The 51,962-nt window shown below is 35.4% G+C and carries 44 protein-coding genes; 9 read left to right on the top strand and 35 right to left on the bottom strand.

From position 1 onward, the window contains the following. Positions 1–164 precede the first annotated feature (164 nt). From BM088_RS18025 to BM088_RS27925, 18 genes are all read right to left on the bottom strand, one after another. Entirely contained in the window at positions 165–1,151 is a 987-nt protein-coding gene (locus tag BM088_RS18025; protein ID WP_091987768.1) for a phage tail protein, read from the bottom strand. A gap of 863 nt (positions 1,152–2,014) precedes the next feature. Next, positions 2,015–2,677, bottom strand: a complete 663-nt coding sequence (locus BM088_RS18020) for a hypothetical protein (protein ID WP_091987765.1) — start codon at positions 2,675–2,677, stop codon at positions 2,015–2,017. A gap of 4 nt (positions 2,678–2,681) precedes the next feature. Then, entirely contained in the window at positions 2,682–5,645 is a 2,964-nt protein-coding gene (locus BM088_RS18015) for a phage tail-collar fiber domain-containing protein (protein WP_091987762.1), read from the bottom strand. Between the two features lie 585 nt (positions 5,646–6,230). Then, positions 6,231–8,621 (bottom strand): phage tail-collar fiber domain-containing protein, encoded by a 2,391-nt coding sequence (locus BM088_RS18010; RefSeq protein WP_177208094.1) that lies wholly within the window; start codon positions 8,619–8,621, stop codon positions 6,231–6,233. 973 nt (positions 8,622–9,594) lie between these two features. Then, positions 9,595–10,920 carry a phage tail protein gene (locus BM088_RS18005; protein ID WP_091987755.1) on the bottom strand — a complete coding sequence of 442 codons (1,326 nt, stop codon included), beginning with the start codon at positions 10,918–10,920 and terminating at the stop codon, positions 9,595–9,597. Positions 10,921–10,929: 9 nt separating this feature from the next. After that, positions 10,930–11,760, bottom strand: a complete 831-nt coding sequence (locus tag BM088_RS18000) for a baseplate assembly protein (protein ID WP_091987751.1) — start codon at positions 11,758–11,760, stop codon at positions 10,930–10,932. A 260-nt stretch (positions 11,761–12,020) separates the two neighbouring features. Continuing rightward, the gene (locus BM088_RS17995) at positions 12,021–12,398 is read right to left on the bottom strand and encodes a hypothetical protein (RefSeq protein WP_245763858.1); all 378 of its coding nucleotides are present in this window, start codon (positions 12,396–12,398) and stop codon (positions 12,021–12,023) included. A gap of 2 nt (positions 12,399–12,400) precedes the next feature. Beyond that, on the bottom strand, positions 12,401–13,078 hold the full coding sequence (locus tag BM088_RS17990; protein ID WP_091987748.1) for a hypothetical protein: 678 nt from the start codon (positions 13,076–13,078) through the stop codon (positions 12,401–12,403). Positions 13,079–13,142: 64 nt separating this feature from the next. Continuing rightward, positions 13,143–13,667, bottom strand: a complete 525-nt coding sequence (locus tag BM088_RS17985) for a phage tail-collar fiber domain-containing protein (protein WP_091987744.1) — start codon at positions 13,665–13,667, stop codon at positions 13,143–13,145. A 99-nt stretch (positions 13,668–13,766) separates the two neighbouring features. Next, positions 13,767–14,546: a phage tail protein I gene (locus BM088_RS17980; RefSeq protein WP_091987741.1), complete on the bottom strand. Its 780-nt coding sequence runs from the start codon at positions 14,544–14,546 to the stop codon at positions 13,767–13,769. Positions 14,547–14,561: 15 nt separating this feature from the next. Further along, positions 14,562–15,428: a baseplate assembly protein gene (locus BM088_RS17975; protein WP_091987738.1), complete on the bottom strand. Its 867-nt coding sequence runs from the start codon at positions 15,426–15,428 to the stop codon at positions 14,562–14,564. 53 nt (positions 15,429–15,481) lie between these two features. After that, a complete protein-coding gene (locus tag BM088_RS17970) occupies positions 15,482–15,757 on the bottom strand; it encodes a hypothetical protein (protein WP_091987735.1) in 276 nt (91 codons plus the stop codon). Continuing rightward, entirely contained in the window at positions 15,754–16,152 is a 399-nt protein-coding gene (locus tag BM088_RS17965; protein ID WP_091987731.1) for a 3TM-type holin, read from the bottom strand. Before BM088_RS17965 ends, BM088_RS17970 begins: the two co-directional genes overlap by 4 nt. Beyond that, the gene (locus BM088_RS17960) at positions 16,152–16,571 is read right to left on the bottom strand and encodes a glycoside hydrolase family protein (protein WP_091987728.1); all 420 of its coding nucleotides are present in this window, start codon (positions 16,569–16,571) and stop codon (positions 16,152–16,154) included. Before BM088_RS17960 ends, BM088_RS17965 begins: the two co-directional genes overlap by 1 nt. Positions 16,572–17,016: 445 nt before the next feature. Continuing rightward, the gene (locus BM088_RS17955) at positions 17,017–17,367 is read right to left on the bottom strand and encodes a hypothetical protein (protein ID WP_245763857.1); all 351 of its coding nucleotides are present in this window, start codon (positions 17,365–17,367) and stop codon (positions 17,017–17,019) included. Then, positions 17,345–17,617, bottom strand: coding sequence for a helix-turn-helix domain-containing protein (locus tag BM088_RS17950; protein WP_091987724.1), 273 nt, complete (start codon positions 17,615–17,617; stop codon positions 17,345–17,347). Before BM088_RS17950 ends, BM088_RS17955 begins: the two co-directional genes overlap by 23 nt. 450 nt (positions 17,618–18,067) lie before the next feature. Beyond that, on the bottom strand, positions 18,068–18,340 hold the full coding sequence (locus BM088_RS17945; protein ID WP_091987721.1) for a helix-turn-helix domain-containing protein: 273 nt from the start codon (positions 18,338–18,340) through the stop codon (positions 18,068–18,070). 15 nt (positions 18,341–18,355) lie between these two features. Beyond that, a complete protein-coding gene (locus BM088_RS27925; RefSeq protein ID WP_281247172.1) occupies positions 18,356–18,478 on the bottom strand; it encodes a hypothetical protein in 123 nt (40 codons plus the stop codon). A 157-nt stretch (positions 18,479–18,635) separates the two neighbouring features. Between BM088_RS27925 and BM088_RS17940 the strand changes: the two genes are divergently transcribed. Continuing rightward, complete coding sequence (locus tag BM088_RS17940) at positions 18,636–19,406, top strand: XRE family transcriptional regulator (protein ID WP_245763856.1); 771 nt, start codon at positions 18,636–18,638, stop codon at positions 19,404–19,406. A gap of 80 nt (positions 19,407–19,486) precedes the next feature. On the opposite strand, the gene BM088_RS17935 is transcribed toward BM088_RS17940, so the two are convergent. Together BM088_RS17935 and yejK are read right to left on the bottom strand one after the other, a co-directional pair. Continuing rightward, entirely contained in the window at positions 19,487–19,897 is a 411-nt protein-coding gene (locus BM088_RS17935; protein ID WP_091987717.1) for a glycoside hydrolase family protein, read from the bottom strand. Positions 19,898–20,054: 157 nt separating this feature from the next. Further along, complete coding sequence (yejK, locus tag BM088_RS17930; RefSeq protein ID WP_091987713.1) at positions 20,055–21,068, bottom strand: nucleoid-associated protein YejK; 1,014 nt, start codon at positions 21,066–21,068, stop codon at positions 20,055–20,057. Between the two features lie 62 nt (positions 21,069–21,130). On the opposite strand from yejK, the gene BM088_RS17925 reads away from it, so the two are divergent. The 6 genes from BM088_RS17925 to BM088_RS17900 all read left to right on the top strand — a co-directional run bounded on the left by BM088_RS17925 (position 21,131) and on the right by BM088_RS17900 (position 27,418). After that, positions 21,131–21,343, top strand: a complete 213-nt coding sequence (locus BM088_RS17925) for a YejL family protein (RefSeq protein WP_091987709.1) — start codon at positions 21,131–21,133, stop codon at positions 21,341–21,343. Between the two features lie 58 nt (positions 21,344–21,401). Beyond that, positions 21,402–22,898 carry a DUF3413 domain-containing protein gene (locus BM088_RS17920; RefSeq protein ID WP_091987705.1) on the top strand — a complete coding sequence of 499 codons (1,497 nt, stop codon included), beginning with the start codon at positions 21,402–21,404 and terminating at the stop codon, positions 22,896–22,898. 30 nt (positions 22,899–22,928) lie between these two features. Continuing rightward, positions 22,929–23,438 (top strand): hypothetical protein, encoded by a 510-nt coding sequence (locus BM088_RS17915; protein ID WP_091987701.1) that lies wholly within the window; start codon positions 22,929–22,931, stop codon positions 23,436–23,438. Positions 23,439–23,594: 156 nt separating this feature from the next. Continuing rightward, the gene (locus BM088_RS17910; RefSeq protein ID WP_218156538.1) at positions 23,595–24,647 is read left to right on the top strand and encodes a hypothetical protein; all 1,053 of its coding nucleotides are present in this window, start codon (positions 23,595–23,597) and stop codon (positions 24,645–24,647) included. A 43-nt stretch (positions 24,648–24,690) separates the two neighbouring features. Next, entirely contained in the window at positions 24,691–26,409 is a 1,719-nt protein-coding gene (gene aceK / locus BM088_RS17905; protein WP_091987694.1) for a bifunctional isocitrate dehydrogenase kinase/phosphatase, read from the top strand. Between the two features lie 70 nt (positions 26,410–26,479). Continuing rightward, a complete protein-coding gene (locus tag BM088_RS17900) occupies positions 26,480–27,418 on the top strand; it encodes a LysR family transcriptional regulator (protein WP_091987690.1) in 939 nt (312 codons plus the stop codon). A gap of 74 nt (positions 27,419–27,492) precedes the next feature. On the opposite strand, the gene gap is transcribed toward BM088_RS17900, so the two are convergent. Genes gap through edd form a run of 3 tightly spaced genes read right to left on the bottom strand, consistent with a single transcriptional unit; the run spans position 27,493 to position 31,010 of the window. Then, positions 27,493–28,500, bottom strand: a complete 1,008-nt coding sequence (gap, locus tag BM088_RS17895) for a type I glyceraldehyde-3-phosphate dehydrogenase (protein ID WP_091987686.1) — start codon at positions 28,498–28,500, stop codon at positions 27,493–27,495. An 18-nt stretch (positions 28,501–28,518) separates the two neighbouring features. Further along, positions 28,519–29,136, bottom strand: coding sequence for a bifunctional 4-hydroxy-2-oxoglutarate aldolase/2-dehydro-3-deoxy-phosphogluconate aldolase (eda, locus tag BM088_RS17890; RefSeq protein ID WP_091987683.1), 618 nt, complete (start codon positions 29,134–29,136; stop codon positions 28,519–28,521). Between the two features lie 5 nt (positions 29,137–29,141). Further along, on the bottom strand, positions 29,142–31,010 hold the full coding sequence (gene edd, locus BM088_RS17885; RefSeq protein ID WP_091987679.1) for a phosphogluconate dehydratase: 1,869 nt from the start codon (positions 31,008–31,010) through the stop codon (positions 29,142–29,144). Positions 31,011–31,376: 366 nt separating this feature from the next. On the opposite strand from edd, the gene BM088_RS17880 reads away from it, so the two are divergent. After that, entirely contained in the window at positions 31,377–32,165 is a 789-nt protein-coding gene (locus BM088_RS17880) for an ABC transporter permease (RefSeq protein WP_091987676.1), read from the top strand. Positions 32,166–32,259: 94 nt separating this feature from the next. On the opposite strand, the gene BM088_RS17875 is transcribed toward BM088_RS17880, so the two are convergent. From BM088_RS17875 to BM088_RS17850, 6 genes are all read right to left on the bottom strand, one after another. Next, the gene (locus BM088_RS17875) at positions 32,260–34,254 is read right to left on the bottom strand and encodes a methyl-accepting chemotaxis protein (RefSeq protein WP_091987672.1); all 1,995 of its coding nucleotides are present in this window, start codon (positions 34,252–34,254) and stop codon (positions 32,260–32,262) included. A 129-nt stretch (positions 34,255–34,383) separates the two neighbouring features. Continuing rightward, on the bottom strand, positions 34,384–34,797 hold the full coding sequence (locus BM088_RS17870) for a thioesterase family protein (RefSeq protein ID WP_091987669.1): 414 nt from the start codon (positions 34,795–34,797) through the stop codon (positions 34,384–34,386). A 21-nt stretch (positions 34,798–34,818) separates the two neighbouring features. Beyond that, positions 34,819–35,874 carry a 2-alkyl-3-oxoalkanoate reductase gene (gene oleD, locus BM088_RS17865; protein WP_091987666.1) on the bottom strand — a complete coding sequence of 352 codons (1,056 nt, stop codon included), beginning with the start codon at positions 35,872–35,874 and terminating at the stop codon, positions 34,819–34,821. A 20-nt stretch (positions 35,875–35,894) separates the two neighbouring features. Further along, positions 35,895–37,577, bottom strand: coding sequence for an olefin beta-lactone synthetase (gene oleC, locus BM088_RS17860; protein ID WP_091987663.1), 1,683 nt, complete (start codon positions 37,575–37,577; stop codon positions 35,895–35,897). A gap of 19 nt (positions 37,578–37,596) precedes the next feature. After that, positions 37,597–38,469 carry an alpha/beta fold hydrolase gene (locus tag BM088_RS17855; protein WP_425439323.1) on the bottom strand — a complete coding sequence of 291 codons (873 nt, stop codon included), beginning with the start codon at positions 38,467–38,469 and terminating at the stop codon, positions 37,597–37,599. Continuing rightward, entirely contained in the window at positions 38,469–39,518 is a 1,050-nt protein-coding gene (locus tag BM088_RS17850; protein ID WP_091987655.1) for a 3-oxoacyl-ACP synthase III, read from the bottom strand. The genes BM088_RS17855 and BM088_RS17850 overlap by 1 nt, the downstream gene beginning before the upstream one ends. Before the next feature lie 204 nt (positions 39,519–39,722). On the opposite strand from BM088_RS17850, the gene BM088_RS17845 reads away from it, so the two are divergent. Then, positions 39,723–40,463, top strand: a complete 741-nt coding sequence (locus BM088_RS17845) for a substrate-binding periplasmic protein (protein ID WP_177208093.1) — start codon at positions 39,723–39,725, stop codon at positions 40,461–40,463. 21 nt (positions 40,464–40,484) lie between these two features. Here BM088_RS17845 and recD read toward each other — a convergent pair whose 3' ends face one another. The 6 genes from recD to BM088_RS17815 form a co-directional block, all read right to left on the bottom strand. Beyond that, positions 40,485–42,371: an exodeoxyribonuclease V subunit alpha gene (gene recD, locus BM088_RS17840; RefSeq protein ID WP_091987648.1), complete on the bottom strand. Its 1,887-nt coding sequence runs from the start codon at positions 42,369–42,371 to the stop codon at positions 40,485–40,487. Further along, positions 42,365–46,102, bottom strand: coding sequence for an exodeoxyribonuclease V subunit beta (gene recB / locus BM088_RS17835; RefSeq protein ID WP_091987779.1), 3,738 nt, complete (start codon positions 46,100–46,102; stop codon positions 42,365–42,367). The genes recD and recB overlap by 7 nt, the downstream gene beginning before the upstream one ends. 5 nt (positions 46,103–46,107) lie before the next feature. Next, positions 46,108–49,527: an exodeoxyribonuclease V subunit gamma gene (gene recC / locus BM088_RS17830; RefSeq protein WP_091987644.1), complete on the bottom strand. Its 3,420-nt coding sequence runs from the start codon at positions 49,525–49,527 to the stop codon at positions 46,108–46,110. Positions 49,528–49,776: 249 nt separating this feature from the next. Beyond that, positions 49,777–50,274: a nuclear transport factor 2-like protein gene (locus BM088_RS17825; RefSeq protein ID WP_091987640.1), complete on the bottom strand. Its 498-nt coding sequence runs from the start codon at positions 50,272–50,274 to the stop codon at positions 49,777–49,779. A 242-nt stretch (positions 50,275–50,516) separates the two neighbouring features. Beyond that, positions 50,517–50,966: an SMI1/KNR4 family protein gene (locus BM088_RS17820; protein ID WP_091987637.1), complete on the bottom strand. Its 450-nt coding sequence runs from the start codon at positions 50,964–50,966 to the stop codon at positions 50,517–50,519. Between the two features lie 149 nt (positions 50,967–51,115). Beyond that, positions 51,116–51,448, bottom strand: a complete 333-nt coding sequence (locus tag BM088_RS17815; RefSeq protein WP_091987633.1) for a PBPRA1643 family SWIM/SEC-C metal-binding motif protein — start codon at positions 51,446–51,448, stop codon at positions 51,116–51,118. Between the last annotated feature and the right edge of the window lie 514 nt (positions 51,449–51,962).

Raw genomic sequence — 51,962 nt, 5'->3', positions numbered from 1 at the left:
TCGGTGAGCTCGGTGCCCTCTGTGGTAGAAAATACTCAAACTAAAAAATTCAACCACCGAGAGCACAAAGACGCTTCGCAACACAGAGGAAAGCTGTGTTCCGTAACTTACTATCTTCACCTTATTGCTTGTCACCTATTACCGCCTAATTATTCACTTGAAGGCTATTTATTTTCAGGCAATTCAGTTAAAGGTAAGACACTTTCAAGCTCAGTATTATTAATCATTAATGTGCCCGTATTCGCAGCACTGACTTTTAATCCACCTATGCTTCGGCTATAACTTGCATTAATACCTACAACCCCATAACGGGCATTTAACCAAGACACATCGCTCCAGCTACCAAGCCAAGTTCTGGCACCTAATAATAGGGATGCTGTATGGCTGCGATTATTAATCGTATTACTGGCAAAACCCGTATTTAAGCAGTCACCAAAAATAAATTGGCTGAGTATGTGTTTTTTAAGATATGAATGCGATAGGCTTCTTTGTCGATTATGAGAGACTTCAATATTTGTATTGGAATTTTCATTGCCGTTGTCATTGTCGTTGCCATTACCAGAACGGGTATCTTTATAAGTTAAATGAACACTGTGATCCCGTGCAAAGCTGACTTTGCTTGCGGTAAATTCACCATCATAAAAATAAGTACCCGAATAATCAGATAAAAACTGACCAAATTTGCCATATGATAAATCAAGCTTTCGCACATCATAATTATGATATAAACGCGCTAGTTTTGAGCGTGTTGGTGCCGACAACTTTGCTAAATTTAAAACACGAGATACATCTTTATCCCCTGGAATTTTGCCTGTTTCCAGCTGGTATTCATAAAAGTGCCTGCCTGGGGGCTCAGCTTCTATGGTGACATTATTTAAATCTATCCACCCTAAGGCTAAATTTAAACTGTTCGGTGTGCCACGAATTCTTTGCCAGCTTAGGCCATCTTTAAGTACTTTTTTTAAATCATGGCTATAAGGTAAAATCGCTTCAAGACCATATTCCCAAACTAACCAATGTAATAGATTTTCTGAAGGGTCTGATTTTAACGTTTGCAACTTCCCTATTGCAGTATCTATGCTCAGCGGCATTTGGTTGATATTTTCAAGCGTATGAACAAGTGGTTTTGCGCTAGGCGGTAATATTGTCATAGGGATCCTATTTTAGAGTCAGTTTACCTGCTATGGCACACTGAGTTGAGGCAATAGACAGCAATTGAGCGGTATTTGTATTTTTGATTGAAAGGTTTATTGTAAAAATGCGACGGTTGAAAGAAATTAACGCACTGCACTGAGAAATAGAGAATGAACTAGGTCTTATAATCTTTTTTCGGTGTTTGAACCTCAGTGTACACGATGCCCTCTGTGGTGAAAAATATCTTGAACTAAAATCAATTCAACCACCAAGTTCACAAAGGTGCTTCGCACTGCACTGAGAAATAAAAAAGAAATGAGGTTTATAATCTTTTATATTTTCTCGGTGTTTGAACCTCAGTGTACTCGGTGCCCTCTGTGGTAAAAATCTCTTGGACTAAAATCAATTCAACCACGGAGTTCACAAAGGTGCTTCGCACTACACTGAGAAATAGAGAATAAACTAGGTCTTATAATCTTTTTTCGGTGTTTTAATCTGGTGTACACTGTGCGCGCTGTGGTGAAAAATCACTTAGACTAAAACAATTCAACCACAGAGTTGACAAAGGTGCTTCGCACTGCACTGAGAAATAAAAAAGAAATGAGGTTTATAATCTTTTATCTTTTCTCGGTGTTTGAACCTCAGTGTACTCGGTGCCCTCTGTGGTGAAAAATCTCTTGAACTAAAATCAATTCAACCACAGAGTTCACAAAGGTGCTTCGCACTGCACTGAGAAATAGAGAATGAACTAGGTCTTATAATCTTTTCTCGGTGTTTGAAGCTCAGTGTACTCAGTGCGCTTTGTGGTAAAAAAATCTCTTGGACTAAATCAATTCAACCACTGAGTTGACAAAGGTGCTTCGCACTGCACTGAGGTGTTTTAATTAAAAAAGCTTTGGCGCTCTTTCATAAATTGCAAAGCAAATAACTCAAACTCATCTTGATTTTTAAAACTAATCGTTTGATTGCCTTTAGGTGTTTGCGCATTAAAGTTGATTGGGAATATATTTTGGCTATGTTTTTTAGCCAGCTCTATGCCTTTTAAAACAGCAGCAATGCCATTTTGGTTTGTTTCATCAACCGATAATGACAAGTCATTAATTTTGACACCTTGTGCTTTTAACCAAGTTTTATAACCCAGTGTATTCGCTAAAACTTGTTCTGGAGTTTTTAAAGCTGGGCAAGGTGAAATTTCATCTGGTATCGCTTTGCTCTTTACCTGAAGCTCACTTTTCACCTTAATCTCACCTTTCACCTTAGCCTCACTTAAGTCATCTACATTACCCTCAATATTGGCTATTTTTGTTGCATTATCAATATTATCATTTTGGACCAGCGCAATATCATGACAGTTTATAATGTAGTCATCCCACCAGCGCCAAACTTGTTCTAAAGCCACTAAATTAGCAAACGCCTTCACAACAGGCTCAGGTTTATTAAGGCTAAGCACACGCTGTAAGTCTTCAATCGACTTAGTATTAGGTCTGGTTTTAAAAGTTAATTCGCTATTTTGGTTTTCTGTTTGAAATAAACTTAAGTCCATTTTTTTACTCCTCCCAAGCAAAGTATTGTGAATCAAAGCCCGCAGTGCCAAATAATACGGTTTCGCCATTGTCGTCTGTCATGCTTGATTGCTTATCTACTATTTGAAATTTATTATCATCCCCCCACGAAGTGCCATTATGTTTCATTTCTTTATAAACATGATTCAAGCTAAATAAACCATTATTTTCTGTGAGATAATTAAATGTTTTTACACCTGTAATATTGCTTGGTAACTCAATTGAAGAGTGTTTATTATTAGAAGTCCAAAAAGAATATAGTTGACCATCTTTTGGCTTTATACCTACGTTATTTAATTTTGATTCAATCGCATAATTATAGCTGTTTGAGGTAGGCACTTTACCTGTCAATGAACTCACTAATAAAGCCCCCCACTCAATATGCTCGGCATTCGATGCAAAAATATTTCCTAGCTCTAAGATTTCAGCATTATTAACATTATCAGTAAAATGCGCTGGCGTTTGATAGTGGTGTAAAATTATCGTATCTGAAGTGGGTGCCCAGTCATATGTATTCTTAATTGTATTTAAAAAACTTTCTTGGCCTGAAGCCCTCCAGCTTAAACCTTTATCATCTGAAATTTCTTTTTTATGATAAATGGTACATTTTCGACTTAATTTGTAGGCTTTATTTGTACCATCTGGTAGCTCAGGGATCCATCGACCTTCTATACCATCAGGAAATGCTAAAGCTAAATTATCAGGAGTACCTATAATATCAGTCCAAGTTGGTTGTGCCTGTTTGTGACTTTTTTTAGTTTCTAATACAAAACGAAGTGGTCTCGCAGCTGCGATTTCAGCTCTTAAATATGTTACTAAGTCAGGTTCCTCTTCCTTAGTTACTTCAAACTCTATTGTATGATAATTTTCAATTGAATATACACATTTATGATAACGCTTTCCTCCAAAGACATAATCTCCAACTAGGGGTCGAGTACTTTTATGCATTGAATGTCTATGAATTGAAACTGTATTTCCAACAGTATTATGATTTGAAAATATCGCATTTGTCCAACCACTTTGAGAAAAGTTAGCCACTGTTAAAGCTGGAAATCTTGTAAAAGGTACAGCTTCAAATCCTCTTACCATGCCAGCGACTGCTTTTCGCTTATATCTCTCATTAATATCTGCTTTAGATACTTTGTTTGAAGACATACGTAAATCTTTTACATCACTGGCATAAATTGCATCAAAGGCTTTATTATCTGGACGACCATTATCCCAACCTTGCTTATGAATAATTGCACCACTATTAATATATACTTTACTACTAGCTGGGCTGCCACCCACATCAAAACATTCTGAAGCTGATGTTAATTTATATGTTTTCTCTAACCACCATTTACTTGCACCACTAGCATCATGCCACCAAATAACTCGGCATCCACTTGGGTTATATACCGGATGTTGTGCTCCCTGATTTCGCCGCTGAACGAGTGCAATAGGCAATGCATAACACATGCTGTTATGTGCATATTCAAAATGATTAGAAGTAACAGCTAGGCCTTTTTGTTTACTGACATTTTTGTGCCAAGCATCATTGCCCGTTAATAATAAAAAATTTGAGTGCGTCTGAGTAAAGTCGTTAGCAATTAAATGGCTTCCTTGTGCATTTATATATGCATTTTGATTATAATTGAGCGCACTATTTTCATTGTGTTTTGTATCTGGTAAATACCAGTTATCACCTAGGCCTTGTAATACACGAATACGATAACGTACTTGTACCAGTTCGTTATTATCTAGATATATATTATTTGCAGGGTTTTGTTTAAAATTTATTTGTTCATTGACTGTTAAATCAGACCATTTAGCACCATAACCTAGTGTCTTTTTATCCCATGAACCAAAAGCACTATAGCCTTGTGCGACTAAATCTTTTTTAAGTGTTATTGCTTGATTAGATCCCTGACTTTCACTTTGATTAGAATATAAAAGCTGATTATCAGCATATTGCACATTGCCCAACGGGTATACGATATTTTTATCGCTAATTTTTTCATGCCACACTTCTAAAAACACATAATCTTGGCGTGATAAAACTGATTTATTTAATGCATTCCCACCCGAAGCGATTGCTTCAGCTAAATCATTAAATCGACCTGAGCCATCAGTTTTATCTAACCCATCGGGCGCTGGTGGGAATTCAACAATACTAGGTGAATAATCAGTTCTTCCAGCAATTAACCTTTCCATTGCTTTTAACATAAGCTCAATGCCATTGACAATAACAACGGGATATTCACTTGTAGATATGCCTTTACTGTCTAATAAACGTCTTCCAAGGTGTAAAACCTCAGATTTACCAGTTCCAATATCCTGATGATGCGTCCATAAACCTTCATTTATAGCGACTGCTGTTGTGCTCACATCAAAATGCTTTCCCCATTCACTAAAACCACTACCAGCACTGTTGCTTTTTCTTTGTTCGGCTAAAGCAAAAAATTCAGCTTTTGTCATGGCCGATATATTTTGGGTTTTAGTTTCTAATGCTTTATCTGTGACATAAGTAATTTCTGGCACTAAAGAAACATTAAAGTCGGTATATTGACTGGTACGTATGGTGTACTTTAATTTAGCCTGACTGCCACCATTTTCTATGGTGCGCGCCGCAAAAGGTGAGGCTAGCCTAAAGTAAGTATGGGGAAATTCGGTATTGCCATATTTGGCATATAACAAGATTTCAATGGCGTTAAAATTAGCTTTAGGCGATATAACCATATTGATAATACGTTGGTTTTTATCATTTGGGTCTAATTGATGAGACAGCAATTCACCGTCTTGCACTTTATTGATAAGTTGTGTTGATGCTAAATTTAATGCGGGCGTTGTGCCGTTGGCATCACCCACTTCTATACGGGTAAATTCAACCGCTAAATTGAGCGCTCTTGCTTTATTTTCGCCTTCTTGGCCACTGGTGAGCCAAAGTGATTCATTTTTAGTGATCACGTTATTTCCTTATCGGTCTTTGTTTGATTGAGGTATTTGTTTTATTGATGAACTTGTTTGATTGAGGTTTTTATTAATGTGAAATTAAAACGTTATGCAGAGAATAATCACCACTGAGAGCACAGAGGTGCTTCGCACTGCACAGAGAAAAGCAAATCACTACACTGAGGAAAAGCAATAAACTGACTACTTTATACTTGCTTCTATCTTTTCTCGGTGTTTTATCTTCTCTGTGAGCTCGCTGTCCTCTGTGGTGAGTCCTGCTTTTGTAAATTTTCACCACTGAGAGCACAGAGGTGCTTCGCACTGCACAGAGAAAAGCAAATCGCTACACTGAGGAAAAGCAATAAACTGACTACTTTATACTTGCTTCTATCTTTTCTTGGTGTTTTATCTTCTCTGTGAGCTCGCTGTCCTCTGTGGTAAAAATGACTCAACTAAAAAATCAACCACCGAGAATACAGAGAATACAGAGAATACAGAGAAAAAATTAGAGCTTGCTTTATGCCTTGTTCACTTTCATCTGCCCCTAACTTTTCCTTGACTTAAGCTCTTTTAGACTCACTTGGGCTTATTTAGATTCATTTAGACCAAAACTTTCCAGATACCAGTGTGGTTTTTATAAACAGTGTAAATAACACCAACATCTTTAATATTAAATTTATCCGCTAAAACCTTGCCTAAATAAATTTGTTTCCCTGTGGGGGCTAATAATTGACATTCTCCAGCAGTTAAATCAACAGTATCATCTACTATAAATTCAAACTTATTGCCGGAATCTTCTGGTATTTTAAGCGCGGCATGTTTGGTAAAAATATGTAAAGTACCTTTGGTTTTAGCCGTTTCATTTTGTGCAACTTCAAAAGTGCCAGTTTGGGTGTCTACATCAGCTTGTGTAGCAACTGTTTGGTCTTTTAATTTTAGCCCTTCTGGAAAGTTAACTATTCCATCAAGATGACTTCTAAATAGCGTTTTATTTGAATAAGATAATGTCAAGTCATTTAAATTTCCAGCACCTGTCCCATGGTAAGTGAATCGATAACCAGACCCTGAATTTCCCATATATAAACTAATATCATTTTCAGAATCAGGAGACGCTTCTAATCTTAAAATATCACCATTGCTGTTCTTTCTAATAATGCCAGTACCGTCGGTAGGCAAAGCGCCAATGGCGGTGGGGGTTGGTTTGTTTTCATCACTGTATAAATGAATCTTTTCGGCTAATACGGCTCCCGAAGGTAAATCGTCTAAAAATGGCTGCTCACTTAGGAATGTTATTAATTCATTTCCTCCCTGATTTACAACCCAACCTTGACAACAAGAATATCCCTCCGTCAACCTAATAAAAAGATCTACTGTTGTTGTTGGTGTGTTTTTAACGATTTGATAACAAAATTGATAGTTTGTATCGCCGGTTCTTGATTGCTTTAAAAAAACTTTTGGATCATTACCAAATGGATTTTGTTGTTTAATACCAATTTCTAATGTTTCATGATAAATTTCACCTGATCCCTCATAAGTTGAGATGGTTTGCAGAACTGCGGTTGCGCCGTTATATCGGAACGGTAATGTTACAGTTCCGATCTTTGTCCATTTATTTAATTGATTTGTTGTATTGCTAGTTTTAAATACTTGTTTTGCAACCTCAGAGCTACCTTCGTGATAAACTTCTTTTCCACCTTTAGCATAAATATTATCTCTAAATATCCAATGGTTATTTTCTACTGAATTTCTTGCTGTCCAATGCCTTGCGCCGCCAATCGTTCTATATAGTGTTAAAAAATCTTGCCCCGTTTGCGTTGATGGTGAGGCATCCCCGTTGTACGCAATGCCACCCCCAACTTGTGTACTTTGCCCGAGGTAAATCAATCCTGTTCCTTGGTTATCACCTAATAATTCTAACTTAGACATTCCATTATCATTTGATTTAATAGTTAGTGTGGTATTGTCGCCATTATCAAGCACCCCACCTTTTGTAGATAATGCACCTATATCTTCAGCATTAGGTTTATTTTCAGCACTATAAGGTGCATCAGCGATGAGAGTGGAAGTTATATTTTCAGCAAGTTGTCCACCTACAGAAATAGACCAATTTTCATCCCATAAACTTGCTTCATAGCTGCTATAGCCAGTTACTAAGTCTGTAATGTTTAATTGAACAAAACGCCAGCTTTCATTATCTTCTCCTATATAAACGCAGCATGTATCACCGTCATGACCAAATCTCACTTTATAAGTTCTACTACCACTTGAAACAAAAGCACTGCAATTTAACCATGATGATGAGTTTCTATAGTTATAACCACTCACCGCCAGCTGAAAACTATGATCTGTATTAAATTCATACACATTTACATTAAAGCCCAACATAGTTGATGACCAAGACTGAGGCAGTTTTATTTTAATTGGACCCGTTAATTGTGAAGCTTGCGTATTAAAAACAGCTCCTTTAGGAGCTGGAATACTCCCATTTTGTAGCCCTTGGTAATCTTTTGCTATTTGCGCATTATTTTCTTTTAATGCGATATTTGTCACATAAGAAAACTCAGGCACGACTGAAACTGTAAAATCCGTATATTCGCTGGTACGTACCGTATATTTTAACTCTGCCTGACTGCCGCCATTTTCTATGGTACGCGCTGCAAAAGGAGATGCTAATTTAAAATAAGTATGGGGGAATTCGGTATTGCCATATTTAGCATATAACAAAACTTCAACGGCATTAAAGTTGGCAGTAGGCGGTATCGCCATATTAATAATACGTTGGTTTTTATCGTTTAAGTCAACCTGATGTGATATTAAATTGCCATCTTGTACTTTGTTAATCAGTTGCGTTAAATTAACGTCTAATACGGGCGTCGTGCCATTGGCATCACCCACTTCAATGCGGGTAAATTCTACTGCTAAATTAAGTGCTCTTGCTTTATTTTCACCTTCTTGGCCACTTTTAAGCCAAAGTGATTCATTTTTAGTCACCACGGTATTTCCTTATCGCTGATTATTTTTATTGAGGTTAATGTGTTATAGAAGTCTCACTATCGTGTAAGAAGTCAGTTTGTAATGTTTTATTTTGGGAGATTTAGTTTTTTGTAAACGACATAACATATTCAAAGCATTAAGTGTTAAATCAGGTCTTTTATCACATAGCTGTGATACAGAACGTAGAGGAATGTATTCACAGCAAACCTGCTTTAAAATTTGCGTTTCGTATTACATAATTTGCGTTTCGTATTACATAATGCTCATGATGTTATGTAAAAAATAATCACCACTGAGTTCACAAAGGTGCTTCGCACTGCACTGAGAAATAGAGAATGAACTAGGTTTTCTCGGTGATTTAACCTCAGTGTACTCGGTGCCCTCTGTGGTCAAAAATCACTTAGACTAAAATCAATTCAACCACTGAGGGCACAGAGGCGCTTCGCACTGCACAGAGAAAAATAAAAACTCACTACTTTAAGTTTTTAATCTTTGCTCGGTGTTTTTCTCTGTGTGTACTCGGAGCGCTCTGTGCTGATTAAAGCTATTTTCCAACTATTTTAGCTTTGAATTGCAAAGCCCCCGTCTACATGAATGTGACACAGAACTTACAAGAATGTATTCACAGCGAGCCTGATTTAAAATTTGCGTTTCGTATTACATAATTTGCGTTTCGTATTACATAATGCTCATGATGTTATGTAAAAAATAATCACCACTGAGTTCACAAAGGTACTTCGCACTACACTGAGAAATAGAGAATGAACTAGGTTTTCTCGGTGTTTTAACCTCAGTGTACTCGGTGCCCTCTGTGGTCAAAAATCACTTAGACTAAAATCAATTCAACCACTGAGGGCACAGAGGCGCTTCGCACTGCACAGAGAAAAATAAAAACTCACTACTTTAAGTTTTTAATCTTTGCTCGGTGTTTTCCTCTGTGTGTACTCGGAGCGCTCTGTGGTGATTAAAGCTATTTTCCCACTATTTTAGCTTTGAATTGCAAAGCCCCCGCCTGATGCATATTTGATTCAATATCACCTATTAAGGCCGGCTCAGCTATTTGACCTTCAATATCATTTTGAATTTGTAAGTGCCCTGCACGCAGTGTATTGAGTTGAATATCATCAATCGGTAAAGGTGCTGCTATGCCCCCTTCGATTGTTGCCTTAAGCTGTAAATTACCCGCTTTATAAAGACTAGAGAGTGTATCACTGGGCGTTAAAGGTTCAGCGATGCTCCCCTGTAACTGGGTTTCAACTTGCAATACACCCGCTTGAAGTGCTGAAAAGTCTATTTGCCTGTAAGGGCTATTTTTGATTGCGATAACACCATATCTGGCATCAGCCCAGGATACATTCCCCCAACCAGCAAACCAGGTTGTTGAACCTAATAATTTTGCAACTGTATAGTGTCTGCGACTGGCAATACGGGTAGTAAAACCAGTATTAAGTCGCTCACCTAAAACAAACTGACCTAAAATTTGTTTATTAAGATATGCAGACGACAAACTATAGTGTCGAGTATGAAATATGTTTGTTTTTACTTCATTTTTATGACTCTGGTTTTGACTGCTTTGGACTTGATTATGTTTTATTGCATTGTTTTTAACAGCATTGTCTTTAACAGCATTGTCTTTAACAGCATTGTCTTTAACAGCATTGTTTTTAACTACATTGTTTTTAACAGCATTGATATTTAGAACATCAAAAGCATTTTGGCCATAATGCACATGCGTTTTATGATCTTGTGCAAAACTGACTTTACTTGCGGTAAACTCCCCATCATAAAAATAAGTACCCGAATAATCAGATAAAAACTGACCAAATTCACCTTGAGATAAATTAAGCTTTCTGATGTCATAATGATGATACAGACGCGCCAACTTTGAACGTGTTGGCGCCGAGAGTTTCGCTAAGTTTAAAATACGCGATACATCTTTATCGCCAGGAATTTTACCTGTCGCTAACTGATATTCGTAAAAATGTCTGCCCGGTGGCTCCGCTTCTATGCCAACTTGCGTTAAATCTATCCAACCTAATGCTAAATTTAAACTTTGAGGTGTACCTCGTATTCTTTGCCAGCTTAAACCGTCTTTGAGTACTTTTTTTAAATCATGGCTATAAGGTAAAATGGCTTCAAGCCCATATTCCCATACTAACCAATGTAATAAATTATCTGACGGTTCTGACTTTAAGGTATGTAATTGACCAATTGCATCATCTATCTGGAGTGGCATCTGATTGATATTTTCAAGTGTATGCACTAAAGGTTTTGCGCTGGGTGGTAACACAGTCATTAGAATTTCCTATATTAAATTCAGGGTAATTTCACCTGCTATCGCACACTGATTTGAGGCAATAGACAGCAATTTAATAGGCGTTTTTAACTCGACATGGCGTACGCCATCTTTATGTAACTGGGCATTAAGCCAACTGGGTGTTAAGTCCCACCCTAAGTTTGCAGACTTTTCCCACATGGCTAATAACTGAGGCTTTAAATTTTCATACACTAAAGTAGAAGTGCCCGGTTGTAGGTAAATGTCGGCAACCACAGGCACACTGATTAATTCAGCAGAGACAACATTAACTGTATCTGTAAGCATTTTTACATCATCTGAGGTTACACGGGCTTTTACTTTATTCACTATGGTGTCGATATCATGACCTGTGCGCACTAATACAGATACACGTACCTCCCCTTCAACTGGGCTATCAACTTCGACATCACGAATGGCTAATGGATCAACCTCTATTGCTCGGCTACGATAATGCGCCTTACTGCCAGCTGTACTTGATGCTATGGTGCGATCTCTAATGCGTAAACGAAAGGCATCATCTGACTCATTGCCCGAACGATTAATACCGTAAAACACCCCCAGGTGGTCTAAGTCAGTGCCCGTAGCTGTGGCTAATAAGTTGGCATGTACAGCTTCGTTAATGCGTTGACGCAGTAACATTTCACGATAGCTTTCAGCTTGCATTACAACTGCAAGCGGATCACTTTCTAAGGATAAGGCTTCAGCATATTGTGGTGCAACTTCTAAAAAACGTTGTTTTCTTTCTTGATATAATTGTTCAAAATCAATTGGTTCAATAATATCAGCAGGTGGCAACGCGGCAAAGTCTATCTGACTCATATTTAATTCCATTGAGTTGTTAAGTTAAAAACCAGCAACAAGTTTAATCACTTGTCTGATGCTCATTTTCAAAAATTAAAAGGCATAAAAAAGCCCTGCAACATTAAGTTACTGGGCTTGAAACGAAGGAAAATGTTTAAACTAACGACTTAATTCAAAAATATGAATACATGCTAGCTTAGTTAAATCATACTTTGTTTAACTAACAGAAACAGGTCAAGTATGACCTAATGAAGGTATTTATTAATAACATGTATCAATTAGCTTTTTGTCGCTAATATTTGCGCAACAGATGTTGCTCTGGTTTCAATGTCAGATATTACCTGCTCAATGCCTTTTGCTTGATAAGGTAATTGCACTTCATTGCGCGTCACTTTTGCTGCAAAACCAGATAACAAGTCAGTTAAAGGTTTTGCTGAGCTTCGCACTTCTGCTAAGGTAGTTGCTTTATTAAGTGACTCACATAGTTTTGCTAATTCAAATAAGACTAAGTGAATTGAGTCTGAAGTGGTGCCTAAAAGGCTAGGCGTATCAGCCACATTTATGGATATTTCACCCCTTGCTACCAGCTTATTATTTTCCTGCTGTTTTTGTAAAAATGCGTCTTTTGTTGGAATTTGTTCATTAAAATCAGTCATGGTTATGCCTTAATATGTGGGTAGTTTATTACTTTTGTAACCGATAACGTGGGATTGCCACCAAAGTTAATCACATTTTGTGGTGCCTTACCCGCTACAATTGCATGGTTTATATAACGAATGAATAATCGACTATACGGATGCTGCCCTGGCACACGAATCACTTTAGCATCAAAAACACCCGTCCCATCCCACCATCCACCATAATAAGGATGATTGCTATTTTGAAGTGCTAATTGCGTATTGATTTGCTCACTTGTTGCACTGTCATTTGCCAAAACAAACTGTACATAAGTACAACTATGATCATTGCTATGTTGAGGGTCTTCATAATGGCCAGGATAATAGCTATAACAATTGGTAGAGTGCACTTTAGTTAATTGACCCACAGATGGATACATATGAACAGCAGTACCCGTTGTTGGCAAAGCTTTCCATTTTGTTTTAGTTTCATCGAGTGGATCTATTTCAGGGTTTATACTTGTTTGGGAGTGTCGTGCATTATCATAGTATGAAACAATTTGTGATGAGTGACTATTTGCAAAGTTAAGTATTGCCGAGTCTATTTTTGTTTCAGCACTTGTTACCTTTGAATCAATCTGTTGAATTTTATCATCAACAACTTGGGTTAAATTATTTGATGCTGTGACGAGCTCTGCGATATCTTGTTCCAACGCCATAATATTCTCCTTTAAATTTAAAAATTGTGTAAAGCGGTATTAAAAAGTTTATTTTCAAAATCAATTAATGAATACCAGCCTTTAATAAGGTCAGTTTTTGTTTAATATATCGATACATATTACTAATTTGCGCAGTTGCCATTTTGGCAAGCTCTGGTGCTATCAAAATATTTAAGTCGATGCCTTGGTCAATAATATTGACAGAACCTGCAGGTACACCTGTTAATGCCAAATCAAAGGCCAGTAATAAATCGACTTCTGGTGATTTAAAAGCAAGTGCTTTACCTGCCTCTGAGTAAACGGCAAACAAAGTGCCATCAGATAGATAAAACCCGACTTCTCGTACCCAAAAAGTTTTATTTGAGTCATCTATTACACTCATATGAATTTGTGTTGGGGTTACCAGCCTGCCACTTGCAATATTAATGCGGTTTTTTTCTGAACTTAACGCAGTGCGATTTTGATTGGGGTCATAAGCTTGATCACCTAAACCTATTTGGGTTATTTTTGCTTGCAAGCCATTGCTATCAGCATTAAAAATAGCTTGCAGCCCCGCAGTTGTTATTGTGGGCTTTAAAATAGTGCTCACGGTTCACTCCTTATGTTAATTAAATTATTTGCATGTTTTCACATACCTTTTATGAATAAGAGATATAAAAAATTACTGAGGTGGTTTATATAAGTTGGGTTAAACCAAATAGAAACGTGATACAGCGTAACGTTTATTATTTAAATGGAGCGCTGTACTGAGCTTGCTTACACATTTTGTTAATTGAACTGGCGTCGTTTGCTGCGACATACGTGATACTTGAATATTTTGACGGCTTGTTACTAAACCTGCTGATAACTGTGCTTTACTTGGTGGCACTATTACTGGTTTTGTTTCATTGCTTAATCGCCTTACCTGACACCAACCACTTGATGCTGTACCTAATGATAAGTCTGCATTTATTTTAGCGCCCACTAAAAAGTCAAAATGGGCGCGAGCAGGTTTCACCTGATTGATCACTCTAAATAACACATCATATAAATCAGGATTTAAAAAAACTTCATTACTTGTATATGGGTTTTCATTTGCCCAAGCTATAAATACAAAGGTATGGGGCTGTGTACTATGAATGGGGGCTAAGGCGATATCTTCACACTCTTCAAACCATTCTAAAAAATCAAATTCTATATTAAGGGTTTTAAGCGCTCTTTTTACCGCGCCCACAGTGCCTTTATGTTTATGAATAGACACTGACTGTTTTAACATGGCGCGTTTTGAGTGCTCGCTCCAGTGCTCATCCCATTCATCAACAGATAGTGCCCAAGCGAGCCAAGGTAATAAATGTTCAGGACACGTATCTGGGTGCCATTGTTTGCCTATTTCAACGGGGATTTGACCAAGCCTAGTACACGCCGTATCTAAATTTTTTTCAAGCCCAGTCGCATTGGGTGGTAATAAACTTTTTTTAATATCATGCATGTTTATTATCCTAATTTATTGCACTGTGTTAATTTTAATATCATTACAATAAGCCGCTTGTTCAGTAGTCACTTGAATATCTGATACCGGTTGTAATAGCTTCACCTTTTTAACGCCAACTTGATGCATTGCAGCATAAAGTCCAGATACAGTAATTTCATTACCTAATTGATGAGCTTGTTGAATAAATTCATTCACTTTTAAGTTTACATTATCTAAAGTTTGCGTTTTACCCGGGCCAGAATTGAGTTCAATATTCGCCTCAATCTGATAGTTTATAATATGAGCTGCTTGAACATTCACCCAGTCTGTTAATGGTCTGATGTCTTCATCATTTAACCTTTGTAATATTTGATTTAATAATGCTTGAGAAGGTAAACCTGTTTGTGTGTTTGCTAATACGGTTACCAAAACCTTACCTGGCTCTGGTGTTGCTACCGATACGTCTTTTACATCAACAGATGCAGACAATGTATGAAACTTATATGCACCAACAGGGCCTGCTGTACTGTGCCCTTCCAAAGACAAAGGGATCCTCATTCTGAATCGTGTATCAGACTCCATGATTAGTTCGTCTGATTCAGAGTCTGAAATACATTGGCGTTTTACACCAAATAAAGCAGCTAAATTGTCTAAATCATTGCCCGTAGCATAAGCCAACATGACAGATTTTGAGGCATCATTAACTCTTTGCCTGAGTAACAATTCTCTATAGGCCGCAACTTCAAGAATTTTAAAAGCAGGATCTGACTCAATTAGGGTATTAAATTGGTCTGTTTTATTTTGTAATGCTTGAAGCATTTCATCAAAAATAGTTTCATAGTCTAGCGCCTCAACAATATCTGGCGCAAAGAGCTGAGTTAAATCAATCGGGGTATTCATAATAAAGGCTCATTTGGTATATCGGCTTTTTAGGCCAGATGATTGAAGGAGTATTAGCTGTTTTTATATCCTGATCGGCTACTTAATAAGGTATCTAATTTTTTATCAATAGAATCTAGACGCTTTTCTATTCTTTTTTGATCTTCATTTCGGATCTGTTTTAAATGTAATATTTCTTGTGAATTTGTATTTATACGTTTATCTAAGTCGCCCAGATAAAGTATGCCAGAGACAAGCAACATCACAGTTGTTATAAAATGTGCCAAATTAAGCTCTTTTTTCATATGCCATTGATTTTGTTCAGCTTCGGTCTTGCTATCTTGTATCATTTACTCACCCCCTTTATTTTTTCAATTGTTCTTAAACCTGCAAGACCCAACATGCCTAAAGTTAATTCCATCATAGTATTAAGGGGGAGTTCTGGTGCCCCCACTTCTGGGAATAGCCATTGCAAAATAGGATTAACAATAAAAGCAAACAGAAAACCAAAACCACATACCCACATTAAGAAAGGTCTGGCGCCAGCTACAAATATACTGCGATGCTTTGCTTGTACCTTGTTTATTTCAGCCTGTACTAAATTAGGTTGTTGTTTTAACCTTTGTTTAATAAGTGCTAAATTCAGCTCCTCTTCATCACTGGTAAATATTTCATCCAAAATGCCACCTACAGCATTAATAGGCTCAGTGATCTGAGTCGAAAAAATACTTTTTAACCAACTCATTAAGACTGCCACTCCCCAGTTTTCATCTGCAAAGAAAGTTCGTGTGAACGCTTTGGTAATTGTTTTGCCCAGCGACTGTTAAGCATTTCTGCTGCAGCTTGTTCAAATTCACCCACTTCTATATAACTCATTGTTTTTTTAAAGGCTAATAAGCCCTCTAAACCTAAGTTATATGCCATATTTAGCAGCACAGCAAAACGGGCGGCATTACAATATCGGGTATCAACATTTCGTTTAATGCCTGCTTTACGAAGTGTGAGATCATTTAGTAATAATGTCTCCGCTTCTTGTTTTGATATACCAACATCATCTAAATTACGCCCATAACCTATGGTGAGTTTTTCAGCGGTACAATAATAAGGGTGTTGTCTGAAACCTTCGTGTTTTTTAACTTGTTCAACAGTATTTTGAATAGACATAAAAAAAACTCATACAGTTATTAGCCGTTGAGTTCCTATAAAAGTAAATTAAGCATTTTAAGATGTAGTACCAACTCTTTTTAGTGAGTGCTCAAATATAGATATGGATAAATTTTCAAGAACACAGATTTATAGTTCCAAACTAAATCTAAGTACCTGCATCAGTGCAGGCAAGGCACCTGATTGAGTAATAGCGGGCTATGAGGATTAAAAGTAACGCAGCTATTGTATATTTAGTCCATTTAGAATGATCACATATTTTATGGAATTGGTATCAGGTCTGGGTTAAGACCTTTCGCACTTTAGAGGTATCATAATGATTTAAATTTAAATTAAGAGGTCAACTCTGCCCTACCTCTAAAATAAGATGATTTGAACCAACTTAAAAAATACCTATTTAACTTCCACTTTGTTGAAGAGATAAATAATACTTTGAAATAACAACTTACATTTGACTCAACATTTCACGCTCAGCTTTAACTAACCAAAATTCAGCAGAACGTTTTGATTCAAAACCTAATAATATCGCAGCTTCTTTTAAAGGTGCTTCATGAATATAACGCGCACGTAATGCACGGATGCACTCAGGTCTTAGCTGTGACATTTTATGTGTTAAGGCTTCTATCATGTGTGGTACAAAAATATTTTCAGAGTGATTACGATTTGAAAAAGTTTGGTCGCTTCTTTCATTAATAGATGTTGTAGCGAATCCTTGAATTGTTTCTTTGCTTCGCCAGAAACGTCCCCACATTTTTAAGTTTTTTCTTAACTCTTTAATTGTTATTTGTTGTTCCAAAACTCAGCTCCTCAATTACCTTTATAACTTTAAGCGAATATACATCTTCAATTAATCCAATAACATCATTCCACTTAGGGTTAAACTCGTTATTTTCCCATCGGCGTAATGTGCGTTCTTCAATGCCATAAGAAGCTGCTGATTCAGCTTGGGTATAACCTCTAAACTTTCTTGCATATTTTAAAATATCAGCCCCTTTAGGTGTTCTACTAATAAGAGCTGGATCATTTGGTACTGCAAATTGATTCATTCCATAACCTATATTTATTTTGTGCAGCTTTGAGCTTTGTAATGTCGCACTCAAGTACTACAAGATTGCTTTTTTAGCCCCTAAATCCAAAGACTGAGGCTGATCCCTAACGTTTAATAAAGTTAACGTGAGTTACCAATGAAAATGTTAATTAAGCGCAAAAAAACTAGGCGAAAAATGTGCTGTATTCTATTAAGAAAAACACGGCACATTTCAACCAAGAGATTAAAATACTTTTTAAATTACAATGTTTTATGACTCAGTTAAGCGTACCTAAATGATAGACTTTTCATTTAATTAAAACAGGTCAATTTCGACCTTATCCCTAAAAAAGGGTCTCATTTATCGTTTATTAAAATACATTCATTTCTAATCACAAATTATTAGAAACAAATCAAGCTAGAGTAAGTCATGAACTTCTTAAAAATTTTGATGTGGAACAAGAACAAATTAACTATGAAATGATGAAGCTGTGCTTAAATCTTCGATGACTTTAATCACTTTTAAAGCATATACATCTTCAATTAAGCCAATAACATCATTCCATTTCGGATTAAATTCGTTATTTTCCCATCGACGTAATGTACGCTCTTCAATACCGTAATAGGCAGCAGACTCTGCTTGAGTATACCCCCTGAACTTTCTTGCATACCTCAAGATATCAGAACCTTTTGGTGTTCTATTAATCGGTGTAAATTGAGAGTTTCCTGCTGGTAGATTCATTCCTTGCTCCTTAGCTTATTTGTTACACGCATTTACTTGTGTATAATCATTCATTGCATACGCATTGCGTAAAATATAAAATACAAAAGTCTGATTAGCATCAAGTGGTGCGTAACTTTTGAAATAATATAATTCCATTTATGACGCATTACAACAACTTTTTGCTTTGTGCGTAAAATAATGTATTTATAAATTTAAAATCGATTCATCTCACTCTAAAATTAGCTTTTAATTGATAGCGTTTGAGCTAACACATTAAATGGATAAAATTTTTATAACGTAAGGTATTAGTTAAGTGGCTAAATTAATTAAGAAAAGCAACAATCGGCAACTTGATTCAGAAACAATCACACCAAGTGAAGCACACCATTTTGCAATGGAAACACTTTCTGAACGCGTAAAAAAAGCGATAGAGCCCGATAGCATTCGTTCTTTTGCGTTAAAAATAGATGTGTCAGAAGGTACTTTGCGTAGAATATTAAAAGGTGAAGATCCAAAACTCAGTGTTGTTGAAAAAATAGCTGAGCAAGCAAAGGTTGATTTTCTTTGGTTAATTAAAGGCGTTGAAGCCGACCAAGAAAAATATGCAACAGCTCAAAACCAAGGCTCATATGATTGCGCAAGCATCGAGTTATCTGAGTTTAACGAAGAATTTGCTTTGATCCCTGGTTATCACATTTCAGTTAGTACAGGCCACGGAGCTTTTAATGGCGATGCTCAAATTAAACGACATCTGGCATTTAGAAAAAAATGGCTTGATTACAAGCACCTCGTAAGTAGTCAGCTAGCAGTGGTATTTGCTAAAGGCGACTCCATGGAGCCTACTATCCACAATAACAATACGATTCTTGTAGACTTATCGGATAAAAAACTCAGTGAAGGCCTCATTTATGTTATTAGAATTGGTGAAGAACTATATGCAAAACGACTTCAACAATATATTGATGGTTCAGTAAGGCTGATCAGTGATAATAAAGAATATATAGATCAACTCTTAAAACCTGACGAATTAGAACAATTAGAAATCATTGGTAAAGTGGTATGGATAGGTAAAGACTTAGCATAAAGACGATTTTTTGATTGATGATTGATGATTGAGGGCTTTTAAAATGAAGATTATCAATCATCAAATTATGCTATTAATTTTTATTGCCACTTACCTGTTTCCATTTGTAAGATCAGCTCAACAGCTCTCATAGGTGCCTTTCGCGCCCAATGACTATGCAGTAATTCACTTGAAATACAGTCAAAGCTGCCTTTTTCTACAGATTCTAAAGTACGTTTAAAATTCATTAAACCATCAAACCCCAAATTATATGAAAGCGCAACCAGTGCAGCCATACGCGGGGAGTTACACTTTTTTGTATTAACTGATATTTGTATGATGTTTTGCAAAAAACTAAGATCATTTGCTAATAAAACCTCAGCTTCCTCTTGTGAGATCCCTAAAGTATCAAGCTTTCTACCATATCCAATACTAAGTGTATTTGAATCATTGCTGTAAGGATGACGGTTAAACCCTTCATGTTTTTTTATTTGTTCCAGAGCACGTTTCATAGTTAAAAAAACCCGATAGGTTATTAGCCTTCGGGTTCTGTATTATTTTATAATTAATTTACAAGCCGAAGTAACTTTTTATGTCATCAGCTTGTTTAGCATAATTAAATCATAATATTTTTAGCCTAATTTAACAGGTCAAGTTCGACCTCACAGATTAATTATTTTCAGATAAGTATTTTAATAACTGATCTTTTAAGTTAGGTGGTACGCCTTGGATAGTTAAAGTATCTGAGTGTTCATTATAATGAATACGCTCACCTAAATGTTTACGTTCAAAACTAACACTCACACCCGCTCCCATACCAGAGAACTTCACCATGCTAGTGACTGTTTTTTTATCAACTGGAAAACTTTCTTCTAATTCGTAGCTTTGCTCTTTATAAAAAGTATCAAAATCGACACCATCACCTTTACTAATGGTATCAGATAAAGTATTGACTTGTGCATCGGAGCCTGTGCTCACACAGTCTGTACAGTAATCAAAAACTTGCTTACGTAAGTCTGTTTTTTCCTGTTTGTCATACTCTTGTTCGCTTAAATAATCTTCTACGGCCTCTAACATCACTGTACTTTGTTGTTTTGCGTCGATACCTTCGTCACACCCTAAAAAGTCTAAAAAGAAGTCAGCCACTTTACGCCCAGCTCGCCCCTTAATAAAAGAAATGTAACGGTTAGATTCTGGATCTGCTGACCATTGCTGTAAGTCAATACGCGCAGCTAATTGCATCCTGCTAATATCTAAATGTCGTGATGCAGCTAAATCAAGCTCAGATGTAATTGAGTAATGATCTTTAATATTAACCATAGCGATTAACATATAGTCAGTTGCAACATATTGGTAATGACAAAAGATCAAATAGCCTGTTTCATTAAACGCATATTTATTTAACTCTTCTTTTAAAATTTCAGTTGCTTGCTCTGTCATATTCCAAAAATGCAATTCACCCATACGATAGCTTTGCATCGCAGTTGCAACTGTGGCGTTTTTATCTCCACTAAAACCACAAAACCCTTTTCCTGGTTTGCCGTTATAGGCATGGTGAAGCTGTTCAATGAAAATATTGACCTTATCATTCACTATCATTTCATCATTTCGTAAATGAATTTCAATTTTTTCGTCTTTTTTGTCGACATAATGAACGACTAGCTTTTGAACTTCAGTTGTCATCTTTGTTTTTCGCGCCTCAAATGTTAATATTCAAATAATTTTTTTTATCGTAGAATTTATAAATGCCAATATTATCAAAATACACCAATAAAGAAGTCGAAACTATTATAGATGAACTTATAGGTGTGCTTTCAAAACATAAAGCTCCGGTTGATCTTAGCTTAATGTGCTTAGGTAATGCTATCACTCATATCGTAAAAGAACATGTTCCTGAACCTCAACGTGCAGAATTAACCAAAAACTTTGCTAATGTACTTACACAATCTGTAAAGTAATAAAATATAAAATTGTTATACTACTTCAGGTTAGCTAAATTAGTCGGTAAATAAATACATGAATCTATCTACACAAAGCCCGTTTTCATCTAAAGCGAGCCAATTATTAAGTTGGGGCCATTGGTTTACATTTGCCAATATTTGCCTTGCACTCGTAATTAGTCTTGGTTATTTATTTTCCGATTCAAGCCCAAAAACAGGTATGGGCTCAATATACATGGTATTAACTTGGTTAGGCCATATTGGATTTATCACCTTTTTAAGTTTTGTGCTTACAGTATTTCCGTTAAGTCTAATATTTCCCTATCCCAGACATATTCGAGGTATGGCAGCGGTACTTGCCACCTTAGGTGCATCGACTATGGCCTTTGATGCCTATGTCTATTATAACTTAGGTTACCATATTAGCAGTTCAGCGTTACCGCAAATTATTTCTTTAATTTGGCATACAATTTCAAGCTCTCCCGTAGTCGCCACTTTTTTATCGGGCGCTTTAGTATTCATAATTTTAAGTTTTGAACTCATAGTCAGTAACTACAGTTGGAAACATCTTAATAAATTAAAAGAGCTAACATTTGGTAAATTTTTCACCGTTATTTTATTATTTTGTTTTGCGTCTAGTCACTTGATACACATTTGGGCCGATGCAAACTTTAAATTTGATATTACAAAACAAGATAATATTTTGCCTTTATCTTATCCTACAACGGCAAAAAGTTTATTAGCTAAAAATAACCTGCTTGATTTAGATGTATATGAACAGGCTAAAAGTGAAAAGTTAAAAACCACACAATCAGCTTATTTATTACCAAAAAATCTGCCTCAGTGTGGTACTCAAAACCGAGCATTAACTGATATATTAGTTTTCAAAAATAACGCTGAATTAACAAAGTTTCAGCAATCTTTTGAAATACCGCTCACAGAACTTAAGTTGTTTTTGCAACCTACATCACATCAAGATGCAATATTTAACCTTATTTATGGATTACCTGCATTTTATAAAAAGCCTATTTTAGAACAAAAGGTTAATCCGGCATGGGATACAGCTGAAAATGCACTTTTTATTGATAATTTAAAAGATTTTCAATATATAACAAGTAATAACCAAGCACCTCTACGCATTGTTGCAGCAGACAAAGATACAATAGCAAGACCAAACTCTAAGCATATTATTGCTTTGGCACTTGCTGAACAACAAGCAATCCCAGCGATTGTTGGCTCTGTATTTATAAACGATAAAAAACTCACCAATGCAAATCATTTAATTCAACCTATGGATTTACTTGCAACAGTCATTAACGAGTATTGGCAATGTGACAAATTAGTAGCGCAAAGCCTTATTGGTAAAAATATTTATCAGAATAATGACGATTCTGGAATAAATTATACTCAAGGGGTATTCATAGCTTATAAAAAAGATAAAATAACCTTGATTGAAGCCGATGGATCATATAAAAATATATCTGCAGCCCAAGGATTTGTACTTGATAAAAAGTTCGATGTACCTTTTTTAGTTGAAAGCATTAAAGAGTTAAAACGTTTTATTGGTAAATAAAGTTAATTAATCAAAATAGAGGTGCCTTTTATGAAATTTAAATTTAATAAGTTTATTGTTTATTTAAGCACTGTTTTAACTTTATGTTTGTCTGCAGCTGTTTTAGCAAACAAAACCAGTACCAACTTTTATCAATGTGATACCGCTAAAGGTGTTGTTTTTAGTCAATTTCCTTGTGCTAAAAATGCAAAGTTAAAAACGATTTCAACTTACACCCCAAAAAAAACGCGTAGTACAGATTTAGATATTAAAAATTTAAATAAAATTCAATATCAACAAAAAATAGATATCGCAGAAACTCAAATCAAAGCTAGCGAGAATAAGGTACGTGTTTTAAAAAGAGCACAAGCTAAAGAACAAATTACAGAAAAACAAAAATTAGAACGCATGATGTCTGATTTAGACAAGAAAGCATTAAAAAAACAAGTCACTCAAACCTTAAAAGATATCGATAAAAAATACAAAAAATTAGTAAAAAATGAAGAACTGAACCTGAAAAAGCTCACAAAATCGTTAGATAAATTACAGAAAAAAAACTAATTTCACATAATAATTGGTTGCCTTAATTTTCTTACAAATTAAACTAGAAATATTCAGTTAAAATAACTTATTATAAAACTCATGTTTTTTATTCAATTTCATAAACTAAATACCTTTATCGTTAAATTTTTTATTTTCTTCTTTCTTTTACTCAGTATGCCCAGTTTTGCTATTTCATTTGATGCACAAAAATTTAAACTTAAATTTCCTATCAAAACTGATATTGAAAAACTCTGTAAAGTTGCCGCAGCAACCAAAAGCTATTTAGATAAAGGTGCTCAATATGACGCTAAAGTTATTCATAGCAATACGCTTAACGACTTAGGCATAAGCCCAAATAAAATAAAAGAATCTCTCAATTTTATTTGTCTAACCTATCAACAAGACCTTCAAGCTAACCTGCCATCACGTTTATTAGATGCAGGATTTATAACAAAGCATTTTGACTTTATACGTTGGCAACCAGATGTAAAACATGCAAAAAAGTTATCAAAAAATAAAAATTTATTAATAAATTTACCTTCCGATAAAATTTTAATGACCAAATATTATATTCACGAAGCAAAAGCAAAAAAGGTTAAATCTGAACAATATACACATGCACTTTATGCATTACCTAAAGACGAAAGTGATTTATCACTTGAGCAAGCACAGTTAGAACATGCTTCACTCACACGATTTAAATATACAAAACAGGAAATATTAAAAGGCGTCATTGACTCAAATAAGCTAGCCGAACCTCTCATTTTTTTATCTCGTGAAGATTTAGAGTCTTCATTGTTACAAGGTACTGTTGTCGCTGACATTAACGGTGATAAAAAAGTATTTAATGTACATAGAAATAATGGGATTGCATACGATAGAAAGGTTAAACCCTATGAACAAAATCGTTACTGGTATTTCAAGCAAGTTGACGGCATATTAGGTTATGGTAAAGACGCTAACCATAAAATAACCGTGATCCCTGAAGTTACTTTTGCTGGCGATATTAATAAGCTTGGTTTGGGACATTTATTATTTACACAGTTTGATTATCAACATCATAGTGAATATAAAATGGCTATTTTAGCTGATACAGGTGGTGCTTTTGAGGATAACTTGTATCAATTAGACTATTTGTCAGGCAGTTATTCAGGCTTCAAAGAGTATGCAAAAGCAAATAAGCATTTACCAGATTATATAAGCGTATGGTTTATGTTATTAAAATAAGTTAATGTAGAATAAATTAGAGTGTTTATTCTACGGTCGATAAATGTTATCTGAATTTCAAATAGCCGATTTAATATTAAATGGGTTTAATAAACATTTTTCATTATTTCAACAAATAACACATAAAGCGCATTATGCTTTTTCACAAGCCAACTGGCAAAGTGTGCATCAAGCTAATAGTGATCGTATTTGTTTTTACGATAAACGTGTTAATGAAACTATTTTATCACTAAAAAAAAGTATACCTGATCAATTAGATAAGTCGTTATGGTTAAAAGTTAGAGCAACTTTTCAAAACTATCTGCAATTTCATCCCCAAGCCGAATTAGCTGAATCTTTTTATAATTCTGTATTTTGTCGCTTGTTTCATCGAAGATACTTTAATAATGATTTTATTTTTGTTGAAACAACAATTAAAGAAAATATTCCTGTACCAATAGAGTCTGAATATCAAAGTTACTTCCCCGTTATAGAAGGCCTTAAACCCACAATAAAAAATATTATTGAACAGTTTGATTTTAAAGCACCATTTATTGACTTATCTCGTGATATTAAACTACTGGTTAACGCTTTTTTAAAACAATCTCCAGATACACACCACCGCGCTTATCAAATGCGATTCGATATTTTAAAGCAAGCATTTTATCGTAATAAAGCGGCTTATATTATAGGTAGAGTTGTATCAAAAAGTGGTATTCAACCTTTTATCATACCTATTCTGCATCATAAGGATAATGGTCTTTACTTGGATGCTTTGTTAACAGATTCTACTCAAATGCGCGTGATATTTGGTTTTGCACGTGCTTATTTTATGGTTGATACGTCTGCTCCCTCAGCTTTAGTTCAATTTTTAAATCAGTTAATGCCAAATAAAACACCTGCAGAACTATATAGTGCTATTGGTTTTCATAAACAAGGAAAAACACAGTTTTACCGTGAGTTACATTCACATTTAAAAAACGCCAATGATAAGTTTATTCCTGCACCGGGCACTCGAGGTATGGTCATGATGGTTTTTACGCTTCCATCTTTTCCTTATGTTTTTAAAGTGATCAGAGATAAATTTGGTGAAGGTAAACCTTTTGGTAGAAAAACAGTTTTACAGCGCTACCAATTAGTAAAACAACACGACAGGGTCGGACGTATGGCAGATACAATAGAGTATTCTAATGTTGCCCTACCAATTGATACTTTTTGTCCTGAGTTATTACAAGAGCTAAAAGAAACTGTTGGATCGTCACTTGAATTTGAAAATGACTTAGTGATCATCAAACACTTGTATATTGAACGCAGAATGACACCACTCAATTTGTACCTACAAAAAAACACAGATGAAAATATATTATCCGTAATGGATGAATATGGTAAAGCACTTAAAGACATGATCAGTGTTAATATTTTTCCAGGTGATATGTTATTAAAAAACTTTGGTGTGACAGACCATAATCGTGTGATTTTTTATGATTATGATGAAGTGCAATATTTAACCGATATGAATTTTAGAAAACTGCCAAAATCAACAGGCTATAATGATTATTTATTAGAGGATGTGAGCGTTTCCGTTGCCCCTCAGGATGTTTTTCCTGAGCAGTTAACCACATTTGTGACAACTAATAATAAAGTGAGAAGTGCATTAGAGAAATTTCACCCTGAACTCACTGATGTTCAGTTTTGGAAAAAAGCGCAATATAATATCAACCAAGGCTATTTTACAAATATTTATCCTTACCCTGAGAAACAACGATTTATGCTCCTTTGGTAGTAGAATTTTTTTATTTTTATCGTTACTATCATTCATATAATTAATTAAATTCTACAAGAGTATCTATTTAGTGAATATTAGTAAGGTCGACCTTAATTTATTAGTTTATCTTGATACCCTATTAAGAGAATGCAATGTAACCCGTGCAGCCAATCAGCTTAACATCACACAACCCGCTATGAGTAACGGCTTAAAACGTCTGAGAAACTTACTCAACGATCCCATATTGGTTAGAACGAGTGATGGCATGGTACCCACTGAACGCGCAAAAGAATTACAACCTGTGATCAGAGGGGTGTTACTCACTTTAGAAGAAACGTTGCAACCTAATCATGATTTTATACCTAGCGAAAGTAAACGCGTATTTCGTATCATGGCCAGTGATTATGCAGCAAGTACACTCGCACCAAAATTACTTAATAAATTGCAATTGCATGCGCCAGATACAACTTTAGACATAGTAACCCCAAGCGATGTAACATTTCATGATGTAGAAAATGGTAAAGTCGATATGGCAATTAATAGATTTGAGAACTTACCTCAATCTTTTCATCAAAAAAGAATTTGGAAAGATAGCTTCTCTTGTTTAGTTAATGCTAACAACCCAGTGATTGAAAGCTTTAGTTTAGACTCATATTTAAAAGCCAGACATATTTGGGTAAGTAAAACAGGCTTTGGTGTGGGAGTAGGTATGGATCCTGCCGATGTACAAAAGCTTGGTTGGGTGGATGAAGCCTTAGCCAAATTCGGAAAACAACGTAACATTGCCTCTTTTACACGTAATTATCATGTTGCAATTCATTTAGCAAAAGAGCAAAACCTGATAGCAACTTTGCCATCAAAAGTCGCAAGAATATATCAAAATGATCCTGATATAAAAATATTGGATGCACCTTTTCCTATCGCACCATTTGAACTTGATATGATTTGGAGTCCTCTTTTACACAGAGACGCAAGTCATATTTGGTTAAGACAACAAATTAGTGAAGTAGCACAAGAACTACAATAAAACTAAAAAGGGGTCGGAGTTAATTAATTGAATAAAGCATTAATTAACTCCGACCCCTTTTAAAGATAGGTTTACTAATTTATGAGTTTTGCCAAAGTTGCAACTTGATCTAACATGCGGTTAGAAAAACCCCATTCGTTATCATACCAAGCCATAACTTTAACTAGTGTCCCGTCAACTTTTGTTTGTGTTGCGTCAAAGATTGAAGATGCAGGGTTATGATTAAAATCAATTGATACTAACGGTAATTCGTTGTATTCAAGCACCCCAGCCATTGCACCTTCTGAAGCTGATTTGAGTATTGCATTTACTTCTTCAATACTCGTTTCACGAGATACAATCAAAGTTAAATCAACAACAGATACATTAATAGTAGGGACACGTACAGCCATACCATCTAATTTCCCTGCAAGTTCAGGTAATACTAAACCAACCGCTTTCGCAGCACCTGTTTTTGTTGGGATCATAGATTGTGTCGCACTACGAGCACGATATAAATCAGGATGATAAACATCTGATAAACTTTGATCATTTGTATAAGCATGAATCGTAGTCATACTACCTTGTTCAATACCAATTTCATCATTTATTGCTTTAGCAACTGGCGCTAAACAATTCGTTGTACAAGATGCATTCGAAATAATGATGCTATCAGAAGTTAATACTTCACTATTCACACCATGAACAACAGTTGCATCTAAGTCTGAACCAGGCGCGGAAATAATAACGCGTTTTGCACCTGCTTCTATATGTTTTGCAGCTGCATCACGACTTGTGAATAAACCTGTACACTCAAGTACAATATCAACTTCTAGTGCTTTCCAAGGGAGACTTGCAGGATCACGCTCTTGCGTTAAAGTAATTTTATCATCACCTACAACAAGCGTTTGACCGTCAAGTGCTACTTTTTGATTAAAACGACCGTGAACTGAATCAAATTGTGTTAAATGTGCATTCACATTTGCCGGTGCTAAATCATTGATTGCAACTATTTTAATTTCTTCATTGCGTTCTGACTCATACAATGCACGTAATACATTACGACCAATTCTACCATAACCATTAATTGCTATTTTAATCATTTCTCATTCCCTCAATTTCTATAATTGACTTGCTTGACGCGCCAGTTCTTCAATAGCCGCCCAGTTTTTATCTTTAATTAATTGTTTATCTAACATCCAAGTACCACCAACACAGACTACGTTTTCAAGCGCTAAAAAATCTGGCGCACTTGTTAAGTTAATGCCACCAGTTGGACAAAACTTAATATGCGGTAATGGCCCTGCAATTGACTTAAGCATAGGTACACCTCCTGCTGCAACAGCAGGAAAAAACTTAAGATATTTAAAGCCATTAGATGCCAATTTCATCACTTCGCTGGGTGTTGCAGCACCGGCTAAAAATGGAATATCCGTTTCTTTAGCCAGAGATAATAATTCGTCATTAACACCTGGACTGACCATAAAGTCAGCGCCCGCTTCTATTGAAGCATTAAATGTTTCTTTATTGATAACTGTACCAGTACCTACATATGCGTCAGGGACAGCTTGCTTCATGAGTTTTACCGCTTCTGCTGCAATGGCTGTTCTTAATGTAATTTCTAATGTTTTAAGACCACCATTAAATAGTGCCTGGGCAAGTGGTACTGCATCTTCTAAATTTTCAATAACAACAACAGGAACGACAGGTGCTGCTGTTAATATTTTTTCAATACTCATTTTTATTATTCTCCTTGTTGAGGGTAAATAGCACCAAAAGCGCTAGCCCCCATATCTGCACTACTTACAGTTTGGCGTAACCCTTCAAATAATTCACGCCCCGTACCAAATGTGAGTGTTTGTTCTGATATTTCGATTTCTCTTTTTTCTAATATTTCATCTGATACATGGACTATTAGTTCACCTTTAGGCGCATTTAAAGAGATTAAATCACCTTCTCGGATTTTAGCTATCATGCCACCTTCAATCGCTTCTGGTGCTAAATGAATAGCAGCTGGTACTTTACCTGATGCACCAGACATTCGACCATCCGTTACAATAGCCACTTTGAAGCCTTTATCTTGTTGTGATGCCATAATAGGTGTCAGTTTATGAAGTTCGGGCATGCCCTTAGCTTTAGGGCCCTGCTCTTTTATTACCGCAATAAAATCTGTTTCAAGCTCACCATTAGAAAAGGCCTGCTGTAAACCAATTTGAGAGTTAAATACTTTTGCGGGTGCAGTAACAACTTGATGTTCTGCAGCAACGGCTGATACTTTAATGACAGAGTCACCTAAGTTACCTTTTAATAATTGTAAACCACCTTGTGGGCTAAACGCGTCTTTGTAAGGTCTTAAAACATCTTCATCTAATGAACTTTCGGCACACTCTACCCATTTAACTTTTACCGGTGCATTTGAGTCTGTCATGATCACATTAACATCAGCATCAATTCTGGGCTCTTGTGCATAATCATTTAAAGAATTACCCACAATTGTTTTGACATCTTCATGCAACATACCTGCACTTAATAATTCTTTAATTAAAAAACCCATACCACCTGCAGCCTGAAAATGATTTACATCAGCATGACCATTTGGGTAAATACGTGTTAATAATGGCACAACCTCTGATAAATCAGCCATATCCTTCCAAGTCAATTCAATACCAGCCGCTTTAGCAATCGCTACAAGATGAATTGCATGATTTGTTGAACCACCTGTTGCAAGTAAACCAACTAAGCCATTAATAATTGTTTTTTCGCTTACAACATCCGCTAAACAATTGGCATCTTTTGTTTCTATTAGCTGTTTAAGCATTAACTCTGTTGCACTGGCCGTTAATCCATCTCTAAGTTCTGTATATGGATTAATAAAAGAGCTACCAGGTAAATGAAGGCCCATAATTTCCATAAGCATTTGATTACTATTGGCTGTTCCATAAAAAGTACAAGTACCCGCACTATGATAAGAAGCACTTTCAGCTTCTAATAAAGCTTCTCTACCAATTTTACCTTGGGCAAATTGTTGTCTAATACGTGCTTTTTCTTTATTTGCCAAGCCAGAGGCCATTGGACCTGCCGGCATAAATATCACAGGTAAGTGACCAAATGATAAGGCACCAATTAAAAGCCCAGGTACAATTTTGTCACATACACCTAAGCAAAATACGCCATCAAATACGTCATGAGACAAAGAGATTGCTGTAGACATTGCAATCACATCACGTGAAAACAACGAAAGCTCCATACCATCTCGCCCTTGTGTTACACCATCACACATAGCAGGTACACCACCGGCAACTTGCACCGTCGCATCATATTTTTTAGCAACGTTTTTAATTAAATCTGGATAATCTTTATAAGGTACATGCGCTGAAAGCATGTCATTGTATGAATTTATAATGGCAAGATTTGGTTGAATATCGCTTTTTAATAAATCTTTTTCGCTTGGATCACAGGCAGCCATAACATGCGCTAAATTACCACAACCAAGTCCAGCTCTTACACGAGTTTGTGATTTTGCATGTGCAATGCGTTCAAGATATGCTGTTCGACTTTTTTTACTCGCGTTGATCACGCGTTGGGTTACTTCTTGAATACGAGGATGCAGCATAAATTCACTCTTTTAAAATACGGTTCTCTTCTCTTTGTTATTAAAGTATCGAGAAAAATAGTGAGAAAATCTTAGAGAAAAGGCTCAGTATCAACTTATTCGACTCCACGTTTAAGCACAATACTGAGCACAGTAAATACCCGTTCAAAGGTTCGGTATAAATTATGTCTCTCACAATCACAATCTGACACCGGTGTCATTATTAACTCATGTTTATGACACCGGTGTCAACCTTATGTTTTAAATTTAGTCAAAAAAGTTTATTTTTGCCACATTAAAACGATAGAATACGTGCTAAATCATGAATTGTTTTAATGTCACTTTTATTAAAATAATATTCAGTTCAGTTATAAATTTGAGAGTTTAATGCAACAATCCGTAGATATTTCCTGGTGGCAGCTTGCTTTTTTTATGTTGATCTTATCAGTCCCTTTTATGATAAATCGATTTCTCAATTTAGGTTTAGCACAAGAGTTTGCTATTTCAATTGCCAGAATGACTGCTCAGTTGCTCTTAGTTGGTCTGTATTTAGAGTATTTATTTACACTCAATAATGTGTTTATAAACACAATATGGTTATTGGTTATGCTATTAATAGGTGCCAGTGCCATTTTAAGTAGCACAAAACTCACAAAAAAACACCTTTATTTACCTGTACTTACAGGGTTGTCTTTATCTTTATTGCCTATTTTATTTATTTTATTATTCTTATTATTACAACCTGCGCCCTTTTATAGTGCACAATATCTTATACCTATAAGTGGCATGTTATTAGGCAATAGTCTAAGTGGTAATATTGTGGCCCTTCAGGGATTGTTTTCAGCTTTTGATGACAAAAAATCTGAGTATGAAACAGCTTTATCACTTGGAGCACGGCCTTTACAGGCTGCATTTCCTTTTATGCAAGCAGCTTTTAAAAAAGCATTAGCGCCCATTTTAGCATCTATGACAACAACAGGAATTGTCACTCTTCCAGGTATGATGACAGGTCAAATTTTAGGTGGGATCAATCCAATGACAGCAATAAAATATCAGTTAATCATTATAGTCGCTATTTTTGTTATGCTTAATGTATCAGTTGCGACAAGCCTTTATTTAACCCTTAGAACTGTACTGTCTCATACCGGTTTAATTAAAGTAACTAAGAGCAATTGACTTTTGAAGTACACATTCGGTGCTAGCAAAGCACTAATTCATTGCGTACTAAGATAAACTTTAGTTGTTCTGAATAAATGAAGACATACTGACCTTAACATTTAAAACGATTTGATAATTCAGCAAGTTCATTTGCCAAACCTGTTTGTTCTCGCCCTGCGGCTGCAATTTGATTACCGCTAGAGGCATTTTCTGTTGATAGCTCACTGATGGTATTTATGTTAGACGCCATTTCACTTGCAACAGCAACCTGCTCTTCAGTTGCTGATGCTATTTGTGTACTCATATCTGTAATTGATGTAGCAGCTTCTTTAATATTATTTAAATTATTTGCAAGTTGAGAGATTTGATTAACGGCTAATTCAACCTCACTAGAACATTTCCCAATGCAGTTTGATACACTCATTGCATCTTGCTGAAACTGACTTACTATGCTCTCTATTTCAGAGGTTGATTCTTGTGTACGTTGTGCCAAGGTTCTTACCTCATCGGCAACAACAGCAAAACCTCGACCTTGTTCGCCTGCTCTGGCGGCTTCAATTGCAGCATTCAAGGCAAGTAAATTCGTTTGTTCAGCAACACTTTTAATGACTTCAACCACTGAATTAATATTTGTACTGCTATTTTGCAGCGCTAAAATCAATTCATTTGCTAAAGTCATTTCATCTGATAATTTGTCCATTTCATTTCGGGTATGGGTGATCTCAACAACACTACCATCAACTGAGTTATCTACTTCTATTACAAGTTCTGCTGTTTTTGCTGTATTACTCGCCACTTCCTGAACTGAATTAGACATTTGCTCAATTGCTGTAGCAACTAACTGAGTCTCATCTTGTTGTCTTTGTAAGTTCTGCATGTTTTGCTCAGTGGTTGTAGAGGTTTCTTCTGAACTTGCAGCTAGTAAAGTGCTACTTTGTTCAATATCACCTACAGCCGTTTTAAAGGTTACCAACATCTTATTTATATTTTGAGCTGCATCACCTAGCTCATCTAAGCTTGAAATATCAATTTGTAATGTAAGGTCATTATTTTTTTCAACCTCATTGATTGTTTGGGAAATAGACATCACTTGAATTGTGATCATTTTACCAATTAAAATCGCTAACATGATAATAATAAAAAGAAGGATGGCTGTTGCTAATATCGTCTTAACTAATGAATTAAATGCATTATTCGACATATTTTCAGTCAACTTAAGTAGATATTGTGCAATATTATTTTCGATTGTTTTAAGCTGATTAATTCTTATTGTTGATTGTTCAAACCATTGTTGATTATCTACTGAAAAACCTCCAGTTTCTGCTTTAGTTATCGCTAATGTTCTTTTATCATTTACATATCTAACAGAAGAGTGACTTAACATTTTCTCAAAACTAGCCATAATACTTTTATCTACCAACAAAGAAAACTGATCGAAATATGTATCCTGTTTGGCTTTTACAGTCAAAAATTGATTTAAACTTTGATTAGAAAATTTGTTATTGCCAAAAACAGAGCTCATGACAGCACGCTCAATTCCTGCATTTTCTTTTGCTTCGAGGAAGTTAAAATAGGCGACTAACTGATTTGCTATATGTGAGTTTGTCGCCATTTTTGCAATCTGAGGTGTAATATTTAAAATTTTATTATGTATATCTGTATAAAATTTTATTGCTGTTGCTGTTTTAATTAAAAGATCATCAACTTGGGACCTCATATGCGATAATTGCATTAAATCACGTTTAATAACATTGAGCTGTGCAACAATCTCTTTATCTTGAAAGCTACCTTTGTTTTTTTCTAAAAACAAACTGCGTTTCAATTGTGCTGAATCTGTTAATTGACGTTGGGCGCGTAAAACATCGCCAAACTCTTCACCTTTAGAGCCCAAAAAACCAGCCGTAGCGCCACGCTCTTTTTGCATTTCATGCACTAAAGTATTATTAAAGGTACTTAATAAAGTTAACTTATTGATTTGGTTTGCACTTGTATTATCTTTTATATCTAAAGAAATACGCAAAATTCCAAGTAATAATAACCCTAAAATTGCAGGTACAATTAATATTATAATTTTAGCTTTAAAATGTAAGTTACGAAGGTATTGCATTTAATTTCCTTTAAATAACACACGCTAAAAAACCTTTATAAATAACACTAGGCATAAAATACCAATAATAAAGTTTTTAATAAAACAATCGCTTTTAAAGGAAACTTTTTGAGAGTTTATTGATTTAGATCAAGTCAAAGTTGACACGTTTGTTAATCGTTTAAAGATTTCTTCTGGAATTGGTTGTAAACGCTTTTCAGTATCAAGGCATACCATTTCTATCTCACCAATTACCGCTGGTTTTTTCGCCCCTGGTCGCCAAACTTCTTGTCGCCATAGGGTTTTATATTTACCTTCAAGTTCATAGCTGGTTCGAATATCACAAATTTCAGCAAACTCGACCCCATCTTGGAATATCATATTGGCTTTATATACTGCAAACCCCAAACCTTTTTCATTCCAAAGTTTTGCAAGCTTATCGCTATCAATCACATGCTCACGCGCGCGTTCAAAATATTTTAAAAAATTAGGATGGTATACAACACCGGAATGATCTGTATCTTCGTAATAAATTTGCACTGGATGATGATAAATTTTACTCATTGATGTTCTTTCTCTTAAATATTACAAAGATTTTTTTAATATTGTCATGCCCTGCGAAATCGAAACTAAAGGCTGATAACCTAAATCTCTTTTGGCAGCATCAATATTAAAATAATGGCTGGTGGATAGTTGCCTGGCAACAAATTTGGTTAATATCGGCTCTTGTTTTCGACCTAACATGAGATAAACCCTTTCTAAAATACTACCAAAGATATAAGCCGCTAAGCTTGGTACTCTTTTATTAACTGGGGGTAAGTTAGCACATGTGAGAATTTTATTTAGCATTTGGGCCATAGTAATGGGCTGATCATTACTAACAAAGTATGCTTTTCCCCCACAAATAGGTTTGGGTTGCATTAATGCATCCGCCGCTAAAATATGCGCATAAGCTGCATTATCAATATAAATTGTATCAACGAGTTTATCTTCTTTACCAATCAACTTTAGCTTTCCCGCTTTAGCGCGAGACAATACCCGAGGCACTAAATGTGGATCATTTGGTCCCCAAATTAAATGCGGCCTGATTGCAATCGTTTTCAAATTTTCATTATTACTTTTAAGTACCATATCTTCAGCAATTGCTTTAGATTCACCATAATAGTTTAAATACTGTTTTGCATAAGGTTGTGATTCATCAATGCCATTTTCATCAACGCCAGAAAATGTCACACTGGGTGTACTGGTATAAACTAAATGTTTAATATTCAAATCACGACATACATCAAGTATGTTTTTAGCACCCGCGACATTTGGCTCAAAGTAATCAGCTTTAGCGCCCCAAACCCCAGCTTTAGATGCAACATGAAAGACTAAGTCACAGCCCTGCATGGCAAGTTTAATTTCTTCCTTATTCGCAATGTCACCTTGAATCATGGTAACACCTAACGCATCAAGTGATGGGTAGGCTGAACGTGCAAATCCCGTAACTTTTATATTTGCATTGAGCAATGATTTACATATCGCTTGCCCCAAAAAACCACCCGCTCCCGTGACAAAAACATGTGTCACTTTTTGGCTTAAATTTTTGAGTGCAAATTGAAATGCCTCATTTTGCTTAATTGTATTTTCGATTGACATTATTAGATTCTTTTAAATCGTTAATCACCGGGGTTAAATTTTTTTTGAGCCCATATAGCAAGTTTTTCTCGAAAGATTTTTGCGTTATGGCGTATATCAACAGGAAAACTTGGATGGATCAGAAAATCAGAAATACCTTTTGTTTGCGCAAAGTTTTTACCAATATCTGTAAGTTGCGAAAATAATTCAAATTCAGATATTTTTACACCTTTATTCAATTCTATGCATAATAAAGGTTTGGTACTATTTTTATGCGTAATAGCCACTAAAGCCGTGCGTTTGACTAAAGCATGAGTATTAAAAATACGCTCACAGGGAATAGAAAAAAAAGTCTGTTCTAAGGTTTCAACTCTATGGGCTTTACGGCCACACATCCATAACTGTCCAAGTTGATCTAAATACCCTAAATCCCCCATTCGGTGGCGAACATGTGCTTTATCTTGTATTTTAGCAGCATTTGTAGCACTAATACGTTCATAATAAGCCTGACTCACCATAGGGCCTTTTACAACTATTTCACCTATTTTATTTGCAGGCATGAGCAAATCGTTTTCTATTACTTCTTGCCAATCACAAATATTTTCTTCTGTAATTTTTATGATTGCCACTTCAACATCTAACACAGGCTTACCAACACATATGCCACCACCACTATCTGTTATATTTTGTGTTGCCAATAATGTTTTACTACCAATTTTAGTCAATGGAAGTGACTCAGTTGCACCATAAGAATTAAGTACTTCAACATTATCGTTGAGCATATGACTAAAAGTGGTAATAGAAGATAACGTCGCTGGTGCCCCAGCAGAGATAACCCGCTTTAAACTTGGTAATTTATGTGTTTGTTCTTTACCTGCTTGGCCAAGTATTTCGATTAAAGCAGGGTTAGCAAACAAATTACTACATTGATATTTTTCTATCGCAGCAAATATATATTTAGGATTAGCTGTAATAGGTTTACTGGCATCCATATCAGGCACTATTGATGCCATGCCTAGTGCTGGGCCAAATAAAGAAAATAGTGGAAATGTTGCTAAATCCCGCTCTCCAGATTCAATTTTATAGTCATTTTTGAGTGCAAAAATTTGTGCTTCAAACATTTTATGGCTATAAACTACGCCCTTTGGTACACCCGTACTGCCACTGGTAAATAAAATAGCAGCCATATCGTCATCAGCAAGCATTTCTATCGGGTAAGGCTTTGGCACTGTATGCTTTTCAAGCAACCTCGCTAACGTCATTTGACCTGTCATTCGAGTAAAAAACTTATTACCGCCTACAGTCAAAACATGTTTTACACTCTTATCACCCCAAGAAAATAACTTCCTAGCAATATGTGCCTTAGGTATGCCAATAAATGCATCAGGTTTTGATTCAATAAAACATTGCTTAAGATTTTTAATTCCCATACCTGGATCAACCAAAATTGGAATTATGCCAGCCTTAAATAAAGCAAAAGTTAATGCAAAAAAATCTATGCTTGGGGTGACCATTAAAACGGCCTTCATCCCTTTTTTAATACCGTAGGCATTTAAGGCATAAGCAACAGCATCACTTTTTTCATTTAAGGTTTTAAAATTAATTTCATCATAGTAAAGCTTACCAAATTGGCTTTTTTGCACTGCTACGGCTAAGTCTGAGGGATTTTTAAGTGCGGCACTTTTTAAGTGCCGACAAAAACTTGTATTTGTACCATTATCCATGAGTTTATCTCATTAGGTATTAATTATTATTGATAAAGTCTGTGACAAGTGGCACAACTTCAGTGCTAGCATCTTCCAAAATATAATGACCACAATCATTAAATTCATGTACTTTCGCTTTTGGTAACTCTGTTTTCCACTGAGCTAAAAAATGTTTGTCAAAAACAAAATCTTTCGATCCCCAGCAAATCATACTTGGTAAGTCTTTAAACTTACTTAAGCTTGCTGTGATATCTGATACCAGTTGATAATTTCTATCATGCGGTTTAAGGGGAATATCTTGTACAAACCTCAGCGTAGAAATACGGTTTTTCCAAGAGTTAAATGGTGCAACATATGCTTGACGAATTTCTTTTGTCATAGGTTCACGCTTTACACCCACATAGGAAGCGATTGATGAAAACGCATTAAAACCGCGTACTAAAAATGTACCCACGAAAGTATTGCGACAAATCCACAAAGCCCATGGAAAAGGCTTGGCTTTTGGTAAATGAAATGCACCCGTATTTAAAATCACTAAACGTTTAATGCGCTCAGGATAGCGTGCAGCATAACCCATACCTATCATGCCACCCCAGTCGTGTACAACCAGAGTAATATTTTCTTTTACATTCAAATGTTCAAGTAAAGTTTCAAGGTCATCTATACGCTGTTTTAACGTATAGTCGTATTCTTCATCACCGGGTTTATCAGATAAACCACAACCAATATGATCAGGCACGATACATTGATGTGTCGCACTTAGAGAAGAGACCAAATTACGATAGTAAAATGACCAACTAGGATTACCATGAACCATAACAACAGGTTCACCCTGACCTTCATTAACATAATGATATTTTTGGCCATTTAAATCTAAATACTGTGTTTTAAAAGGAGAAAGTGATTCCATTACCATTTCAGTCCTAACATCATGCAGTTTAAACCACTGCCTATGCCTAAAAAGCTAACATTATCACCTTTTTGTAAAAAGCCATCATCATGTGCCATCGCAGCTGTCACAGGTAAAGAGACAGTGCCCATATTACCCAGTAATTTATAAGTCGGAAATTCTTTTTCTGGTGGGATATTTAAAGCTGTTAATACTTGTTTTTGATTTGACGCACCCACTTGATGACAAATAACTTTATCTACTTGCTCTATCATCCAGTCTCTTTGTTGCAAAAAGTGTGTCCAGGTATCTTTCGCTAAAGAAACACCTTCTTTTAATAAGGTAACCGCATCTGTACGCATGAATTCACGATATAGTTGAGGACCAACTTCTTTTAATCCCCATTGGCATAAATTATTGTGCTCTGGTGCTGATAAGTGACTAGCACCTAACAATTGATGATTACGATCGGTTTTTAAATTAAACGAACCATCCGTTATAAGCACAGCAACAGCCCCAGAACCGCCCGTTAAAGTTGCTAAAGACCTAGCATAATTTTGCATAGTAGGATCTGCTAACATATCATCAATAGTGACATCAACGATATGACGGGCCGATTCACACGATACAACAAGACCAGCTTTTATTTGACCTAATTCAATCCGGTTTGCAATATCTAAAATACCAGACAAAACACCTAAACAGGCATTGCTAATATCATAAATAGCCGTATCTTTGGATACACCTAATTTACCTGCAATACGACATGCTGTTGCTGGTTCATGCTGATCACGGCATACACCGGTATATACAACAGCACCTAAATCATCAACTGATATGCCAGTCTCTGTGATTGATTTTTCGGCTGCAATAATAGCACCATCAGATAACTGATGTCCTTTAGGCCACCAGCGACGTTCTTCTATTCCAGTTAACGCGGCAAGTTGCCCCATTGGAATACGAAACTTTTGATATACAGGTGCTAGTCGAGATTCAAGTACAGAACTTGATATAACATGGGGTGCTAACTCATAAGCTAAACTATTAATAAAAACGCGGGTATATTTCATGAAACAGTATATTTTTCTCTTATTCTTTTATAAAAAGCGTGGCAAATTAAAAACCAAAAAAATTGCTTTTATTATTATAGGGCGCCATTTGAGCAAGAAAAGCGTCATGATTCAACTAAAACCTTTTATTAGCCTATAAAGTGAGCTTTTTACCCCTTTAGATGGTCTACTATGATATAGAAGTTGAATCTTTTAGGTAATACAGTGAAGTTAAGCATTATTTTTATATTGTGTATTTTTTCTTTTTCGACAACCTCAAAAGAAACATTGAGAGTTGTCACTGAAAACCTTCCCCCTTACCAAATCGTTAAAAACAATAAATTAGTGGCTGGTACCTCTTATTTAATCATGAAAAATGTACTCAAACGTGCAGGGTTCACAAGTAAAATTGAAGTATTGCCATGGGCAAGGGCCTATCACACTGCTTTAAACGATAAAAATGTCATTATTTTTTCAATTACCCGCAGTGTAGAACGTGAACACCAATTTCATTGGCTTGGTACACTTAGAGAATTAAAATATCGTTTTTATTCTTTAAAATCGAAAAAAAGCATAGAACTAAACTCTGTTAAAGAAGCATTAAACTACAAAGCTGTAGCCGTAAGAGACAGCTTTGAAGCGGATTCATTAGTCAAGCTTGGCTTTATTTCAGGTGATAACCTGACGCTGACCGTAGGATATATTGAAGCATGGAATATGCTTTTAAAAGGTCGTGCAGATATTACCTATGCCAATGTATTTATTGGCGATACAATTCATAAAACACTATCATTTGAAAATACGCCCTTTCTGAAACATGGTTTTACTGTTGAAGAGTACACTCTTTATGTCGCAGCGAGTATCAATACTTCAAATGCAATACTCACTAAAATAACCGCAGCGCTCAATAGCCTAAAAGCAGATGGTACTTTTACTAAAATCCTATCAGCTAAAGAAGTACAATAACTATCTTTAAGAAAAGTAAAATTATGATAACCGCTCATATAAACCTGAACTACGTGATACCGTTTTTTTCATCGCATCAAGTAACATGGCTCTTTGTACTATCATATCGAGTTTATTTTTAGCACGTGTTATACCTGTGTAAACTAACTGACGATTAATGCCTGCACTGGCGTCTTGCAATGGCGGTAGTATTAATGCCGTATGAGAAAACTCTGAACCTTGTGATTTATGTATTGTCATGACATATACTTTTTCGTGTGCTGGTAATCTTGCAGGAAAAAATGCCCTAACTTGACCATCATCAGAAATAAACATGGCTTTTAATGACTTATTTTCATCTAACATTAAAATACCAATATCACCATTAAATAATCCCAGTTGATAATCATTCTGATTGATCATAATTGGCAAACCCACATAGTGACGACTTTGTGAATGTGTTATATGAATCAAACGCCTTTTTACCAGTTCTTGTTCTATTTTGTCATTTAGCTCTTCAACACCATAAGGACCTTTTCTCACCGCAGCTAACAATTGATAATGTGAAAAAGCGTCATGTACTTGCGCCACACTTGCATTATCTTTTATCAATTGTAAATAATGACTATACGCATCTGCTGCACGATTGATCATTGCTTGACGACTTTGCGGTTGATAAAAAGTAATATCTTCAAATTCCCCTAAGGTTTTTTGATGATCAATTTTTGCCAGCAAGGTTAAGTTATTTTCATTCACAGCTTTAGCCAATTGCCCAATGCCACTGTTTTCATTAAAACGGTGACTTTTTTGTAAAAAAGCCAAGCTATCAGTTAATGCAAAACGCCCTTGCTTTATTGCTTTTGGTTTAGCTGCTAAACCTAAAACCTTTAATTTATTATCTGAATAATTGGGCACATCCCCTAATATTAAATCTTGACATAAATCAGATAAAATATTGCCTGTATCAACTGACGTTAATTGATCTTTATCACCTAATAGAATAAGCCTGGCATGGCTTGGTAATGCTTCAATTAATTTAACCATAAGGGCTAAATCAACCATAGAAGCTTCATCAATAATCAATAAATCTAAGTGCAGTAAATTGTCTTTATGGTGTCTGAATTTATTTGATTTAGGAATAACACCTAATAGTCTATGGATGGTTTGTGCTTTTTCTGGGATCAAGGTTTTTAATGCATCTGATATTTTGCCTTCTTGCGCTATTTTTATTTTAGCGCCCGAAATAGACTCAGTTAAACGTGCAGCTGCTTTTCCCGTAGGCGCAACTAATTTAATGGTTAAAGGTGCTAATTGATATAACGATTGTAATACAGCTAATAATTTTGTTACTGTGGTTGTTTTTCCTGTGCCCGGCCCCCCTGTTACGATGCAAAATGCACTTTGTAATGCAACAGCACAAGCAATTTTTTGCCAGTCAACCTCATTATCTGATGAAGTAAAAAACTGATCTAATAAAGTGTTTAGTTTTACTTCATCTAAATTAATTTTTTTATGACTTAACGCAAGCAATCGATTAGCTAAAATAGTTTCATATTCATCATAACGGGAAAAATATAGTTTTGACCCTAATAATCGCAGCGGTTTATTTTCGCCGACACAGGCATGATTCTGTAATAAAAGTAAAACACTGTTAAGATCAGTAAATGGACAAAGGTGATTATTTTCTGCCGCAAGCACTTCAGACTCAGGTAACTTATTAACAATGCCAAAAGGATTCACCCAATTTACCAAACTTAAATCCAAACAAGTATGTTGCCTGCTATTAGCGATGCTTAATAACAAAACCAAATAAAACACTTGACTGTACTGAGCACTGTCTTCTAAGTCAAACCGCTCATTAGTCAGTAATTTTGCAAGCTCAATATCAAGTTGTGTTACTTTTTCTTTTTCGATTAATAATTTTAACATGATACAGAGCCTCCCATTTCAGCTAAGTCAAAATCAAACTGCTGGTCTTTTAGCGTGAACATGGCATCTAACGCTAAAATAATGTCCGTTTCTATTTGTTTATAAAAGATGCCTTTACCTGATGGCATTCCTCGTAAAAACACATAATACACTCCTCCTAAATGTGTTTTAATATTGTAATCAGGTATGCGCTGTTTCAGTAATCGGTGTAAAGCAACGCTATATAACAAATATTGCAAATGATAATGATGAGAGGCCATTACCTGCTGCATATTTTCATCGTTATAATCATCACTGCTTTCGCCTAAATGATTCGACTTATAATCTAAAATAAAATACTGGCCATTGTACTCAAAAATTAAATCGATAAATCCTTTTAACATGCCCTGTATATCACCAAAACTAATCGGGTGATATTCCTGTCCGCTTACGGCTAACAATGCTTTATTTACACCTTGTGCTGTTAAATTACCCAGAGGTAAATAAAACTCCATCTCAATTAAACAATTTTGTAATGCCAAACTGCTCAGTGATAAATTTTGTGTCGCATCATTTTGTGCAAGTGAACAGCTTAAAACCTGCTCAATCCAATTTACAGTAACAACATGCCATTTTTCGTCATCAATACCGTATTTAGTTAATTGCTCAGTAACCACAGAATCTAAATTTTTATCGCTACCCTCTTCATTATCATGAGGAGATTGAAAGTTTATTTCTTCTAAAATACCGTGCAAACAACTTCCCGGCTTTGCCCCTTTTGGAAAACTAAAAACGTCAAGTTCGGGTTCTACTTCAATTGAATGCCAATCAAGTTCATGGCTTTCATCTTCAAAACCAGGGGTAATATCATCTTCAATAATATTTTGCGTATGGTGCGACTGATTAAAGGTTAAACCACTAAAACTCGTGATACGCCAATCTCGTTCGATTTGACCTTTAAAGAGCTTAACTGATTGATTAATTTCTGATTTATTTTGATTCAATGCATCTTCATCAATTTTATTAACTCCGACCCCTTTGACCCCAACTCCGACCCCTTTATTTTGGGTATCAAGCTCAATGAAGTGTATATTCATATCTGTATTTTTGTGGACAAACAACTCTAAAGCTTGATGCCAATCATTTGCAGTGGCTATTTGTTCATTGGCAAATAATAAGTAGCCTAATGCAGTATGTTGAATACCTGATTTAGAGCGACTTTTACCTTCAGCTAAGTTATACAGACCTAAACAGCAATAGTGTACAGCACGTGTTAGTGCCACATATAATAGACGTAAATCTTCAGCTAAACGCTCTTTTTCAGCTGCAATTAAGTTATCCTCACCATTTTCTAGGTCATAAACCAACTCATTTTTATCGTTATGGAATACAGCTTCACTGGCCGCACGATAACTCGCTGCAAATGGAATATAAACCAGTGGATATTCCAAACCTTTAGAAGCATGCATAGTAACAATTTTCACTAAAGTAGCATCACTTTCTAAACGAAGCTGTGTACTGTCAGTATCATGCTGAGCTATTTTTTCGCTGAACCAACGAATTAAACGCATATTACCTTCAAGTTCCATTTGTTTGTGTTGCAATAATTCAGATAAATGCCTGAAGTCGGTTAACCACCGCTCTACGGGATAACCGAGTGCTTGCCAAAGCCCAGCTAAATTATTCGTTTTAAGCAAAAGTTCAAGCATAGCCATCGCGCCTTTTTGTTGCCATGTTTCAAGCAACACAGAAAATAGTTCCAGATAATCTTGCCAACTTTTAGAACCAGACTCTCTATTGTGTTCTTGATGTGCTTTATTTTGTGTTAAATCAAAAATCTGCTGATAATTCAAACCAAATAAAGGTCCAGCAAGGACACCACGATATAATGCCTCGTCATAACCACCATGTAGTGCCGTTAAAAAATTCAGTAGGTGTTCACTCAGCTGAGCGCTAAATATACTATCACGCGCTAAATACACGCTGGCAATATTACGCTGAGATAAAGCTGACTTTATAGCATGTGCTTCACGTCTATCTCGTACTAAAACACTGATATCAGCAGCTTGTACGGCTTTATCACCTATTTTGGCCTTACCTTGCGCAGCTAAATCTAATAAATGGGATATTTTATCCGCAAAAATACTGGCTAATGCAGCTTGACCATTAGCTTTGCTTGTTACTTTTTCATCTGATTTAAAAATACAAAATTCAAAACTAGAAAAATCATCACTGGAGTCTATTATCAATGATTTGTCAGAAGATTTTCCTTGAGCAGCCACTTTAACAAAGGGAATATCTTTATTATAAATAAAGCTGTTTATATTATTTGAAAATAAGTTGTTGATATTATCAACAATTGACGTTGCCGATCTAAAGTTCTTTTTAAGCGTAAATTGACGACTTTCATCAACACTATGTTTTGCATCAATATAAGTGAAAATATCTGCGCCTCTAAAACCGTAAATAGCCTGTTTAGGATCACCTATCATAGTCAAAGCAGGACCTGAGCTTTTATCTTGGTTCAAGTCACCAGTTTGAGCATAAATGGCATTAAAAATACCATATTGAATCTGATCAGTATCTTGAAACTCATCTATCATGGCAACCGGATAGCCAGTTGCTATTTTTTTAGCTAAGGCACTGCCTGAGTCTGATATAAGTGCCCGATGTAAATAAATTAATAAATCATCTGGACTGATAATACCCTGCTCTTGTTTTTTAAAACTTAAGGCCTGCTTTATCCAATCGGCTGCTTTTGTTGTGATGGCTATGGGCAAACCTAATTTTATTTTTTGTTCTAAATCCGCTAGTTTTGAGAATAATGATAATAAGGCATGCTCAAATATATTGGCCCCTTTTTTATAAATTTTTGCATCGGACAACCTTTCCTGTGTCCAAATATCAAAGCCTTGTTTTTTACTGCCAATAATTAACTTAGTGTCATCCGAAATACAAAAATCATATAACGCATTTAAACTGGTTTCTTTAACGGCAATATTGGTTTTTTTAATGCCAGATGCCAATAATTCAGCGGTAAAACTTGATGATAAAAAAGCCTGTTTAAATTCAGCCAGCTCAGTAATGAATTGGGCTTTTAATTGCCATAACTGTTCGAGCTGATATTGAGGTACTATATTGGCCTCTTGTTTACTTAAAATACTATAAACTTTTCTATATAAAGATTCAGGCACAGGGAAAAGTTCAAGTACATCCTGCGTTTTATCTATCGATAAGGGATAAACAAATCCACGCCAAAAATCTTTAAGTGCCTCATTCAATAACTCTGTTTGATCTAATACAAACTCTAAATTGAACGCAACGCCAGATTCAAACGCATGTTGTTTCAACATGCGCTGACAAAAGCCGTGAATGGTAAAAATGGCCGCATCATCCATAGACTTTGCGCCAGCATCTAATAATACAAATGCTTGTTTTTTTTCTTCTTCATTCATAGGTGCAATAATTTCGTTTATGGCTTCGTCATCGCATTCTTCACCTAATAAAGCATCACGGGCAACAATTAAACGTTTGCGTACTCTATCTTTAATTTCTGAAGTTGCTGCTTCAGTAAAAGTCACAACCAAAATTTGCTCAATCGATAGAGGAGGTGATTTTACAGAATTACCTTGTAAGCCCAGTAAATACCTCAAATATAAGGCAGTTATAGTATAAGTTTTGCCAGTACCCGCACTTGCTTCAATTAAGTTATGAGAATCCAGAGGCATAGTGATAGGGTTAAGTTCTTGCATTGTCATTAAACAATCTCCTCAAGTTGCTCTACCAGGGGCAGCAATAATTCATTGCTCAATTGCATAAACTCCTGCTCTACCTCATTCAACGATTTAAAATTAAGTCTGATATAAGGGTCCTCAAACTCACCTCGACCAATATATTGCCCACCAGAAAATTTTAATTTTGCTTTATTTATATCTTGTGTTTTTGCATATTCCAAGGCACTTTGAGGGAAAAATGGCACTGGTTGCGTCAATGATTTTGCATATAAATTAAACCAGCTTTGTAGCAACTGTAGTGCAACATCTTTATCGAGTGAGCTGAAAAGATATTGCTCATCTAAACCCAAAATTAAAGTGTCTAATTTATGGTTGCTGGCATGCGCAATTAAATGATATAACCAGGCCTTAACTAAATCTTTTGCTTTAACTGATGCTGGGCGGTAAAAGAGTTGCTTGCTATGACTATTTTTATCATTCCCTTTACTAACATTTTTTAACCAACCTAATAGTGTACTCGTGATTTGGTTTTGTTCATCACAACCTTCGTTTGATTTTTTACTCATACTTATTTGAATATTCAGTGGCTCTGGATTTAAATCAATATTATGACTTCTGATATTCAACAGCATGTGTGAAATACGCCCTTCAATTTTATCTAAGGTTAATTCACCAACATGAGCCAGTGGTAGGTTACCTCTTTGTAAAATTTGTTTTGCGGATATATTTTCTTCTTTAAGTGCTTTTGTTAAAAATTCATCTAAATAAAAATAGCGTTGTAAATGATCTAAACTGAAAGGTTCCTCATCTTTATTGATGTCTTCACCTTGGGGTAATTTTAAGGCTAAACTGCTTTGATAAAAACGTTTTTGAGGCTGGCATAATGCACTGATAAATGAATCGATTTCAATTTCTACTTCAGGTTCAATATTTAAAGGCTGTGCAGTATCAGCCATTTGATAGGGTGAAATCATCCAAGTTGGATTATAACTTTGCCTATTTTTTTGTGTTTCATTATTTGCAGTATCAGGGATTAGAGTGTCATGCTTTGAATCATTATCCGACGTTAAATAATATGCTGAATTAAATGGTTGTAAATGGTGCTGTTCAATTAAGTTATTTGGAAAAGCAGCATTGATTTTATCCCCCTCTTTTTGATAAAAACTACGCCCTATATATTCTAATAACTCACTCACTAAAGTCGATGGCACACGTTCAGTATTATCAAAACAAGAACGACCTATATAACTTATATATAAGTGCTCGCGTGCACTGAGTAAAGCCTCTAAAAATAAATATCTGTCGTCTAATTTTCGAGATCTATCCCCTTTTTGACGTCGACTTTGTGGTAATAAATCAAACCCCATTGGTTGTACACTTCGGGGGTAATCTGCGTCATTTAACCCTAACATGCATACCACTTTAAACGGCACTGAGCGCATTGGCATAAGCGTACAAAAGTTAATTTTACCTATTAAAAATCTTTGCCCTACCCCTTTTTCTTTCAAACCTTGTTTAACGAGATAACACATTACTTTATGAGAAATATCCCCCTGATAATCTTTATTATCATAATGATTTTGAATGTCTGATAATAAATTTTCTAACACCATCAGATCCCAGCTTTGATCCGTTTCAGTATTGTAAAATTCGCTGATCATGGCTTCTAAAATGTGTGTTTTATTAAGTAAACTGGCATCAGGTAACAATAGTTTTTTATATTTTATTAACTTATCAAAAAAGGCCAATAACTTACCTAATATATTGGCCGCCATACCCTCCACTTGATCTGATGCATAAATATCATTAAAAGGTGTTAACTCATCACGTTGCACCACCCCGAGTAATAATTTATTTAACCCTTGTATCCAAGTATTAAGTTCAATGTTATCTTGATCAAATTCAGTTTTATGTTCTCCATTTAATCCCCATTTGACCCCAACCTTATCAAGCCAGTAACGAATTTGATCTAACTCATTTTCTTCAATTTTAAAGTGGCTAGCAATATGGCGCACTTGTAATAAGTCTAAAATATCAGACACACCAAAGCGGCTAAAAGGCAAATTGACCAATTGGTTAAAACTACTCAAAATAGGCTTTTCTTGCTCTATTGCTAAATCGGCTAAACCATAAGGAATAAAACGTTCATTTTCAGCGGAACCAAATACAGCTTCAATATAAGGGCTATAGCTTGCCACATCAGGCATCATGACAATAATATCTTTAGGCGAAAGTGAGTTATTTTGTTCAAATAAACTCAGCAAATGATCATGTAAAACTTCCACTTCTCGCAAAGGGGTATGACAATCATTTAAATGTATGCTCTTATCTTGAGCATTTACAGCCAATTTCCCTTCATCTGAAATAAACCAGTTTTTATCACTTGATAGAGACTCATCTTTAAAAGCTAACTGATATACTTCTTGTTGTATTTTACCCAATAAACAATTAGCAAAATCATCAACAAAAAAGTCATGCCAATTAGCCTCTAACTGTAATAGCTGCTCTAAGTAGTCTCGACCTAATTTCCCCCAAGAAGATAACAATGGATTACCAACAAAATAATAATCTTTTCCTTGTGCCGCTAAGTTAGGTTTTACGCTATATTTCACTTCAATTTTCGCTAAAGTTTTTTCATCAACTAAATCCCCCCAGTAATGCTCACTAGGATTAAAGAAATATAGAAAAACATCAATTTTACTGGCTAACGCCGCAAAAACTTCCAACTGGGCATTAGGCAAAGCTGAAATACCAAATATGGTCAAACGTTCAGGTAATAATGTTTTCAGCTCAGCAGCATTGATATTTTCAAGAGCCATTAATAAGGCTTCATGCATATTGCCACGATGATAGGCACTTTGCGTTAAAGTAATTGTGGTATGTTCAACTAAACGACGCCACAATTCTGGTTGCCACAATAAATGGCTAGTATCGACATCGGGTAAATTATCTTCACCTTCTTGCCAAGTTACCAACCAACTAGGCCGATACATTAAATATTGGTCATATACATCGGCTATTTTTTCACACAACATAAATAGCTTTTGTTGCTCTATTGTTAATTCAGCGCTTTTATTTTCAGTTAAGGTTTCGTTTATTAAATAGCTTTGCAAAGACGAAAATAAAGGTTCATTTAAAAAGCCAGGTAAAATATCAAACAACTTCCACGCCATATTATTTTTATTAAAGGCGGACTCTGCGGGCACATCGGGTAATAACTTTTGATATAAACGCCATATAAAACTGGACGGTAACGGAAAATCAACCTGAGCGACTATGCCTAATTGTTGTGCTAAACCAATTTTAATCCACTGTGACATACCCGGCGATTGAACTAAAATAGCCTCTTGTGCAAACGGACTCGATAACGGTTTTTGTTTGAGCAATAAATTTAACTGTAATTGCAGCGCTTCTAACCGATTCGATTGAATAATGTGCAGCATGAAGTTGATGTTCCGTAAGCATTTTTATCTTGTAAGCAGTGTAAGGGATAATGCAATAGAATTAAATGTAGGTTATGAAAGTTTAACTATATTTCACACTTTGATTTGAGTTTTTATGAATTATGAAAATCAATTTTTGCAGCCCAAAAATTCGATTTCTTTATTTTCCGCAGTAAAATTTGATTTCCAGCCACGCCTTTGATCAGCACACACTAAATAAGTCTCGCTAGGCTAAATAACCGTGATAATTTATTGCGATTTATTTTTGAGTTTATCATTTATGTTTTTACCTCCTAAAAAATTAGACCTAGGTGTGTAATTAATCCAATCTACTTGTTTAATGATTTTATTGTTGGAGTCAAACTCTTGAACAATTATAAACAACCATGGGCCTAATTTTTTCCCATCATAACTAAACGCATGAAAAAAACCTTCAGTTACAGCTGTTTTATCTCCCAAAACTTGCTTTGTAACAGTGAGAGCTTGCTCTGTCGAAAGTACTTTAAACTCGCCCTTATCCCAGGCTAAAAAATTTCGTATCTCGGCTTTATTTTTTAAACTGTTTCCATAAATCATGTCTTCGAACTGGGCATTATTTGCATAAAAAGACATTAAGCCTTCAAAGTCATTACGCTCAGAATAAATAATAAAATAATCCTCAACTACTTGAGCCAAGTTATTACGTTTATTGGTAGAGGCACATCCAGTTAAAAACAAAAATATTAAAGCTGTGAAAAGTATACGCATAAATAATTATCCAATAGTGATAAATACAAAGCGCTCTAAGGGAATAGCCGATACATCTTTTATTCATATCGAGTAACCACAAATAAGCGCTGTGCTTTAAATATTAATCCAATATAAAAGTGTCCATTCTTTCTATTCACAAAGAACTTATGATATTTCATCTCATTTTATGCGACCCTTAGCTGTACTGAGCAGCCTAGGGATTATTTGATAAAATGATTAATTTAAACTTTTCGACGCTTTTAAAGTTCGTTGAACTTTTCAATCCATTCAGTGAAAGAGTTAGATACTTTTTTAACAGAGCAAAAATTACGGTCAAAAAACCATACGGGTAAATCTGTTTTTTTGCTTACGCAATCAGCAAGCTTGAAACAAAACATGTTTCCTTTACAATCAGATGCAAACAAAATATGCCCTTTTGGCATACCCGTCATTTCATATAGTTTTGATAGTGAAAATATATCTTCTAGGCTTAAGAAGTCTTGCACTTCAGAAATATCGACACCTAAATCACAGATTTTAGTTAATACATTTGGAGTATGAACTAAACCATAGGTAGATATTAAATATTTATATGAGTCAGGTAAAAAACCATTTAGTTTTACTTCTAGTTCTGCAATATCATGATTATCTATTGGAACCATGGCATGTTTACTACCCCAGCTTTTTACAAATAAATCAATACTATTCATTTAGAAATACTCCAAGGCTGCTATCGCTCTAATAAAAAAACTTTTAGCTCTTTAGATGTTAAGCAGCCAGGTGAAATGTCTTATTTTTGATTAGCTCATTAAATTAATAATTAACTCGGACATTAAGGTTTTTAATTTGGCCTACAATTTTAGCCACAACATTTTTTGTACTTTTTACCACTACCACATAAACACGGGGCATTTCGCTCTGGCATTTTATCGACTACTTGTGTTTTTGGTTTATTAAGCGCAAATTCCAACTCATTTATATCTTCTTCGCCTTCAAGATTAAGTTCAATCGAAGCAAAAAGTTTATGATTTGATATTATCTCTTCAATTTCTAACTTTCGCGCTTCTGAGTTAACAACTAAAGATAGAGGGTGAAGCTTGCTACCCATTTTTTCATTACGCTTAGGGCTAAACCCCTTTTGGTCATATTTACCCATGACGTCAGGTCTACCCATAAAGAAAAATTTTGACATTGTATTTTCTATAATCTTTTCTGCATTATTAAGGCGCAGCATACTAACAGTTTACGGATACTAAGGCTAAGGTGAAAAAAATATATATAAGGTAAATTGTATAAGTTGAATAAATAATTTTTTGTAAGATCTAAAATACGCTTTTAATTTTGTAGATTTTCTTGAACAAATTGCAACCAATTTAAAGCTTCATCACGGTTAGAGTATATTTTCAATATTCCAGTCTACTGTACGATGAACTGACAATGTTAAATAGTCTGCACTGATTTAGGTAGAACGTGTATATGCTACAACGGCCATTACATTAATTTCTTTTAATGTCGCTAAATTGACCTGTGCATCAAAGTCATATGTGTAGGTATTCACTTTATGTAACCTGAATTCTGGATAAGAAGTGAACTTATTGCCCACCTAGCGATCAGATCTTTCGACCAAGAACGATTTGAAAGCATAACGGTGGGCAGATGAATAAACTAATTGAAATTTTTTGCGATGTCGATGATTTTTGTCATCA

Source organism: Pseudoalteromonas denitrificans DSM 6059 (assembly GCF_900112265.1).
GTDB classification, from domain to species: domain Bacteria; phylum Pseudomonadota; class Gammaproteobacteria; order Enterobacterales; family Alteromonadaceae; genus Pseudoalteromonas; species Pseudoalteromonas denitrificans.
This window is presented reverse-complemented; position numbering and strand designations above follow the sequence as displayed.

What these genes read in the sequence shown, in the direction of transcription:
- edd (WP_091987679.1), bottom strand. Translation starts at nt 31,010, where the DNA reads ATGCTGCATCCTCGTATTCAAGAAGTAACCCAACGCGTGATCAACGCG.
- BM088_RS17880 (WP_091987676.1), top strand. Translation starts at nt 31,377, where the DNA reads ATGCAACAATCCGTAGATATTTCCTGGTGGCAGCTTGCTTTTTTTATG.
- BM088_RS17950 (WP_091987724.1), bottom strand. Translation starts at nt 17,617, where the DNA reads ATGAATCAATTTGCAGTACCAAATGATCCAGCTCTTATTAGTAGAACA.
- BM088_RS17925 (WP_091987709.1), top strand. Translation starts at nt 21,131, where the DNA reads ATGCCAATATTATCAAAATACACCAATAAAGAAGTCGAAACTATTATA.
- aceK (WP_091987694.1), top strand. Translation starts at nt 24,691, where the DNA reads ATGTTATCTGAATTTCAAATAGCCGATTTAATATTAAATGGGTTTAAT.
- BM088_RS17990 (WP_091987748.1), bottom strand. Translation starts at nt 13,078, where the DNA reads ATGGCGTTGGAACAAGATATCGCAGAGCTCGTCACAGCATCAAATAAT.
- BM088_RS18000 (WP_091987751.1), bottom strand. Translation starts at nt 11,760, where the DNA reads ATGAGTCAGATAGACTTTGCCGCGTTGCCACCTGCTGATATTATTGAA.
- BM088_RS17855 (WP_425439323.1), bottom strand. Translation starts at nt 38,469, where the DNA reads ATGGAATCACTTTCTCCTTTTAAAACACAGTATTTAGATTTAAATGGC.
- BM088_RS17980 (WP_091987741.1), bottom strand. Translation starts at nt 14,546, where the DNA reads ATGCATGATATTAAAAAAAGTTTATTACCACCCAATGCGACTGGGCTT.
- BM088_RS17850 (WP_091987655.1), bottom strand. Translation starts at nt 39,518, where the DNA reads ATGAAATATACCCGCGTTTTTATTAATAGTTTAGCTTATGAGTTAGCA.
- BM088_RS17825 (WP_091987640.1), bottom strand. Translation starts at nt 50,274, where the DNA reads ATGCGTATACTTTTCACAGCTTTAATATTTTTGTTTTTAACTGGATGT.
- eda (WP_091987683.1), bottom strand. Translation starts at nt 29,136, where the DNA reads ATGAGTATTGAAAAAATATTAACAGCAGCACCTGTCGTTCCTGTTGTT.
- BM088_RS18020 (WP_091987765.1), bottom strand. Translation starts at nt 2,677, where the DNA reads ATGGACTTAAGTTTATTTCAAACAGAAAACCAAAATAGCGAATTAACT.
- BM088_RS17970 (WP_091987735.1), bottom strand. Translation starts at nt 15,757, where the DNA reads ATGATACAAGATAGCAAGACCGAAGCTGAACAAAATCAATGGCATATG.
- BM088_RS17995 (WP_245763858.1), bottom strand. Translation starts at nt 12,398, where the DNA reads ATGACTGATTTTAATGAACAAATTCCAACAAAAGACGCATTTTTACAA.
- BM088_RS18005 (WP_091987755.1), bottom strand. Translation starts at nt 10,920, where the DNA reads ATGACTGTGTTACCACCCAGCGCAAAACCTTTAGTGCATACACTTGAA.
- BM088_RS17910 (WP_218156538.1), top strand. Translation starts at nt 23,595, where the DNA reads ATGCCCAGTTTTGCTATTTCATTTGATGCACAAAAATTTAAACTTAAA.
- BM088_RS17870 (WP_091987669.1), bottom strand. Translation starts at nt 34,797, where the DNA reads ATGAGTAAAATTTATCATCATCCAGTGCAAATTTATTACGAAGATACA.
- recC (WP_091987644.1), bottom strand. Translation starts at nt 49,527, where the DNA reads ATGCTGCACATTATTCAATCGAATCGGTTAGAAGCGCTGCAATTACAG.
- BM088_RS17935 (WP_091987717.1), bottom strand. Translation starts at nt 19,897, where the DNA reads ATGAAACGTGCTCTGGAACAAATAAAAAAACATGAAGGGTTTAACCGT.
- BM088_RS18025 (WP_091987768.1), bottom strand. Translation starts at nt 1,151, where the DNA reads ATGACAATATTACCGCCTAGCGCAAAACCACTTGTTCATACGCTTGAA.
- BM088_RS17945 (WP_091987721.1), bottom strand. Translation starts at nt 18,340, where the DNA reads ATGAATCTACCAGCAGGAAACTCTCAATTTACACCGATTAATAGAACA.
- oleC (WP_091987663.1), bottom strand. Translation starts at nt 37,577, where the DNA reads ATGGATAATGGTACAAATACAAGTTTTTGTCGGCACTTAAAAAGTGCC.
- BM088_RS27925 (WP_281247172.1), bottom strand. Translation starts at nt 18,478, where the DNA reads ATGGAATTATATTATTTCAAAAGTTACGCACCACTTGATGCTAATCAG.
- BM088_RS17975 (WP_091987738.1), bottom strand. Translation starts at nt 15,428, where the DNA reads ATGAATACCCCGATTGATTTAACTCAGCTCTTTGCGCCAGATATTGTT.
- BM088_RS17965 (WP_091987731.1), bottom strand. Translation starts at nt 16,152, where the DNA reads ATGAGTTGGTTAAAAAGTATTTTTTCGACTCAGATCACTGAGCCTATT.
- BM088_RS17960 (WP_091987728.1), bottom strand. Translation starts at nt 16,571, where the DNA reads ATGTCTATTCAAAATACTGTTGAACAAGTTAAAAAACACGAAGGTTTC.
- BM088_RS17815 (WP_091987633.1), bottom strand. Translation starts at nt 51,448, where the DNA reads ATGTCAAAATTTTTCTTTATGGGTAGACCTGACGTCATGGGTAAATAT.
- gap (WP_091987686.1), bottom strand. Translation starts at nt 28,500, where the DNA reads ATGATTAAAATAGCAATTAATGGTTATGGTAGAATTGGTCGTAATGTA.
- BM088_RS17915 (WP_091987701.1), top strand. Translation starts at nt 22,929, where the DNA reads ATGAAATTTAAATTTAATAAGTTTATTGTTTATTTAAGCACTGTTTTA.
- recB (WP_091987779.1), bottom strand. Translation starts at nt 46,102, where the DNA reads ATGCAAGAACTTAACCCTATCACTATGCCTCTGGATTCTCATAACTTA.
- oleD (WP_091987666.1), bottom strand. Translation starts at nt 35,874, where the DNA reads ATGTCAATCGAAAATACAATTAAGCAAAATGAGGCATTTCAATTTGCA.
- BM088_RS17820 (WP_091987637.1), bottom strand. Translation starts at nt 50,966, where the DNA reads ATGAATAGTATTGATTTATTTGTAAAAAGCTGGGGTAGTAAACATGCC.
- recD (WP_091987648.1), bottom strand. Translation starts at nt 42,371, where the DNA reads ATGTTAAAATTATTAATCGAAAAAGAAAAAGTAACACAACTTGATATT.
- yejK (WP_091987713.1), bottom strand. Translation starts at nt 21,068, where the DNA reads ATGACAACTGAAGTTCAAAAGCTAGTCGTTCATTATGTCGACAAAAAA.
- BM088_RS17875 (WP_091987672.1), bottom strand. Translation starts at nt 34,254, where the DNA reads ATGCAATACCTTCGTAACTTACATTTTAAAGCTAAAATTATAATATTA.
- BM088_RS17920 (WP_091987705.1), top strand. Translation starts at nt 21,402, where the DNA reads ATGAATCTATCTACACAAAGCCCGTTTTCATCTAAAGCGAGCCAATTA.